The organism is Enhygromyxa salina (genome assembly GCF_002994615.1).
Taxonomy (GTDB): Bacteria; Myxococcota_A; Polyangia; order Nannocystales; family Nannocystaceae; genus Plesiocystis; species Plesiocystis salina_A.
The window spans coordinates 1-57,671 of the sequence record NZ_PVNK01000188.1 but is presented as its reverse complement, the minus strand read 5'-3'; the positions used below and the strand labels follow the sequence as shown (position 1 = coordinate 57,671).

Here is a 57,671-nt window from a genome sequence, read left to right as displayed (position 1 = left end):
CGTCGACGACCCGGACCGAGTTGTTGGAGTTTTGGCCCGAGACGGTCCCGTAGGAGTCGGAGTCCCAGCCGGTCGTGTACTCGGGGAACTCGATCTCGCGGGCGCCCTGCTTGGCCAGCTGGATCGCGCGCTGGATGTAGTTCTCGGCGATCTGGACCTTGCGCGCCCGCTTGATCGCCTTGCGCAGCGGCCCGTTCTTGCGCGGGTCGAAGCGCTCCTTCGGCGCGAGCTCGGCGTCGGTCACGTGGCAGGCGCGGATGATCTGGTTGAGGTGCTCGTTGCACAGGCGCGAGCCGGTGACGAGGGCCGCGACCTTCTGCTCCTCGACGACCTTCCAGTCGATGTAGGCCTCGACGTCGGGGTGGTCGATGTCGACGACGACCATCTTGGCCGCGCGCCGGGTCGTGCCGCCGCTCTTGATCGCGCCCGCGGCCCGATCGCCGATGCGCAGGAAGCTCATCAGGCCGCTCGAGCGGCCGCCGCCAGACAGCGGCTCCCCCTCGCCGCGGATCCGCGAGAAGTTGGACCCGGTGCCCGAGCCGTACTTGAACAGCCGGGCCTCGCGGACCCACAGATCCATGATCCCGCTGTCGCCGACGAGGTCGTCGGCGACGCCCTGGATGAAGCACGCGTGGGGCTGGGGGTGCTCGTAGGCGTTGGTCGACTTGAGCAGCTCGCCGCTGTCGGGGTCACAGTAGAAGTGCCCCTGGGCCGGACCGGCGATGCCGTAGGCCCAGTGGAGCCCGGTGTTGAACCACTGCGGGCTGTTGGGCGCGGCCCGCTGGCTCGCGAGCATCGTGACCATCTCGTCGAAGAAGGCCCGGGCGTGGACCTCGTCTTCGCCTTCGTCCCCGGAGAAGTAGCCGTGCTTGAAGCCCCAGTAGGTCCAGCAGCCGGCGAGGCGCTCGAACACCTGACGGCCATCGCGCTCGCCGGTGTAGCGCTCGGCCTCGGGCAGCTCGGCGAGCGCGGCCTCGTCGGGCTCGCTGCGCCACAGCCACTCGGGCACGCCCTCTTCGGGCACCCGGCGCAGCGCGGCCGGGACCCCGGCGCGGCGGAAGTACTTCTGGGCGAGGATGTCGACGGCGACCTGCGACCAGCCCCGGGGGACCTGGATGTCGTTGGCCTCGAACACCAGCGACCCGTCGGGGTTGGTGATGCGGGAGCTACGGGCTTCGAAGTCGATGCCCTCGTAGGGGCGCTCGGTCGTGCGGGTGAAGAGACGGCTGATCTTCATGGTCGCGGCGTGTCTTTGGCGGAGAGTGAACGGAGATCGAGGGGAACAAAAGACCGACGAAGCCCCCGTGACGGCCTGTGACAGGCCGCTGTCGACAGCGTCGACTCGGTGCGAGTCGCGCTGTTTTCGGTTGTTGGGGGTCGGCGGAGCGGAGCGGACGGAGCGGCCTGCTGGGGCGGAGCAGGCGCGAAGACGAGCGGAGGAGCTGCCTGGGAGGGGCCGACCGGGCGGGCGAGGAGGACGCGGAGCTCCTTGGGGGAGCGGCGAGCCCTCGGCCCACATGTTGGGGTCGGGGGCCCACCCAACCACAACATGTGGTGTGCCGCAAGAAGTCTGCGCGAATGCCGGACGAGACTTATCCACAATTTCCGGCTCGTGGGATTGTACGTTTTTCGGGGTTCTGGCGAGGCGGAGGAAGGCGATGAGTGGCTTGATGAACGTTGCTCAGGTGTTCGACCCAGGTGTACTTCTTCCGTTGGCCCCGGATTTGCGTGGGGGATCCGGGCCGATCTCCCCAGCTGATCCATCCCCAGCTGGTCCCCAGCCTGACCGGGCGGTCTCCCCGGCCGAGTGGCACGATTGTCACGAAGAGAGATCTCTTTTGCGCGCATCACTCGCTGGTGCGATCGACAGTGATCGAAAGACCAGTACGATCCTAGCTCACCTACGGGTTGCCGATCACGGCTGGGGTGACGCACACTGTCGGCGTGGTGTCGGGTGGTCACGAGATGGACCACCGGCACGAATGTGTGGACCGCGCCTCGTGGCGCGCCCTCTCCACCGCCTCGCGCGGAACGGGCGCTCTGCCGAGCGCCGGCCGATCGAGACCGAGACAAGAATGCCTGGCAACGACAACCCTCCCCTCCGCCGCAACGAGCTCGAGCGCCTCAGCGCGGTCGAGACCCTCAAGGGCCTGAGCAACCCAGGTGACGTCAAGCTCGCCGAGCTCGTCGGCTTCCTCGAGGCGCGGGATCTGTGGACGCAGTTCTCCAAGATCACCCTCGGGGATCTGCGCGATGCCTTCGGTCAAGAGCCCGAGCCCGAGCCCGAAACCCCGCGCAAGCGCAAGCGCAAGATCCTTCAAGAGGCGCTCGTCGGTCCCGACGACGAACAGGCGAGCCCCGCGGATGACGCGGACGCGAGCGTCGAGAAGAAGCCCAAGGCCCCGGCCGACGGCGGGCTCGAGACCGACGAGGTCGCGCGCATGGTCGTGCCCTTCGTCGAAGGTAACGGTGACGTGACGCTCGACGATATCGCCGAGTACACCCGCCTCGACCGCAAGGTTTTGCGCCACCACCTCGGGGTCTTGTGTAAAGAAGGTCGGCTCGAGCGGATCGGTGTCGGGCGCCACGCAATCTACTCTGCGATGGTGTAGGACGTCAGGTTAGGGCCCGGGTTTAGGCCCTGGGCCCGGTCGCCTGTACCATCCGGGGCCCTTGACCGCGCCGCCCCACGCCCGCTCAAACGCCGTCAGCTGGGCCCACCGACTGCGCGACTGGTGGATCGAGCAGATCATCCGCCACCACCTGGTCGTGCTCGCCCTCGGCTTGGTGCTGACGGCGGTCGCGGGCTGGCTCGCGTCACAGCTCGAGATCGACAGTGATCTGCGGGCGCTGCTGCCCGGCGACCACGAGGTCGTGCGCACCCTCGAGCAGGTCGAGGCCAACTTCGGGGCGGTCGGCTCGATCAACGTGGTCATCCAAGGTGGCCCGATCGAGGCTCGCCACGCCCTCGCCGACGCGATCGCCGAGGAGCTCGCGGACGAGCCGATGCTGACCGAGGTCGACCACCGGCTCGAGAGCAGCTTCTTCATCGAGCACGCGATCTACTACCTCGACGAGCCCGAGATGGACACGCTCGTCGAGCGCGTCGAGGCCTGGCAACACTACGAGTTTTGCTCGGTCGCGCCGGACGTGTGCATCGAGGCGCCGGACCCCGAGGCGCCCGCCGCCCTCCAGGCCTTCATCGATCAAAAGCGCGACGCGGTCGTCGAGCAGACCGGGTTCAGGGACTACTACGAGCGCGAGGGCATCGACGCGCTGGTCCTGTTCTTGCGCCCCGACGGCAGCTCGGCCGACCTCGACTTCGCCGTCGAGGTCAGCGCGCAGATGACCGAGCGCGTCGACGAGATCTTCGCCCGCGACGGCCCCTGGCGCGACGCTGGCGTCCGGATCAACCTCGTCGGCCCCTACGTCAACAAGGCGATGGAGCGCGAGATCATCGCCGGCGACATGGTCCGCAGCGGCGCCGTCGCGCTGTTCGGGGTGATCCTGGTCCTCTACGTGCTGTTCCGTTCGTGGCGGGCGGTCGTGACCTTGCTGATCCCGCTGCTGTGCGGGGTGACCTGGTCGCTCGGCGCCACCCAGCTGGCGCTCGGGCACCTCAACGCGATCACGAGCTTGATCTCCTCGGTCGTGATGGGCATCGGCATCGACGCCGGGATCCACTTCCTCACTCGGGCCCGGCGCGAGCGCCAATCCCACGACAGCGAGCAGAGCATCCGCCGCGCGTTCCAGGCCGTGATCGCGCCGCTGCTGATCGCGTCAAGCACGACCGCGAGCGCGTTCGTGGTCATGGCGACCTCGGAGTTTCCGGCCTTCGGCGAGTTTGGGGTCATCGCCGGCTTCGGCGTCGCGCTGTGCCTCCTGGCGATGGTCACGATCTACCCGGCGCTGCTCGCCCTCGTCGGGGTCAAGCCGGCCCGGCACATGCCGCCGGGCGGGATCGGCTCGGGCACGCGCGCGCTCCTGGCCCGACCGGGGCTGATCTTCGCCGCCGTCGCGCTGCTGACCGCGGCCTCCTTCAAGGGCGTCCACCACATGTCCGAGGACGGCTTCGAGCGCAGCAGTCGGCCGCTCCAGAGCGACCAGAGCCGGGCCAAGACCGAGGCCGACGTGTTCTTGATCTCTGACATCCTCGGCCGCGACGTCCACGCCAGCGTGCTCTCGGTCCCGGACTACGCCGAGCTCGAGCGGGTCCACGCCAAGGCGATCAAGCGCCACGCCCGGCACGTCGAGGCCGAGGAGACCCGCGTCGCCGAGCTCGTCGCGGCGCCCAGCTTGATGCCGCCCAAGTCGGTCGACCAGGTCGCCCGCCGCGCGCGGATCGCCGAGCTGACCGCGGACTGGAGCCCCGGCACCTGGGCTCGGCTCGAGGGCAAGGACCCGGCCGAGATCGACGACGGCTGGGATCAGCCCGACGACGAGTGGGGCGAGTTCGAGGCCTTCGAGGGCGGCGAGGAGACCGGCGAGGAGACCGGCGAGGAGACCGGTGACGACGCCGCCGAGGTCGAGGTCGAGGATGAAGGCGAAGGCGAAGGCGAAGGCGAAGGCGTGGTGAGTGCGCCTGATGAAGCGCCCCCCGAGGCGCCTTCGGTGGCTGAGGGCGACGGCCCTCGAGACCCCGCCGCGCCCGCTGTGCTCGACCCCGAGGACGGCAAGATCCTCAAGCGCATGCTCGAGGCCGAGCCGTTCGGGCCCGAGGACCTGCCGCCCGAGGCGATCGGCAAGCTCCGCGGAGAGGACGGCAGCTGGGGGCTCTTCGCCTACCCCAACTACGACGCCGCCGACATCTTCACGGGCATCGAGTTCATGGCCGAGACCCAGACCTACAGCGAGGGCAACGGGGCCTTCGCGGGCGAGCCGACGGTCTACGCGGCGATCTTCACCATCCTCGAGGACGAGTGGCCGGTCGTGATCGGGATGGCGGTCTTGATCATCGCGGCGCTGGTGTTTTGGCAGGTCCGCAGCATCGGCCAGACGCTGATCACGATCGCCCCGCTCGCGCTCGCGTTTTGGTGGACCTTCGGGATCCTCGGCACCTTCGGGCTCAAGCTGAGCCTGTTCAATGTCCCGATCCTGCCCGCGATCCTCGGCATCGGGGTCGACAACGGCGTGTACCTGACGGCGGCGATCCGGCGCGAGGACAGCACCAAGACCGGCCTCCACCGCTCGGTCGACGAGAGCGGCCGGGCGATCCTCGCGGCGACGATGACCACGGCCGTCGGCTTCGGGGCGTTCTTGGTCGCCGACAGCGGCGGGCTGCGGACGATCGGACAGCTCGCGGTGATCGGGATCCTCTCGACGGCGGTCGCCTCACTGCTGGCGGTGCCGACGATCTCGATGCTGATCCAGCGCAGGCGAGACCGCCAGGACTAGCAGCCCGGGGTGCAATGCCTCGCGCCGCCTCGCTTGGCCTCTTCGCCGAGGGCTTTGTCGCCAAAACTTGCAGTACGCCCGGTACAGCGGCGTTTTGGCTTCGCGCCCTCGGCGAACATTCCGACGCGAGGCGACACGATGCATTGCACCCCGGGCTGCTAGCCATGACCCCCACAGGCGTCAGCGACGCTGCCACGCACGGCCGCAAGCGACCGGTCACTCGGAGGGCGAGGATGAGCTTCGCTAGCAGCCCGGGGTGCAATGCCTCGCGCCGCCTCGCTTGGCCTCTTCGCCGAGGGCTTTGTCGCCAAAACTTGCAGTACGCCCGGTACAGCGGCGTTTTGGCTTCGCGCCCTCGGCGAAGATTCCGGCGCGAGGCGACACGATGCATTGCACCCCGGGCTGCTAGTCGTCTTTTTCGACGGCCGCGAGCGCGAAGCACAGGTTCTGATCGTGGCCGAGCTCGTTGCGCAGCTCGATCGTGTTTGCGCTGCCGCGGGCCTCGGCGGTGACGTGGAAGTGCTGGCGCTTGTGCTGACCGGCGGGGGCGTAGGGCTCGGCCTGGCCGGGCATGCGCAGGGTCAGGCCGTCGAAATTTCGACCCGAGCGGACGAAGAAGCCGGCGAGGTCGTCGCCCTCGCGCAGCCCCTCGAGCTCGATGTCGAGGGTCCCGCGCGCGGGCACCCGCACGCGGAGGCAGCGGTACAGGTAGGGGGCGCGGAAGGCCATCGCCTTGCGCGGGCGGCCGTCGGCCTGCATGCACCCGGCCATCGCGTCCTTGCCGAGGGTCCCGTCACAGCCGTCGGTCGTCGAGCGCGTGACCGTGTAGGCGCCCGCGTCGACGAGGTCCTGGCGAAAGCGCAGCTTGCGGCCAGAGGCGAGGCGCGCGGAGCTCATGTGGTCCGCGACGACCCGCGCCCAGGTGTCGGCGAGCTTGCGCTCCTGACGAAAGTAGCCGCCGGTCAGGATCACCGCGAAGGTCGCGAGGCCCAGGCCCCAGGAGATGTTGCTTACCCGCCGTGACTGGTGGCGCTCGGCCAGCTGCAGCTCGCGCGTCGAGACCATCGCCCCGAGCAGCAACACGATCGAGATCAGGCTGACCCACATCGCGGCGCGCTCGCGGGCGGGCGTGCGGTAGTCGAGGGTCACCGCGCCGGGCTCGGCGAAGGGCACCTTCATCCCCGGGACCCCGCGCGCGAGCGCGGTCGCCCCGAGCTCGAGCGTTGACCCGTCGTCGCGGACCGCCGACCACTTGCGGTAGGGGCCGATCGGCAGGTCGACGCGACCGCGACCGCCGGCCTCGACGACGACCCGCGCCTCGAACTCTCGACGAACTTCGACCCCGAGCTCGTCGAGCTCGCCGCTGGCGACGTAGCCGTTGACGTAGGCCTCGCCCTCGGCCCCGGGCCCGAGCCGCGCCAGCGTCCAGACCCCAAACTCGCCGACGACCTCGACGGTCTGGGCGAGGCGCTTGTCGTCGGCGCTGCGCGTGAGCGGGCGGTCGTAGATCACGTGGGTCACGCCCATCAGGCGCAGGGCCCCGGGGCCGCGCCGCCGGACCTGATACTTGTAGTTCACGGCCGGGATGTGGCCGTCCATGACCAGCTTGGCGTCGGCGTCGGTGATCGCGAACAAGGGGTAGGTCCCGCCGCCCATGCCCAGGCGCAGGAACGCGACGGTCATCGGGCGCGGCTCGTCCTCGGCCGCGAGCAGCTCGGCCTCGGCGACGAGGGTCTCGGCGAGGGCCTGCTCGACGGCGGCGTGCGGCGAGCCCTCGAGCACCTCGACGCCCCCGACCGGGCGCGGGACCAGGCGGCCCGCGTCGTCGACGATGCCGACCACGAGCGGGGCCAGACACAGCGAGGCGATCAGGCGCCCGGCGATCGGCCGCCCACGCTCGGCGCCCGCGGCCGGGTGATCGCGGTCGGGGATCGCCCGCAGCCGCGCCACCAACACCGCGCCGCCGACCCCGGCGAAGGCGTAGAGGACCGGCTTGAGCGCGATCGAGTAGCGCGGGAACTGCAGGTTCTTGAACGAGCTCACGACCAGGTCGAGGCGCAGGACCGTGATCGAGGCCTCGGAGCCGAGCACCAGCAGCGCGCAGACCAGCCCGAGCCCGAGCCACGCCATCGCCCGGCCCCGCCGGATCGCGACGATCATCCCGACGACCGTCAGCGGGCCGACCCAGGCCCGGTAGTCACGAAACAGCTCGCCCGCGAGCAGCTCCGTGGCCAGCGCCCCGAGCGGCTTCCACGGGACCGGGGAGCGCGCCATCGAGCCCGCGCTCGCGAGGAAGGTGACGACCCAGCCAAGGCAGACCAGGCCCGCGAGCGCGTGGATGACGAGGCCCCAGCGGATCTGCCCGGCCGGGAGCTTGCGCATCGCCCCCGTCGCCCACAGCACGAGCGGCCACCCGACCGCCGAGGTCGCCGCCGTCAGCATCCCGAAGGGGTGGGCGAGCACGCTGGCCCCGAGCAGCAACGCGGCGAACCCGAGCGAGCGCGGGCTCGGGCGACGCAGCGCGACCCAGGTCGCTGGCAGCGAGGCGATCCACAGCGCGCTCGACAGCAGCTGCGGCCACACGCCGTGGAACATCAAATAGTTCCAGCCGCCCTCGCGACTCGCGCCCGGGTCGATCAGCCACGCGATCGCGGCCAGCGCCCCGGCCCAGCGCGGATCGAGGAGCTCGGCCAGCGCGGGCGGGGTTGCGTCCTCGATCGGCTCGCCGCGCAGCTCGCGAGCGATCGTCGAGGCCAGCCACCACACGGCGGCCAGCGCCAGCGCCCAGATCGCGAGCAGCCCCCAGGCGTAGCTGGTCCGGAGCGAGATCAGCCCGAAGCTCAGCAAGTTGGCGGCGCCGGTGATCAGGTAGCCGAGCACCGGGTAGGAGTCGCCGAAGGGGTAGCCGGTGTTGAGGCGGTCCGAGAAGCCGATCAGCTGGCCATGCGGGATCAGCTCGTCGACCAGGATCTTGGTCTGAAAATAATGGATCCCGTGATCGCGCGAGGCCGGCGGGCGACCGAGGGCGAGATCACCGAGCAGCGCGGCCGCGAGCCCGAGCACGAGCAGGAGCGGGAGCCAGCGCCCGATCTGCTCGCGTCGATCGGCGATCATCGGCAGCCGCACGAGCGGCGCCGCGAGGCTCGGCCCGAGGGCGAGGACCAGCGCGAAGCCGATCCAGCGCCCGAGCTGGCCGCCAAACACGAGCACGAGCACCGCGACGCCGAGCGCGAGCCAGGTCCAGGCTCGGGCCGGGATCCGCGTGGGCCCGCGATCCTCGTCGGTCGGTCGCAGCACGAAGACCGCAAATAGCACTTTATTTTTGGCCCCGCAGCTGCTTTGCAGCTTGCCACGCGGATCTCGACAGCGCCGAGCCGGCGGCGGCGCCGGGCCCAAGCCCAAGCCCAAGCCCAAATATTGAACCGTGCGCTGAGACCCCCGAAGCTGAACACACCCGCGGGCGCGGGCAGGTTCACCGCATGCGAGGATTGCAGGCCGCTGGCCGGAGTCGTTGACGCTCGCGCGAGCAGGTGGTCCGATGGAGCATGCCGAGCGTCGCTCGCACCCTCACCGGATCCCTGGCGCTGGCCCTGGTCGCCCCGCTGCTCGCCTGCACGCCACCCAAGCAGGCGAGGCCCTACCCCACGGCCGAGCCCGCCGAGGGTGAGCTGGGCGAGCAGCTCGAGCCGCCGAGCCCGACGGTCGTCAGCTTCCTCGACCGCGAGCTCGACCTCGCGCCCTTCCTCGAGGGCTTCCCCTACTCGCGCTTCGAGCCCACGCTCGAGCACGGTCGCATGTTCTACATGGAGACCGGCGATCGCTACGTGCTGCGCTCGGTCCCGCTGCCGGGCGCGAGCGCGAGCGAGATCGCCCCGCTCGAGCTCGACGGCGGCGAGGCGGTGACCGAGGTCGACTGGTCGACGCGGAGCCTGTGGGGCGTCCGGATGCACGCGCCGAGCGAGAGCTTGTGGCTCCACGCCGACGCCAACAACGACGAGCAGATGAACCTCTGGCGCCTCGACATGCGCGCCCCAGCCAACGAGCGGGAGCCCGAGCAGATCACCCACGCCGACTACGTCTATGGCTGGGGCATGTCCGAGGACGAGACGAAGATCGCCTACCTCGCGCGCAGCGGCCAACAGGCGCCCTACCGGACCTGCCTGCGGCTCCTCGACCCGAGCGATCCCAAGGCCAAGCTCGGCGACCAGGAGGTCGTCTGCGACAGCCCGGCGCTGACCTTCACCTGGTCGACGCCGCGCTTTTCACCGGACAACGAGCAGGTCTACTTCGCGGCCCAGGTCGAGGGCGACCGCAAGCGCGTGCAGATCGTCGAGGTCGATCTGCGCAAGGAGCGACCGCAGGCCAAGGCGATCACCGACGTCAAGATCCAGCGCAGCACGCCGAGCTTGCTCGACGGCTGGGTCGACGACGAGCACCTGCTCTACACCTCCAACGAAGACGGCTACGGCGACGTCTACAGCTGGTCACGCCGGACCCGCAAGACCCGGCGCCTGACCGAACATAACCAGCAGCTGCTCGGCGCCGTCCACCTGCGCGTCGACGGCTCCGACGGCGTGCTCGTGGCCCACGGGACCCCGGCCGGCAGCACCCTCGAGATGATCGACGCGCACGAGGGCGCCGTCCTCGGTCGGGCCGAGGTCCCGGGCAAGGTCGAGCTCCTCGACGGTCACGAGGCTCGCGCGGTCTGGTCGCAGGAGGCGCCCGACAAGGTCTACGAGGCCAACCTCGCCAGCTTCTCCCACCCAAGCGGGCGCCAGACCGGCGAGCTCGAGCTGCGCAACGACCCCCTGATCCGGCTCGCGCCCACGCTCGAGGCCGAGCTGGTCCGCTGCGAGCCCGAGGCCGTGACGATCCCGACCTTCGATGACCGGCAGCTGCACGCCTTCGTGCTCCGGCCTCGACAACCACCGAGCGAAAGCCAGGCCGTGGCCATGGTCCGCTCGTTCTACGGCGGCGACAACAGCTGGACCCGCTACGACCACATCCTGTGCGCGGCCGGGATCACCGTCGTCTCGCCCTCGGTCCGGGGCTCGAGCGGGTTCGGCAAGGCCTTCGCGGCGCTCAACGACCGCGACCTCGGCGGCGACGAGATCGTGGATCTGTTTTGGGTCGCGCGCTTCATCGAGGCCGAGCTCGGCGTGCCCGCGGCGCGGATCGGCGTCTACGGCCGCAGCCACGGCGGCTACGCGACCATGCGGGCGATGACCTTCCCGCCCGAGACCAAGGGGCGCGACGAGGCCTACCGCTTCGCCTTCGGCCTCGCCGAGGCCGGGTTCTCGGACATCGTCGCGTTCCACGACGCGACCAACATCCCGGACTGGGTCGTGCTCGAGGCCGGGGATCCCAAGGTCCCCGAAGACCTCGAACGGCTCCGCGAGCGCAGCCCGATCAACCACGTCGATCGCCTCGACGCCCCGATCTTCTTGCTCCACGGCGGCAACGACTGGCGAGTCCCGGTCGAGGGCTCGCGCGCGTTCGTGACCGCCGCCGAGGCCCTCGGCAAGCCCGTCACCTACCTCGAGGTCGAAGGCCAGGGCCACCACGTCGAGGGTCAGGCCCGGATCGTCGAGGCCTGGCAAGCACGCTTCGACTTCATCGAGTCCGCCCTCGCAGGCGCGAGCCCTGGGAGCTGAGCCCGAGCGAGGGAGCGACCGGCCGCGAAGCGGCCGTGCGTGGCAACGTGCTAATTCGCTGGTTCGCCGACGCTGACCTCGGGCTCGGGCGCGGCCGGCTCGGCGCCGCGGACCGGCTTGATCTTGGCCTTCTGCGCGTCGTTGAGCGGGTGGTTGATGATGATCTCCAGCTTCGACCGGCTCCACTCGCCGTTGACGGTCGACAGCCGGACGCGGTGCTCGAGGCCGTCGATCCGGAGGCGCGCGCGGCTGTTGCTCCACTCCCAGCGATCGACCACGTCCCCCGGCTCCCCGCCCATGCCCAGGGCCGGGTTGTCGTGGTGGGGCGCGTCGGGCAGCACCAGACCGACGGAGGCGAGCGCGGCGTCTGGCTCAAACGCTCCCTCGCCCGGGAGCCCCGAGATGGCGACCACCGCCGCGCGCCCGTCCTCGAACTCCACGCGGATCTGCTCGAACTGCGGGTGCTCGTACACGCGGATCTCCTGCTCGCAGGCGAAGAACACTCGCTTGGGCACGAAGCGCACGCACGAGATCCGGTCCGAGCCAGTGTCCGAGGGCGAGCCGAGGACCGCGTCGACCTCGGCGGCGGTCTTGTTGACGAGCGCGTTGAGGTTGATGTGCTCGCTCGCCTCGATCCGACCGAGGGTCGTGCCCGCGGCGTCCTGGGCCGGACCGCTGACGGCCGAAGGCGTGGCGGTGGCCTTTTGACCACTGTCTTTGCTCGGCCCGGCATCCGCGCCCGGGGCGCTGTCCTTCGCGCATGCGGTGAGCAACACCGCGATCAGCAAGCTGGTCTGAATTCGGGTCACGAGCGCCAGCATACACACCTGCGACGGCGCAGTTGAGGCTCAGCTGAGCGCACAGACGCGCTGCGCTTGGCGAGCGGGCTCGACTTCGTTCACGTTGTAGATGTGAGGCCGCCGATGCGTCGACCGGAGCCGCGATGAGTTGGGCCGTCACCGCAACGGGCGGAGCGGCGGTCCCGATCTACTTGGGCTACCGGTGGTGGCGACGCCACCAGCGTGAGCAGGAGCTCGCGCGCGAGCTCGACGAGGCCAACAGCGACGTGCTCCAGATCCCCGAGCACCTCAGCCCGGCCCTGGCCGCCCTCGCGCGCGAGACCCACCGGCTCAGGCTCGAGCTCGAGACACCCGTCCGGCGGGTTCGGGCGCCGCTGATCTCCGAGACCCCGTGGGCGAGGCGGCAGCGCTGCGACGAGTACGACTCGGCCCTCTACGAGGTCCGGCGCGCGATCTGGGACTGGCTGCGAACGCTGCGCCGACTCGAGCCCAAAGACCAGCTGCTGCTCGGTGAGCTCGGTCTCTCGGTTGCGCCCTTTCGGCGGGTGTTGTTCGGCTGCGATCGAACCACCGACGTGTGGGAGCAGGTCGTGTTCGCGCAAGCGCCCGACCTGGACCTGATCTGGGCGGAGCTGCGCCGGGCGATCCTGGAGCTGAGGCGGTTCGAGCGGGCGCTGCTGAGCGCGTCGATCGATCCCTATCGCTAGCAGCCCGGGGTGCAATGCATCGTGTCGCCTCGCGCCGGAATTTTTGCCGAGGGCGCGAAGCCAAAACGCCGCTGTACCGGGCGTACTGCAAGTTTTGGCGACAAAGCCATCGGCGAAAAGGCCAAGCGAGACGGCGCGAGGCATTGCACCCCGGGCTGCTAGCCCGCGCTCGGGCGCCCGGCCTGGACCACGCAGACCTCGCCTTCCACGGTCCAGATCGTCAGGCCGAGCGCGTCGTAGGCGTAGAGCAGCTCGACCTCCCGGCCGATCTCCTCGGCCTCGATCGCGCTCGGGACCCCGAGCACGACCAACAGCTCGCCGACGCCCATGCCGATCAGGTCGTGGCCCTCGACGAGACAAAACTCGTAGAAGCTGGCCGAGTCGACGCGCCCCTCGGCGTCGACATAGAGGATCAGCGTCTCTTCGAGCTCGGCCACGCCGTACTCTGCGTAGTCTTCGACGCCCGCGTGCTCGGGCTCTGGATCACGCAAGATCAGATCGTGGTGCTCGGTCACCCGATCACCAAAGCAGATGCGGCCAACACCGACGCCGGGCGTCAACGCGTAGCGCTCGGCCAACGAAGGATGTGTCTCGGTGCTCACGGCGCTCAGGCCACTCGTTGACCGCGAGACCAAACCTCGCGCACGAGCGGAGAGCCAGCATGATAGACGAGATCGCGATAGTCGTCGGTCTCGAGCACCAACAAGTCGGCGTCGAGGCCCGGCGCGAGGCGCCCCACCTCATCGCCCAACCCGAGGGACACCGCGGCGTTATGGGTCGCCGCGACGATCGCCTCGGCCGGCGTCAGCTTGCACCCGTAGCACGCGAGCCCGAGGACCATGGCGAGGTTCTCGAGCGCGCACGAGCCCGGGTTGCAGTCCGAGGCCACGGCGACGGGCACGCCGGCCTCGACCAGGGCCCGGCCGTTGGCGTAGGGCTTGGCCAGGACCAGCGACGTGCCCGGCAGCAAGGTCGCGGTCACGCCGGCCTCGCGCAGGGCGGCGCGCTCACCGTCGGACAGGTGCAGGAGGTGGTCGGCCGAGCGCGCACGAAATTCGGCGGCGAGCTCGGCCCCGCCCGTGTGACCGAACTCGTTGGCGTGGACCCGGAGCTCGAGCCCGAGCGCGACGGCCCGGGCCAGGACCTTGGCCGCCTCGTCCCTGGTGAACGCGCCGCGATCGCAAAACACGTCGGCGTAGTCGGCGAGGCCCGCCTCGACCACGGCCGGCAAGATCTGCTCGCAGATCCGCTCAATGAAGCTCGCGCGGGCGGCCTCGCTGCCCCGGGCCTCCTCGGGGATCGCGTGCGCCGCCAGGCAGGTGGTCTTGATCCGAAACCCGGCCTCGTCGCGCAGCCGCCTCGCGACCCGGAGCTGACGAAGCTCGGCCTCGAGCTCGAGACCGTAGCCGCTCTTGATCTCGAAGGTCGTGGCCCCGCACGCGCGCATCCGGGTGATCCGGGCCAGGCTCTGGCCGTAGAGCTGGTCCTCGCTCGCGGCTCGGGTCTGGCGGACGCTCGACAAGATCCCGCCGCCGGCCGCGAAGATCTCCTCGTAGTCGGCCCCGCGCAGGCGCAGCTCGAGCTCGTCGCGGCGATCGCCGGCCCAGACCAGGTGCGTGTGCGGGTCGACGAGCGCGGGCATCAGGACCTTGCCGCGGCAGTCGTGGACCTGGGCCCCGGCGAACTCGCCGGCCTCGCGCCTGGCCGTGAACTGCTCGTGAGCGCCGACCCACGCCAGCTTTTTGTCCTCGATCACGAGGGTCGCGTGCTCGAGGATCCCGAGCTCGCGCATCTCGGCGCCCGCGCGGGCGCCCGCGGGTCCGGCCAGCGTGAGGACCTGCGCGGCGTCGGTCAGCGCGATCGTCCCCGGGCGCGGCCCGGTCATGACTCGTCCTTGGGCCAGGTGTCCGAGACCGGCTCGGTCGCCACGGTCACCCCGGGGATCTTGACGCCGTAGCGCTTGGCGAACTCGAGCGCCTCTTCGTAGCCGGCGTCGACGTGGCGGACGATGCCCATGCCCGGATCGCTGTGGAGCACGCGCTCGAGCCGACGCGCCGCGTCCTCGCTGCCGTCGGCGACCACGACCATGCCCGCGTGGATGCTGTAGCCCATGCCGACGCCGCCGCCGTGGTGAACCGAGACCCAGCTGGCCCCGGCCGCCGTGTTGATCAGGGCGTTCAAGATCGGCCAGTCGGCGACCGCGTCGGAGCTGTCCTTCATCGCCTCGGTCTCGCGGTTGGGCGAGGCGACCGAGCCACAGTCGAGGTGGTCGCGGCCGATCACGATCGGGGCCTCGAGCTCGCCGCTGCGGACCATCTCGTTGAACTTCAAGCCGGCGCGGTGACGCTCGCCGTAGCCGAGCCAGCAGATCCTGGCGGGCAGGCCCTGCCACGCGACCTGCTCGCCCGCGAGCTCGATCCAGCGGCGCAGGGCCTCGTCCTCGGGGAACAGGTCGAGGATCGCCTTGTCGGTCTTGTAGATGTCCTCGGGCTTGCCCGACAGGGCGGCCCAGCGAAACGGGCCCTTGCCCTCGCAAAAGAGCGGGCGGATGTACTCGGGGATGAAGCCCTTGATCTCGAACGCGTCCTCGACCCCGGCCTCGACCGCGTAGGCCCGGATGTTGTTGCCGTAGTCGAACGCGACCGCGCCCTTGTCCTGCATGTCCCGCATCGCGCGGACGTGGGTGCCCATCGCCGCGATCGAGCGGCGGACGTACTCGTCGGGGTCTTCGGTCCGGAGCGAGCGCGCCGCGGCCAGGCTCATGCCGCCCGGCACGTAGCCGCCGAGGGGGTCGTGGGCCGAAGTCTGATCCGTGACGATGTCGGGGATCCGCCCGCGCCGGACCAGCTCGGGCAGGACCTCGGCGCAGTTGCCCTCGAGCCCGACGCTGAGGGCCTGCTTGCTCGCGCGGGCCTCGTCGAGCCAGGCCAGGGCCTCGTCGAGGGAGCTGGTGCTGCGCATCAAATATTTGTGCTCGAGCCGCCGGGCGATGCGATCGGGGTCGACCTCGACGCACAGGCACGCGGCCCCGGCCATGGTCGCGGCCAGCGGCTGCGCGCCGCCCATGCCCCCGAGCCCGCCGGTGACGATCAGCTTGCCGGCCAGGTCCCCGCCAAAGCGCTGGCGCCCGCAGGCCACGAAGGTCTCGTAGGTGCCCTGCAAGATGCCCTGGGTGCCGATGTAGATCCAGCTGCCCGCGGTCATCTGCCCGAACATGGTCAGGCCGAGGGCCGCGAGGCGCTCGTGCTCTTGCCAGGTCGCCCACTTGGGCACGAGCAGCGAGTTGGCCAGCAGCACCCGCGGCGCGTCGGCGTGGGTCTTGAAGATCCCGACCGCGCGGCCGCTTTGGATCAGCAGGGTCTCGTCGGACTCGAGGCTGCGCAGCGAGGCGACGATCCGGTGGTAGTCGGGCCACGAGCGCGCGGCCTTGCCGGTCCCGCCGTAGACGACCAGGTCCTCGGGCGCCTCGGCGACCTCGCGGTCGAGGTTGTTCATCAGCATGCGCAGCGCGGCCTCCTGGACCCAGCCCTTGCACGTGAGCTCGGTGCCGCGGGCGGCGCGGATGTTGGGGCGGTCGGCGGTCGACATCAGCTAGAACCGTAACAAGAGATCCCGAGACGACCTATGTCCCCAGCGAGACGAGCCCTCACTCGCCGACGCTGACGTAGTAGTACAGCTGCCCTTCGTACTCCGAGGGCGGCTCCTGACCGCCGACCTCGACCTGGGGCAGCGCGGCCTTCAGCTGGGCGCAGACCTCGGCCGAGATGAAGTTCTTGCGCAGATCGAGCCGCTCGAGGTGGGCGAACTTCTTGGCCGCCTTCAGGATCTGCCCCGCGCCAGCGTCGGTCATCGTGCCCAGCGACATGTCGACGCCGGTCAGCTGGGCCAGGAGCGGGCTGTTGGCCAATTCCTGGGCGATCGCGTCCTGGAATTCGGCGTTGCACAGGCCCAAGTACCTCAGCTTCGGCACGCCCTTGCCCGTCAGCAGCGGCTGGATGTCCGAGATCGAGCCGCTGGCGCCGTAGTTGTTGGAGCCGAAGTAGACGACGAGGCGGGTCAGCTCGGGCAGCTTGCAGCGGCCGACCGCGCGCGCGGTCTTGCCGGGCAGACCGCCGGTCACGATCGACACGCTCTCGAGCTTGGCGTGCTCGAGCTTGGCGATGTTGATCTGGTTGCCGCGCAAGCTGAGGCTGCGCAGGCGCGGCACGACCGGCAGGACCTTGCCGATGTCGCCGACGACGGTCGAGGAGATGTCCCAATAGTCCCCGGTGTCCGTCACGCTCAGCTGCGTCAGGGCTTCGAGCCTGCCGGCCTTGGTGATCGCCTGGACGTTCTTGTCCATCCGGCCCATCCAGTCGTCGTCATCGTAGGAGGTCCCGATCGTCAGCTCGCGCAGGAAGGTCGAGACCGGCGACTTGACCAGCGCGCGCAAGATCGTGTCGGGCGACGGGCCGGTCCAGTCCCGGTCGCTGCCGCCGATCGTCGCGCTGACGACGTAGCCCCGCGACCACTCGAGCTGGGCGATGTCACCGATGCCCTTGTGGGCGAGGTGCTTGGCGAGGCCGGCGCCGAGCCAGGTCTTGCGGTGCTCGGCCTCGAGCTGCTCGATCCGCGCGTCGAGCTTGGTCTTGGTCGCGCCCTTGGCCGTGGCGCGCTGGAGGTCGAGGGAGATCAGCTCGCCGTGGGCGTCGTCGCGCTCCTGCAGCCAGTCGCCGTAGACCTGCCAGGCCGCGTCGTCGCTCGGGTCGTCGAAGATCGCGGCCTCGAGCTCGGGGTTGCGCGCGGACTCGGCCGCGGCCCGCGCGGCCACGGCCTTGGCGTCGAGCTCGACCTCGACGTAGCCCTTCTTGACCTTGCTCCGGAGCTTCTTTTCGGCTTCGGCTTCGGCCTTGGCCGGCGACGCGCAGGTCTTGGTCTGGGTCTGGCCGTCGGTCCCGACCTTGCCGTAGCGGACCGTGTAGGCCTCGCCCTCGACTTGGAGCTCCCAGAATTTGTGTGACTTGGCGTCCTTGTACTCGAGCCGGCGCATAGCGCGATCAAGCCACGATCACCAACCCAAAAGCAAGCTCACTGGGAGTCAGCCGCCGAGGAACATCCGGGTGACCGCGGCCTTGGTCAGGATGTTGGTCATCAACAAGGCCTTGCCGTCGGGGGTCTGGGAGATGTCGAGGTTGCCCATGAAGTCTTCCTCGCCGGCCCGGGCGCCCTCGTCGTCGCTGTCGATCAGGCGGCGCGCGAGCGAGAGCAGGACCCAGGCCTTGACCGAGTCCTCGGTCGGCACGCGCACGAACAGCCCGGCGTAGTCGTGGACGACCGCGGCGATCATCAGGCCCTCGGGGTTGGGCATCAGGCGCGCCATCGCGCCGAGCTCGGACATGAAGGCTGTCGTCGCGCTCGGGGTGATCAGCGACATGAAGGTGACGTCGGACGGGACCTGGCCGAGCAGCTCTTGCAGCTGGGGGTGGAGCCGGGTCTGGTCGTGGGCGCGGGCGTGGAGCAGGCCCGGAGCCATGGCCGCGGGCGCCAGGGTCAGCTCGTCGCGGTCGAAGCTCAGCAGCCGGACCGGCTCGCCGCGATACTCGAAGTCGACGAGGGTCCACACCCGCAGCTTGTCGCGCATGATCTGGGTCATCGCGTCGAGCTCGCGCCCCTCGATCTCGGGCGCCGGCTCGGCGACGATGCGCCCGGCCGCCACGGCCTCGGCGAGCCTGGCCTCGAGCCCTTCGATCTCCATGACCGCCAGCGACTCGGCCTGATCTGCGTGGTTGCTGGCGCCGAGGAATTTGTCGAAGTCGCGGGGATCCGCGAGCCCGAGCGCGGCCGCGACCTTGCAAAAGCCACCGGCCGAGTAGACGGTCTTGTCCTCCTTGGTCTCGTCGCGGTCGCGGTCACCGTCGCCGCGACCGAGGCGGAGCCGCTTGCGGCGCTTTTGATAGTCCTCGCGCTCCTTGTCGGTCATGGCCGCGAGCCGCTCTTGCTCCCGGGCCTCGCGCCGGGCCTTGGCCGCCTCGGACAGCTGCTCACGCCGGGCCTCGTCGCAGGTGAACATCATGTCCCTGGCGTCTTGCGACAGCTCGCGGTTGAGCCCGCTGGCCTCGAGCGCGGCGACGTCGACCATGAACATCGTGGTCAAGGTCGCGGGCGCGAAGCGGGTCCCGTAGGGCACGACCCCGGCGCTTCGGTAGTCCATGCCGAGCTGCCAGAATTTGCGCAGCAGCAAGGTCGCGTCGTCGGCCTTGTCGTGGCGGCGATAGAGCTCGACGAGGCGGAAGCTCGCGTCACCGACGAGGTCGCGGCGATCGGGCTCGAGCGCGATGAGCTGCTCGAAGTAGTCGATCGCGCAGTCGTCGCGCTCGAGCGTGTCCATGCAGTCGCGCCCGTGGCGATAGAGGCGCTCGGCCTCGCTCTCGCCCGGGCGCGCGACCGAGGAGCGGTGGGCGTCGGTCGCCTCCCACACGGCCTCGCGGTTCCAGCAACCCCCGAGGACGACGCCGACGCCGAGCACCGAGACGAGCACAGACTTGGGCAGACGCGACACCCCTTGCTAGTAGCAGATCCCCGCCCCGTTCCAAGGGATCCCCAGGCGAGCCCCAAGCGAGCCCCTCAGACCAGCAGCGAGGCCGCCCGCAGCAGCCGACACACGGCCAGCAAGGGCAGCCCGATGATCCCCGTGTAGTCCTCGCCCTCGATCCGCTCGAACAGGCGGATGCCCGCGTCCTCGATGTGGTAGGCGCCCGCGCTGGCGAGCGGGCGATGGCGGGCGACGTAGGCCTCGGCCTCGGCCCGCGAGAACGCCCGCATCGTCAGGCGCTGCTCGTCGATCTCGTGGTGCTCGACGCCCGCGCGGGTGAGCACGACCGCGGTCACGAGCCGATGCCTGCGCCCGCGCAGGCGCATGAGCTGCTCGACGGCTCGGGCCTCGGTCCCGGGCTTGTGCAAGAGCAGCGGGCCGTCCGCTCGATCGAGGACGGCGAGCTGATCGGCCGCGAGGATCCACGGGTTGTCGTCGCGTCCGGCCAGGCTCGCCGCCTTGCCGCGGGCGAGGTGAAGGGCAAACTGCTGGGGACCGAGCGCGGCGAAGCGGTGATCCTCGCCGCGCTCGTCGAAGCTCGGGGCCGCGGTCTCAAACGGCAGCTCGAGGCGAGCGAGCAGCTCGGCCCGCCAGCGCGAGGTGCTCGCGAGCACGAGGCTTGCGCTGCGCCCGTCCACCTACCTGTTCTTTTTCTGCCTCTTGCCCGGCCCCGAGCTCGTGTACTGGGCGGCCTCGTCGGGGTGGGCGGCGGCGTACAGGTCGCGCACGACGACGAGCTTGGCGTCGAGGGTCTCGCACACGGCGGCGTCTTCGGTGTCAGAGCCTGGCGCGGGCGGACTGACCCCGAACACATGCTCGACGAAGTACAGGTCCTTGGCCGTCGCGATCGAGGTCAGCGCGCGGCTAAACTCGGCGCAGGGCGCCGGGGACTCGCCGGCCTGGTAGAGGTCGCGGGCGAGGTTGAGCTTGACGTCGACGAGCTTCATCGCGTCGGGGTGGCGGCTGAGCTCGTCGAGCACGCGGTGGCGCGCGACCCAGTCGAGCATCGCGCGGGGGTCGTCGACGTTGACGAGCTCGATCAAGAAGTTGTGACCGGCGGGCCCGAGCTTTTGCAGCGCGAGGTTGATCGCCTCTTCCTGGATGGTCTGGACGCGCAGGAGCACGTTGAGCTCACCGTAGAAGTCGGGGTTTTCGGTCAACGAGGGGTCGTGATCGAGGGCCTGGCCGTAGCGCTCGAGCGCGGTCACGCGGCTGCTCTTGGCCCGCTTCATCGCGAGGGCCTTGCCCTCGCGCCACAGCAGCTGCGGATCGTCGGGCAGCTTGTCGCGCGCGGGCCGGATCAGATCGAGGGCTTCGTCCTCTTTCTTGCTGCTGAGGGCCACGTCGATCGCGACGAGCGTGTCCTCGTCGACGCCCGGCGCCTCCTCGACCGGCTCGTCGGCGCCGTCGTCATCCTTGCCCACCAGCGCGACGTCACCGGCGTCGCTGCTGCTGCCCTCGTCGCTCGACTCGTCGTCGCTGCCGCTGGGCCACAGCGCGACGATCAGCAAGAGGCCGAGGATCCCGCCGCCGACGTACCACCACATCCGCGGGATCGCGGCCATCCACTCGGCGAAGGGCGAGCGCTGCTGCAGGGTCGGGTGGGCCTGGGTGAGCGCGTCGGCCAGCGACATCTGCGTCATCTTGGGCTTGGGCGCTTCGTAGCCCGAGACCGGCGGCATGGTCGCGGCCGAGGTCGAGATCGGCCCGCTCGCCTCGGTCTCCATCGGACCGCTGTGCTCCGAGGGGTCGTAGGGTCCGCTCACGCCCACGCCCGAGCCCGAGCCCGACGCAGCGCCCGGATGCGAGCCCGAGCCCGCACGAAACGCGGGGTTGGACTCGAGCGCCTCGTGGCCGGGCGGGTAGATGTCGCGCGGATCCACGAGCCCGGTGTCGTGGGGGCTCATCTTGATCGGGACCCCGGCGTCGTCGGCGAGCTGGGCCTGCACGGCCTGGAGGGCCTTGCGAGCCGAGCGCGCGTCCGGATAGCGCTGGTCCCGGCTCTTGGCCATCATCATGCTGACCACGCGCTGAAGCGGGAGCGGGATCGTGTCGGGCAGCGGCGGCGGCTCGACGGTGACCTGCATCCGGATCAGCGAGACCGGGTCGTCGTGCTCGAAGGGCACGCGCCCCGCCAGCATCTGGTAGAGCAGCACCCCGGCCGAGTAGATGTCGGTTCGGTGGTCGATCGTCGAGCCCGTGGCCTGCTCGGGGCTCATGTAGCGGGGCGTGCCAAACACCAGGCCGAGGCGGGTCAGCGGCTGGACCGCGCCCTCCTCGTCGTCGTCGTCGTCGTCGATCAGCTTGGCGATGCCAAAATCGACGAGCTTGAGGATCTCCTGATCCTCGTGGTCCGTGGTCACGAACACGTTCTCGGGCTTGAGATCGCGGTGGATGACGCCGTTGTTGTGAGCGTGTTCCAGACCACGCAAGATCTGGATCTCGAGGTCGATCCCGCGCAGCGGGTCGAGCGGCTCGCCAAGCAGCTCGCCGAGCTCCTTGCCCGACAACAGCTGCATGACCATGTACTTCATGCCGTCGTCGGTCGAGCCGAACTCGGTGACCGGGATGATGTTGGGGTGGTCGAGACGCGCCGCGCTCTGGGCCTCGCGATCGAAGCGCTTGGAGATGTCGTCGTTGGCACCGAGCTGCGGATGCAGAATCTTGACCGCGACGTCACGCTTGAGCAGCAGGTGGCGCGCGCGGAACACCGCCCCCATCCCGCCGATCCCGAGCAGCTCGTCGAGCCGATAGCGCTCGGCGATCGTCGTCCCCAGAAGCGCGTGAAGCTCCTCGGTTTGGGTGGCGGCCTCGCTCACGGGGGCAAAATACTATCCGCACGGCGCTTTTGCATGTCGCACCGAGCCAGAGCCCAGATCAGCCGATACCGGGTGCCATCGGCGCCTCAGCGCAGTCTCGAGGGCCGGGGACCACGCAAGCCGGGGGACGCAGCGCGCGGCTGCGGCCAACCCGGCCCGGCGGATGGCTGCTACAGCTGCTCCGCGAGGTAGCGCTCTTCGCCCAAACGGCCGATCAGATCCAGCTGGGTCTCGAGCCAGTCGACGTGGCTCTCCTCGGATACCAGCATCTTCTCGAGCAGCTCACGGCTGCCGTTGTCGCCGCGGTCACGGCACAGCGCGACGCCCCGGTTGAAGCGCTCGAGCGCCTCGTACTCGAGCTTCAGGTCGAGCTCGAACTGCTCCTTGGGCGTCTCGCCCACGTTGATCTTGCTGTAGCGCTGCAGGTTGGGCACCCCATCGAGGAACAAGATCCGCTCGATGAGCTCGTCGGCGTGCTTCATCTCGTCGATCGACTCGGCGCGGACCTGGGCGGCGATCTTGTTCAAGCCCCAGTTCTGCAGCATCTTGGCGTGGATGAAGTACTGGTTGATCGCGGTCAGCTCCGCGGTGAGTACCTCGTTGAGCAGCTCGATGACTTCGGGTTTGCCCTTCATTTCGCTGGCACCGTAGCAAGCCGGACCGGCCTGGCAACGGCCTCGCGCCGGGTGTTTCGACCGGCGTCAACGAACTCGACCGGCGTTTTCAACGGCGCGCCCAGCCGCCGATCAGCTCGGCTTTAGATGAAAGTGGCTTTCAATTTTAGAGCCCGCGAGCCTCAGCGGGACTCCGACGCGCTCTGCCGCGCGGGGCCACTCGACGCCAGCATCTGGCGGATCTGGCGGACGCAGCACTTGCAATCCGTGCCCGCCTCACAGCCGTCCTGGATCTGCCGGAGCGTGCAGGCTCCCCGCCGGATCTCTTCGGTGATGCGGCGGTCGGAGACACCCTTGCAGATGCAGACGAGCATGGTGATGGCTGGGTTGGAGAGGTCGGCATTGAAAGTCGTTTTCAATGCCTTCTTGGTATAGCGGGCTCGGCTCGGACGATCAAGCGATGAATTGCGCGGTCAAATCCAGCGGCTCTCGGCGCCAATTTGCGGGCTCCTCGACCTGGGAGACGCGGGTTCGCGTGTATGGCGCACCCCGCACGCTCCTTCGGCGGGGGCGCCCGCCAGCTTGACCCACCTCGCGCGGCTGGCTCATAACGCCCAGCGATGTCCCCTCTGCGCGCGCTGACTCCGGCACTGCTCGGGACCACGATGTTGCTGTCGGGCTTCGCGTGCGACGGATCGACGAGCAGGCCGACGGCGAACACGCGCCCCGCGGTCGAGACCGCCGAGACGCCCGCGCCGACGCCCGCGCCGACGCCCGCGCCCGCAGCGAAGCCCGAGCCCGAGCCCGCGCCCGAGCCCACGCCCGAGGTCGGCGGCCCGAGCTGCGATCAGCGCGAGCTGGTCGTCGGTGATCGAGGGCCTCGACGGCTGTGCATCGACTACAGCAACCACAAGGGCGCGAGTGAGCCGCGCTGCTTCGAGGGCGTCGCGCTGAGCGAGGGCCCGTGTCCGAGCGAGGGCGTGATCGCGACCTGCGTGCTCGAGGCGACCGGTGTCGAGCTGCGCCACTACGAAGGCGCGAAGGTCGAGCGTGCGCGGGACACCTGCGCGATGATCGACGGTCGGTTCGAGAGCCCCTAGCAGCCCGGGGTGCAATGCCTCGCGCCGCCTCGCTTGGCCTTTTCGCCGATGGCTTTGTCGCCAAAACTTGCAGTACGCCCGGTACAGCGGCGTTTTGGCTTCGCGCCCTCAGCGAAAATTCCGGCGCGAGGCGACACGATGCATTGCACCCCGGACTGCTAGCGCGTCTTGCCGGGGCCACCTCGAAGCCGCACACTCCCCGGCGTGCCGCGAGCCCACGTCCTGCTGAGCGAGAGCATCCACGAGTCTGCCGACGACGCCTTCGCGCGCGCCGACATCGACGTCCACCGGACCTCGGCCGGGCTGGCCGGAGACGAGCTGATCGCGGCCCTGCGCGACATCCCCGGCGACGAGCCCGTGCTCCTGGGCGTGCGCAGCAAGACCAAGGTCCGGGCGCCAGTGATCGACGCGGTCCCGCGCCTGGTCGGGGTCGGTGCGTTCTGCATCGGGACCGACCAGATCGACCTCGCGCGCGCGCGCGCGGCCGGGGTCGCCGTGTTCAACGCGCCCTTCTCCAACACCCGCTCGGTCGCCGAGCTGATCATCGCCGAGATCGTGATGCTGTCGCGGCAGATCTGCATGCGCAGCTGGGCCGCCCACGAGGGCGCGTGGCTCAAGAACGCCAAGGGCGCTCACGAGGTCCGGGGCAAGAAGCTCGGCATCATCGGCTACGGCCACATCGGCTCGCAGCTGAGCGTGCTCGCCGAGGCCCTCGGCCTCCGCGTCAGCTACTACGACATCGTCAACAAGCTGCCGCTCGGCAACGCCGGCGTCGTCGAGGATCTCGACACCCTGCTCGCGGAGTCCGACTTCGTCACGCTCCACGTGCCCGACACCGAGCAGACCCGCCTGATGATCGGGCCCGAGCAGATCGCCAAGCTCAAGCCCGGCGCGTACCTCATCAACGCCTCGCGCGGGAGCGTGGTCGACCTCGACGCCCTGGCCGCGGCGATCGACAGCGGCCACGTCGCCGGGGCCGCGATCGACGTGTTCCCCAAGGAGCCCAAGGCCGCCGGGGATCGCTTCGAGTCGCCGCTGCAGGGCAAGCGCTCGGTCATCTTGACCCCGCACATCGGCGGCAGCACGCAGGAGGCCCAGGCCAACATCGGCCGCGAGGTCAGCGAGGCCCTGGCCGGCTACATGACCTCGGGCCGCACGATCGGCTGCATCACCTTGCCTGCGCTCGACGGCGCCGAGATCCGCGGCGGCTGCCGCCTCGTCAACATCCACAAGAACGTCCCGGGCGTGCTCTCGCGGGTCAACAACGTGGTCGCCGAGGTCGGCGTCAACATCACGGGCCAGCACCTCGTGACCGACGGCGGCAACGGCTTGCTGCTGATGGATATCGACGTCCCGCGCGACGACGCCCGCGCCAGCGCCCTGCGCGAGGGCATCGCCAGGCTCGATCAGTCCCTGCGCACGCGCCTGCTCGGCTGAGCTCCGCTCGGGCCAGACGAAGGCCTTCCCGTCATCCCGTCAGCTTGTCGACGAGCTCGGGGACCCAGCGCGAGCCCGAGCCGCGCAGCCACAGGCCCTTGCCGGACTTGGCCCGGTCGACGGCGTGGGCCGAGAACGGGTTGCTGCCCGGGTTGATGTCGATGATCGCCGCGTCGTTCTTCAGCGCGACCGCGGCCACGTGGTAGGGGATCGCGGCCGCGCCCGAGGTCCCGACGACCACGAGCAGCTCGCAGCCTTCGGCGGCCGCGAGGGCCGACTCCGAGCGGTACAGCTTCTCGTTGTAGCACTCGTCGAACCACAGGATATGCGGGCGCGTGCGGCGGCCGTCGGCGGTCACGAGCAGCTCCCAGGCCTCGTCGGACAGCGGCTCGTCGCGGCCGATCGCCGGGACCCCCGCGGGGATCGGGATCGGCGTGTCGTCGCCCTCGACCGCGCGCATGAAGTCGGTGTTGCCGTGGACCTGGATCGTGCGGGCGAGGGAGCAGCCGCCGCGCAGGTGGAGGCCGTCGACGTTTTGGGTCACGAGCGTGAAGCGCTCACCGAGCGCGCCCTCGAGCCGCGCGAGGGCCTCGTGGGCGACGTTGGGCGCGGCCGCATTGCACACGCCCTTGCGGTAGAGGTACCAGCGCCAGACCTCGCGCGGCATGGTCGAGAACGCGGCCTCGGTCGCCATGTCCTCGGGGTGGTACTCGCGCGAGCCCACGGTCCAGTAGCCCTCGGGCCCGCGGAAGGTCGGGATCCCGCTCTCGGCGGAGATGCCCGCGCCCGTGACCACGACGACCCGCTCGGGCCTGGTCCGCGCGAGCAGAGCGTCGAGCTCGGCGCTGAGCTCGGACTCGGAGGGTTGGTTGTCAGCCATGGCATCAAAGTGTAACTAAAACACTTTGACAGGCAAGTCGATGCTCGCGCGGGGATCCGCCGCTGGCTCACATCGGCCCCCTGACCTCGCATCGGTAGTATCATCGCGGGCGCGTGACCTGGGTCTACCTGGTGCTCGCCGCCATCGCGGCGCTCGGGCTGCTGCAGACCATGCGCGGCGAGATCCGCAGCCGCCGCTACCTCGCGAGCAGCCCCGAGGAGAGCCCGCTGCAGCTCTCGCACCTGTCGACGCGGCTGCAGGCGCTCGCCCGCGACACCCGAGCGCTGCGCCTGAGCCTCGAGGGCCCCCTGCGAGATGGGCGACACCTCGACGCGAGCGTCTCGATCCGGGATTTCGACGAGACCCAGCAGATCCTCAGCGACGCAGCCCGGGAGATCGGCGACTGGATCCACGAGCTCGAGCGCCTCGGACCCAACGACCGCGCCTACCTGCACGACGTCGGAGCCCAGAGCGAGGCGATCCGGGCGCTGTTCGAGGCCGAGGGCTGGTCGCTCGAGCGCAAGCGCAAGCCCGGTCAGCCGCCGCTGCACAAGCAGCTCGAGCGCCTCGTTCGCGAGCTGACGCTGTTCGAGGAGCGGCTCCAGACCCCGCCGAGTCCGTACCGCTGAGCGCCGAGCAGTTCACGCGGATGGCTGCGGCGCGGACGAACGAAACTCTTCTTTCATCCAACGTACGAGCCCACCGTCGTAGATCTGCCAGCGCCCAGTGCCTGCATCGAAGGCCATCGTGAGGACGCGACGCGGCGGCGACACCGTAGCTCCGGCACCGAAGACGGCCCCCGCCAACATCCCGACGACGAGACCTCCGAGCCAATTTTGCCCTTTCCGGGACGACGCCGCACCAACCGCGGCTCCTGCCATGGCTCCCACTGCAGTCGCCGTCAGCATCACATCGGGATCCGGCCGCGAGCTCTGGTAGACACGAACCACACCCGAGCCCGAGAGTTCGACCTCGAAGGGCCGGTTGTCGTGGGTGAACGCGAAGCGTTTGCCCTCTCGATCCAGCGGCCTGAGCTGCTCGGGCGTGTCGCCTCGACCGAGCGCCACGATCTCCTCGACGTCGTCTGCGAAGACCTTGAGCTCGCTAAATTGCTCGCCGCGGCCGGTCAGGCCGGTCGCCAAGTCCGCGAGCGTCAAGCGTGACCTAGGCATCGGTCTTGAACTCCATGATAGCGCGCTTGAGCGCTGAAGTCGGCTCCCATGACGCGACGACATCCTCGAAGTCTGTACCGAACTGATCGATGATCGACAGCGCGAGGCACGCAACATGGTCGAAGTCGCCGCCTGTCGCTCGCGCCCGACGCGCCCCCTCATCGAGCAAAGCCGGGATGTCGCTGAAGAGTGCGATGAGGTTCGTCGCAGTGAGGTTGTCGACCACCGGTCGCAACAGCCGAAAGAGCTGCTCGAAATCTCCACTCAGCCATCGGCCCGCGTGCTGCTCGAGCGCGTAGCGAAGGTCTTCGGCGTTCTCCAGCAGGCGTCCCGCGCTGACGACGGACTCGTGCCTCGCCTCGAGAAGGTGCTCGACGGCACGGTCGAGCAGACGGCTCGCATGAAGGACCTGCTCGAGACACTCCCTCACTTTGTCTGTTGGCGTGACCCCCTTGTCCTTGTAGGCGATGTCATGTTCAAGCTCGTTGAACACATGCGAGGAGATCGAGGAGATCTGCACTTCGACGTAGGTGCCTCGCAGTGACTCTCGCTCGGCCGACTCATCGATCGCCACCAGCACGTGCCGTGCTCGATATGTGTCTGCCAACTTGACCTCGACTGCGTTCTCCACGTCCGCGATGGCAAACGAGCGACGAATCGTTTCGAACACGCGCTCTTCATCTTTTGGGTGGTAGACGACCACCCGGGCGCCAGCTAGATCGGTGATGACTTCGTTGAGGTCGTCGCCGAGCCGCGCGAAGGTGTAGCGAGGATCACCGCGTTCACGCTTGCGTCTGATCTTGTCGGCGACGTCCTGGGGGTGCTTCGCCCGTGAAGACAGCAGCCCACGAACCGCCATCGAGCGCAACTCACGTCGCAGCTGGCTCTCGACATGACGGGCGGCCTCCTCGAAGCGAGGCAACATCTGGCGGTAGAGTCTGACGACGCGCTCGATCTCTGCATCGGTCACCAAGCTGCGATCGCCGTTGGACATGACGTGCGCGGTAGTCTGGCGTCGCGCTGGGGTCGGCGCAAGCCGACGAGGTCGGGGAGAGAGCGATGACTGGCCGACGAGCAGGCCGGGTTCGCCGACGAAGTGGCCCAATATCGGGCCACCTCCTGCATTGTCGCCCGCGCTCACTCGGGATCTTCGGCGAAGCCGCTGCGGTAGAGATCCGCGTAGAGCCCCTCGTTGGCCATCAAGGTCTCGTGATCACCGAGCTCGGCGATCTCCCCGTCGGCGAGCACGATGATCTTGTCAGCGTGCCGCACGGTGCTGAGCCGATGGGCGATGACCAGCACGCTGCGACCCTCGAGCAGGCGCTCGATCGCCTCCTGGACCCGCTGCTCGGTCAGGCTGTCGACGCTCGCGGTCGCCTCGTCGAGGATCAGCATCGTCGGCGAGCGGGCGGCGACCCGCGCGAAGGCGAGCAGCTGGGCCTCGCCGACGGACAGGTTGCCCCCGCGCTCGCCGACGGCCGCCTCGTGTCCGCCGCGCTCGCGCACGAACTCGGCCGCCTGCACGGTCTCGAGCGCGCGCTCGACCCGACCGGGGTCGCCCTCGAGCTCGAGCTCGCCGAGGGTGACGTTGAACCCGGCGCTCTCGTCGAACAAGAACACGTCCTGCTGGACCATGAGCAGGCGGCGGCGCACGAGGTCGGGGGGGAGCTCGGCGAGCTCGACGCTGGTGCCGTCGTCGAGGAGCAGCTCCACGTGGCCGTGGTAGCCGTCGTACAGCTGAGTCAGGATCCGCCCGAGGCTGGTCTTGCCCGAGCCCGTGCGCCCGACCACGGCCACGACCTCGCCGGCCTCGATCTCGAAGTCGAGCCCGCGCAGGACCTCCGGGGCGCCGCCTTCGTAGTCGTAGGAGAAGCGCAGGTTTCGGACCCGGACAGCGCCGGTCCAGCGCGCGAGGGGATCCTCGGCGCCGTCGAACTCGCCGGGATGATCGAGCTCGGACCGGGCCTCGCGCGGGGTGTCGAGCAGACCAAAGATCCGCTCGAGCGAGGCCGCCGCGCGCTGGATCGTCGCGAGCTTGCTGGAGAACTCGCGGATCGGCACGAAGACGCGCTGGAGGTACGAGGCGAAGGCGAACAGCGTCCCGAGCGTGAGCGCGCCGGAGCTCGCCCCGGCCAGATCCCCGAACGCGCCGACGTCGCCGAGCAGCGCCGGGGCCCCAAAGTAGAGCAGCAGCGCGACGCAGAAGGCGGAGATCCCGTCCATCAGCGAGTACAGGAGCGAGTCGAAGATGTTGGCCAGCTTCGTGGCCCGCAAGTAGCGCTCGCCGAGGGCCTCGTAGGTGCTGCGCGCGTGGGCCTCGTGGGCGTAGAGCTGGACGACGCCGATGCCCGAGAGCTGCTCGGTCAGGTAGCCGGACTGGACCCCCTGAGCCCGGCGGATCTCGAGCTGGAGGCCGCGCAGCGTGGTCGAAAACCACCGGACCAGGACGAACAACAAGGGCGCGACCGACAGCGAGATCAGCGTCAGCTGCCAGCTGAGCGCGAACATCGAGGTCAAGATCGCGCCGATCATCACGACGTCGGTCAGGATCGTGAACACGCCGAAGGACAGGGTCTCGCCGAGGGCCTCGACGTCGCTGGTGCTGCGCGAGAGCAGCGAGCCGAGCGGGGTCTTGTCGTAGAAGCGGGCCGGGAGACACAGCACGTGGCGGAAGATCGTCGTGCGCAGATCGTAGATGCTGGCGTGGCCGGCCCGCTGGAGCGCGTAGACCTGCAGGGCCATCGACACGAACTCGACCACGACCGCGGCCATGAACAGCAGCGCGAGGCGCTGAAGACCGCGACCGTCTCCGGCGGGGATCGACACGTCGACGGCCTCCTTGACCAGCAGCGGACGCACCGTGGTCATGACCGCGACCAGCGGGATCACGGCGACGCCGGTCAACAACCATCGCTTGTGGCGGCGCGCGAAGGGCCAAAAGCGCCGCAGCAGCGCGAGCGCCGAGGGCTTCTCTTTCTCGGCCCCTGACTGGGGGGGCGACTCAGCCATCGGCCTTGGCCTCCTCGCGCTGGTGCGCGTGCGCAGCGGCGTAGGCCCCGCCCTTCGCGAGGAGCTCGGCGTGGGTCCCACGCTCGATGACCTCGCCCTGGTCGAGCACGAGGATCTCGTCGGCGTGCTCGAGCACGCTGGTCCGGTGCGAGACGATGACCGTGGTCGGCGCGCCCCCGGGCCCCGAGCCCGCTCGCCCGCGGAGGCTGCGGATCGCGTCGACGAGCTTGGCCTCGGTCGCCTGGTCCACGGCCGAGAGCACGTCGTCGAGGAGCAGCAAGTTGGGCTCGCGGTAGAGCGCCCGCGCCAGCGCGGTGCGCTGGCGCTGACCACCCGAGAGCATCACGCCGCGCTCGCCGACGATCGTGTCGAGGCCCTCGGGCAGCGCGCTCACGTCGGGCCCGAGGCAGGCCGAGTCGATGACCCGCTCGAGCCGTGGGTCCGGCCCGGACGCGGCCCCGGGCGCCGACGCGGCTCCGCCCGCGTCACGACGACGGTGACGAAACAACGCCAACCGCGGCCCGGCGACCTCGGCGTCGGCCTTGGCCGTGTACGCGCCCTCACCGAGCAGGCGGATGTTGTCGCGCAGCGTGGTCGAGAACAAAAATGGGCTCTGGGGCACGACGGCGACCCCCTCGCGCAGGCCCTCGAGCTCCCACCCACGGACGTCGTGACCGTCGACGAGCACCGCGCCGCGCGGGGGCGTGTAGACCCGCGCGAGCAGATCGATGAGCGTGGTCTTGCCCGAGCCCGTGCGCCCGAAGATCCCGAGCGTGTGACCGGGCTCGACGACGACCGAGATCCCCTGAAGCGCGGGCTCCTCGCGACCTTCGTGGGTGAAGCTGAGCTCGCGCAGTTCGACCCGAGGCGGGCTCGCGAGCGGCTCGCGGTGCTCGACCTCGGGCAGCTCGGGGTCGGCGTCGAGCAGCTCCTGGACCCGGCTCAGCGCCACGGTCCCGCGCGAGAACGCGGTCAGGACCCACGCGAGCGAGGTCAAGATCGAGACCAGGCTGATCAGCAGGGCCGTGAAGGTCGCGAGGTCGCCGACCTCGAGCTGACCGGCGAGCACGCGGTTGCCCCCGACCCACAAGACCAAGCCGGTGCCGACGTAGCCCGAGAAGGCCAGGGCCGGCATCGCGAAGGCGCGCAGCGAGGCGATGTCGAGCTGGAGATCGAGGTAGTCTCGGTTGTAGCGCTCGAAGCGCTCGACGGCGGCCTCCTCGGCCACGTGCGCGCGGATCGTGCCGACCCCGGAGAAGCTCTCGAGCACCCGATCCGACAGCGCCGCGAGCTTCTCGAGCGAGCTTCGGATCAGCGTGTAGAAGCGCTGGACCGTCCACCGCATGTAGATGCCGCCGAGCACGACCGGCGCCACGCACCACAGGGTCAAGACCCAGTCGGTGCGCAGCATCTGATAGAGGTGCAGCGGGATCGCTACGGCGACGTTGCACACCTGCAGGCCCGCGAAGCCGACCAGGAGGCGGACCGACTGGGTGTCGTTGGCGGCGACCGAGACCAGCTCGCCGACCCGGCGCCGGGCGTAAAAGGGCCGCTGGAGCGTGAGCAGGTGAGCGAAGAGATCGACGCCGAGGCGATACTGGATGTCACGCCCGGGGTTGAAGAACAGCACCCGCGAGAGGGTGCGCACGACGATCAACGCGCTGGCCCAGAGCATCAGCTCGAGCGCGAGCGCGCTGACCGGCTCGATCGCCGCGGCCATCTCGGCGCTGACCGCGGTCGAGAGCTCGGCCTCAGCCACCCCCGCGCGCTCGAGGGTGTTGAGGATCTCGCCGACCAGCGTGGGGATGCGGACGACGGCCCAGTTGGTCGCAAACAGCGCCGCGAAGCCGAACAGGTACGAGACCCAGTAGCGCCCCGCGTAGCGGTACAAGAAGCGCAGGACGGCGCGAAGCGTGTCGAGCGGGCTGGCGCGCTGTGGGTTCTGCTCACTCACCGCGATGCGGCGGTTCTACTTCTTCTTTTTCCTCTTGTCTTTTTTCGGCGCCTTGTACAGCGGGTTGACCTCGAGGGTCTCGTCCTTCTCGATGTCGTCGAGCGCGGCCGAGACCTTGTCGAGGCGATCGCGGATCTCCTTGATCGCGACGGGCAGCTGGGCGTTGTCGATCACGCCCGGGCCGAGGTCGTTGTTGAGGGCCTCCCAGGCGCGGACCGCCCAGCCGAGATCGGCCTGGGTGTTTCCGCCCTCGACGCCCTTGGCGGTCAGCTCGTCGTAGACGTCGAGGAACGCGTCGACGTCTGCCTTGTACTTGGTGTTGAATTTCTCGAACGCCGCGTCATCTTTCCACTTCGGCGCGCCCTTCTCGATCTGGTCGAGGTAAGCGCGCAGCTCGGTCACGATGTCGCGGTACTCGGGCAGGCGGGTCTTGACGTACTCGCGCGCGCCCTTCTCGAACATCTTGGCGTTCTCTTCGGCGATCTGATCGGTCGAGGGGTGGCCGGCCGCCTTGCGAGCCTCGGCCAGCTCCTCGGGCGTCATCTCTTTTTCGTAGCTGTGGATGTCCACGCTGGCTTTTTTCTTGACCTCGTAGGGGTTCTCTTTGGCGTCACAAGCGGTGAGGCCGAGGGCCACGAGACCCAAGACGGCGAACGAAGCGGTGATCGAGCGTGCCATGGCGGTGCGGTGAGCGGCTGCCCCTCGGGGGTAGAGAAGGGAGGAGGGAGCGTGAAGTCCGGAGCAGGCGCGCGCACAGCCTAGCACGCGGGCGTGGGCCGCGGCTCCTGGCTTCGCGCGAGAGGCCACAGTAAAACCACGCCATGACCTCCCCGAGCCCGGTCGGATCTGCGACCCCGGCCCAGATCGCCGCCGCCGTGCTCGACGTGCTCGAGGGTCGCGGCTTGGGTGAGGCAGCGCTCGCCACGGTCATCCGTCGGTCGGGCTCGGCTCCCCAGGTCGTCGGCGCGCGCATGTTGCTGTACGCGGACGGCTCGACGCTCGGGACCGTCGGCGGCGGCGCGATCGAGCACCAGGTGCTCGAGGCGTGTCAGCAGGTCTTGCGCACCGGCAAGGCGCGCACGGTCGAGGCGCACCTCGTGCGCGACCTCGGGATGTGCTGCGGCGGGGCCATGGAGGTGTTCGTGGACTATCTGCAGGCCGAGGCCCGGCTGATCATCGTCGGCGGCGGCCACGTCGCCCAGGCCCTCGCTCCCCTGGCGCGGTCGATCGGCCTTCGGGTCATCGTCGCCGACGACCGCGAGGAGATCCTCGAGGAGCCCTCGTTCGAGCCGGTCGAGCGCCTCGCCTACGACGCCGACGAGATCGACGAGGCGATCCCCGACCTCAGCGAGCGCGACTACGTCGTGATCGTGACCCGCGACCACGCCCGCGACGAGCGAGCCCTGGCCAAGCTCATCGAGCTCCCTCACGCCTACCTCGGCATGATCGGCAGCCGCCGCAAGGTCCACACGATCCTCGCCCGGGTCCTGCGCCGCTACGACGAGCGCGGCCGGCCGCGCCCGGACCTCGCCCGGGTCCACGCCCCGATCGGCCTCGCGCTCGGCGGCCGGACCCCGCCGGAGATCGCCGTGAGCATCGCCGCCGAGCTCATCGCCCTGCGCCACGGCGGCAGCGGCTCGACCATGAACGTGGTCCCCGAGGCGGTCGCGCGGCTCGACGCGACCGCCAAGTGATCTGCGACCCCCAACCGCCGGCGGCGACTTTGGGGGCCCCTCGCTGACGAGGAGGCCTGAGTCGAGCGCGCAGCGCTTGATTCAGGGCCAGTCCTCTGGAATGCAGACGGCTCGGCGCGAGCAGGACCGATCGACGGCTCAGTCGAGCTCGCCGCGGATCTCCGAGGCCCACCTTTCGAGACCGTCGACCGTGCTCGCCAGGACATCGGGCGAGGCCTCGAGCAGCTCCATCGCCTCGAAGAGCAAGGCCCGAGCCTTGGCCAGCCGACTGCGCATGGCCGAGTGCGACACGCCCATCATCCCGGCGATCTCGTTGGCCTTGAGCCCCAACGCCCGGGTCACATAGTTCAGGTACCAGCCGCCGAGAACTGTCCAAGATCCTCTCAAAAAAATCGCCACGAGCGGCCTATGCGCCGCTCTCCTCCGAGCTCGATGTCGCGCCTGGTCTGGGTCCGACGCCGAGCGCGACGCTCAGCTTGCCCTGTGATTTTATTGCCTCGAGCGTGCAGGCCAGCGACTCGTGGTCAAACGTGAACATGCGCTCGAGCGGGCCGCCCTCCTCCTCGAACCGACCCCACCGATCTCCACGGCGGCACTCGATGTCATGGTCGAGCCGATCGGATCGGATCCCAGGTCTCGGTGTGTTGATTGAAGGCTTCGATGTTGACGGTTGCATCTGCTGCGGATGTTGGCGCTGCTCGTTGCCGCCGTGCTCCTCTCGGAGCGGGCTCACTTCCCATATGACGACGCCTCCATCAGCTATCGGTACGCGAGAAACTTCGCCGAGGGCCACGGGCTCGACCCGGGCTTCGACGGGGGGCAGCAGCTCTTTGAGCGCGCGGGCGTAGACCTGCCGGCGCAGGCCAAGTACCGTCGCGTGTGGTCAAGAGTCGCGCGGAGATTGTCCAATTCACGCTGGGCCTGGCGTTGCCGCTGATCGTTGCCGCCGTGCTCCTCTCGGAGCTGGCTCACTTCACATATGACGACGCCTACATCAGCTATCGGTACGCGAGAAACCTCGCCGAGGGCCACGGGCTGGTCTTCAACATCGGCGAGCGCGTCGAGGGCTACACGAACTTCGCGTGGACGCTGATCCTGGCGATCGGCTACCGGCTCGGGCTCGATCCCGACCTGCTGTCCAAGGTCCTCGGAGGCGCCGCAGCCGTCGGCGCGATCCTGGTCTGCTACCTGCTGTCCCGGCGAATCCTGCCCGAGTCGACCCTCCCCCCGATCGCGCCCTGGCTGCTGGCGACCTCGCCCGTGCTCATGGGCCACTCGGTCTTCGGCCTCGAGTCGGGCTTCTTCAGCGCGCTGATGATCCTCGGGGTGTGGATGACCTTCCGCGAGGAGAAACGAGACGCCAGCGTGCCCTGGTCGGGCCTGGTCTTCGCGCTCGGCGGTCTCACTCGACCGGAGGCTCCGATGTTCATCGGGCTGACGATGCTGTTCTTGCCGGGCCCGGCGCTGTGGACCCGGGTGCCCGAAGATCGGCGGCCGGTGTTCATGTTCTTCGCGCTGGTGTTGATCGCCTCGGGCGTCCACGGCTACGTGACCCGAGAACACGAGCCGTGGCTGTGGAATGACCTCGCCATCCCGATGGCCGTGGTCGGTGTGCTCGGCGCGATCGTGGTCAGCCCCCGCACCTTCGTGTCCCGTCGAAACATCCTCCGCGGGCTGGGCTTCGTGATCCCCGTGGGCGGCCACATGCTCTGGCGCCACAGCTACTACGGCGCCTGGCTGCCCAACACCCTCGGGGCCAAGACCGGTGACCTTCAAAGGCAGGTCGTCCGGGGGACTCACTACGTCACCGACTACTTCAGCTTCGAGGGCCCGATCCTGTGGTTCGCGTTGATCGGGATCGCCTTCGGGATCGGTCGTCGAAACCGAGAGGTCCTGTGCGTCGCCGCCATCGCCATCATGGGCAGCCTCTACACCATGACGATCGGCTCGGACTGGATGAAGCTGTGGCGCTTCATGGCCCACCTCCAGCCCGAGTGGCTGCTGCTGGCGGGCCTCGGTGTCCGCGCGATCTGGTCGCTCGGGCAGCGCGTCGACTCGGCCCCCGCGACGGCGCCAAGCGAAGCCGAAGCCGAAGCCGAGTCCACCAATGAGGCCCGGAGCGAGGACGCGCAGCCCGTCCTCGACAACCGATGGGTCCACTTGGGCCTGGTCGCAGTCCTCGCGCTGACCTACCTCAGTCGGCGGGACGAGGGCCGCGAGAAGATCGAGTTTGTTGGGCCCGAGAAGAAGGACTTCCTCGCCAGGAGCGCCCCACTCCTGGTCGAGTGGTTTCAGGCCCGCGAGGAGCAATTCGGCCGCGACGAGGTCGAAGGCACCATCGCCTTGGCCGACATCGGGAAGGTCAGCTACCTGACGAACTACCCGATCCTCGACCTCCTCGGCCTCGTCGATCCCAAGATCTCGAAGCTCGAGGGTGGCTACAAGGGCAAGACGGGCCGCGCCTATCGCGATTACTTTTTCGCCGTCGAGCCCCGCTACCACCTGACCGTGACCAAGAAGAACGACTGCCTCGCCAACAAGCACACGACCGCCAGGCCGCTGATGCGAGACCCTCGCTACCACGGGATCTACGAGCCGGTCGGCGTGATCCCGCTCGAGCGGAGCCAGTGGTGCATCTACGAGCGGCGCGAGGACGCCAACCGGGTGCGGGCGCTGGGGGGCGTCCATCGCCGACCGACGAGCTTCTCCCGCCGCTTCGACGACAACGCGATGCCGAGGTGAGGCCGGCCCCGCGACGCGCGACCCTGGGCGCGGGGGCGGCTGGGCGCGCGGTGACTCAAGCCGCCGTCAGCCGCAGCGGGGGCGTCGCGGAGCTCAGCTCGCCGAGGATCGCGGCGCCGTCGTCGGCCGCGAGCCAGCGGCGGGCGTCGGCGCCGACGAGGACCACGGGCATGCGCTCGTGAAGGCGGCCGAGCTCGGCGTCGGCCTCGGTCGTCAGGATCGTGCACGAGCGCGCGGGCTTGCCGTCGATCTCGCGCTCGGTCCACAGCCCGGCGAGGCCGAACAGCGGCTGGTCGGGGAGCTCGACGGCGACGCGCTCGCGATCGGCGTCACGTCGGACCCAGAAGCGAGCGGCCGGGAGCACACAGCGGCGCCGGGCCAGGTACTTCTTGAAGCGCTTGGGCGCGGTCTCGGAGCGAAGGTTGTACTGCGGGCGCTGCTTGTAGGGCTGCTTCATCCAGCTCGGCATCAGCCCCCAGCGCGCGAGGACCAGCTCGGGGGTCGCGGGGCCCTCGGGCGCCAGGCGCAGGATCGGGACCTGAGCGGTGGGCCCGAAAGGCTCGGCCCAGGCGCTGGAGTCCGCCGGCAGGGTCAGGGTCGGGAGCTCGAGCAAGGTCGCCCACTCGCGCCAGCTGTGCTCGTCGGTTCCGGTCACGTAGCGGCCGCACATCCCGGCCGAGCATACCCTCGGGGCCGAGTCGGCTCCGCGTTGACCGGCGTCGCCCCGAGTTCCTTGCTCACAGCGCACGCCCGCGGGGCCGACGAAGCGGCGACGTGATCGCGGCCCGCGGGCCCGCGGGCCCGCGGGCGCGCAGGCTCACTCGTTGACCCCGTGGCGAAGTCGGATCAGATCGTCCTCATCGGGGCCGAGGCCGCGGAGGCTGACCTCGTCGCCGGGAGCCACGCGGCGCTTCGTGGGCCGAGGTAGCTTCATCGCAGACCAGCTCACACGCACGCGCTTCGCCGTCTTCGCCGGGCCGGCCAGCCAGGCTTCGAGGGGCTCCTTGTCGACGCGGATGTGCTCGCGCAGGTCGACGCTACGCTCGACCTCTCCACCGCGGACGACATGGAGGAACCAGCTCTCGCGCTCCGCCGCGCTCGCCCCCTCCTCGCGCGAATAGGACTCGGGGTCCTCGAGCCAGTCGGCCATCTCTCGCAGTGAGCCGCGGTCTCCGGCCAGCCACCGGAGGTCGTAGCTCCCCGCTGCGCCGCCCCCGGCGACGCACTCGAGCACGAGTCCGTCCCAGTCATCACGCGGGTCCGTGTCCTCGGCCAGCAGCGCGTCGATGTCGAGGACCTCGAAGTCCTGCTTGGCCAGGGCCTTGCGGACCCAGGCGAGCGAGCGTCGGTCGAAGTCGCCGCGCAGGTGGGTGCGCGAGACGAAGGAGCGCCCGGGCATCAGTCGCTTCACCGCCCGCATCGGGAGCCTCCCGATCACCTCGTCCAACCACTTCGTGGCCTTCCACGCGGCGCCGCGCTTGTTCATCCAAGGTTGCCCGTCCGAGGACGGGCGCCGATTCGGGAGCCAGATCGGAGACTCGTCCCCCGGCCAATAGACGAAGAAGGAGGCCTCCCGGAGCTCGACGGGGAGCCGCTTTTTTACCTGCAAGGCTTCGGGCAAGGCGTCGGCACAAAAGGCGAGCGCTGTGGGTCCTCGGGCCATATACGGACCACGATAGTCCAGCCCCGCGGCTCAGTCCAGAAGTCGCCTCGACACCACGCGCTCGCGGGGCTCGCTCGCCTCGGCGCAGACCCCCAACGAGTCCGTCGTGGTGTGGACTCTCCTACGTAACGCGCGATTTCGATAGCTTTCGCCGTGGTAGATTCGGAGAATGCTCGGTTACATCCTCGCGGCCGTCATGGCCCTCGCACTCGTCGGTACCATCCTTTTCCTCGGACAGTCCAAGCGTCGACTCGCGCAAGTTCATCAAGAAAGAGGCGACCTCGAGCAACGCCTGGCCACCGCCGAGGCCCAACTCACCCGCTTTCAGTCGATCCGCGACATCGAGGCCACGCTCGCGGCCATCCGCGCTCAGATCGTCCAAGAGCAGCAGCAGGCGCAGGCGACCATCGCTAGCTACCATGCGCAGTTCGACCAGGCTCGGGCTCAGTCCGAGGCTAACCTGGCTCAGGCCCGAGCCGAGGAAGCCCAACTTCGCGGGCAAACCGACGCCCTACGCGCAGAGCTGGCCCACCTCAACGAACAAGCGTTGTTTGAGGCGCACGGCCTCTACGAGAGCAACTATGACTTCGGGACAGCGGACGAGTACAAGAGGCGGCTCGACGATATCCGAGACCTGCAAAAGTCCATGACCAAGGAGGGCCTGGCTGCGGTCTGCCGAACGACCTGGACCGTCGAAGGCAGCGCGGCCAAGGGGCGCAAGATGATCAAGGACAAGATCAAGCTGATGCTGCGCGCGTTCAACGGCGAATGCGACGCCGCCATCGCCCGCGTCAAGTACAACAACATCGAGTCCCTGGAGAAACGAGTCACCCGAGCCCACGCCGCCATCAACAAGCTCGGCGCAGTCAACCAGTGCGAGATCACATCCGCATACTTCAAGTACAAGATTGACGAGCTCCGACTCACCCACTCATACAAAGAGAAGCGCCAGGCAGAGAAGGAGGAGCAGCGCCTGATCCGTGAACAAATGCGCGAAGAAGAGCGGGCCCAGAAGGAGATCGAGGCAGCCCAAAAAGCGGCCGAGGCCGAAGAAAGCAAGCTCACCAAGGCCATCGCCAAGGCGCAGCAGCAGGCTGAGTCGGCCGCTGGAAAACGCCACGACCAACTGTTGGCAAAAATTGACGATCTCCAGCAGAAGCTGGCAGAGACGACGTCAAAGCGCGAGCGCGCCGTCTCCCGGGCCCAAATCACCCGCAGCGGCCATGTCTACGTGATCTCGAACATCGGGTCGTTCGGAGAGCATGTTTACAAAATCGGCATGACGAGGCGTCTCGAGCCCCTGGACCGCGTCAAGGAGCTCGGCGACGCGTCCGTACCATTTCGTTTCGATGTCCACGCCATGATTTACTGCGAGGACGCTCCCAAGTTCGAGAGTGAGCTGCAACGCCGCTTCGCGGCCTACCAGGTCAACCTCGTCAACAATCGCAAGGAGTTCTTCAAGGTGTCACTGGACGACATCGAAGCTGCCGTCAAGGAGCTCCGCGGTCACGTCAGCTTCGTACGAACCGCCGCCGCCGAGGAGTTCCGCAAGTCGCAGGCCCTGCGGACGCGACGGGCTCAGCAGCGACAGCCTGCCCAGCCTGCCCAGCCCGCCCAGCAGCCCGCCCAGCAGCAGTTCGCGCACGCCTGAGCAGCACCAACTTCACTGCCCGAGTCACGGCTCGCCGCGGACACGCTGAAGCTGCGCGGGCGTGTCGATGTTGTCGAGCACCCCGGGGTCGTCGACCTCGAGCTTGCGACGCAGGCCCGCGGCCGCGCCCCGGACCAGAACCCGCGCGGTGTCGCGCGCAGGGTCGAGGGCGAGCAGCTGCGAAAACAGCCCGCGCGGCCACAGCATCGGGTGGCCCGAGCGGCCGAGGTGGGTCGGCTGCCACAGCCCCCCGGGCTCGCGGGCGTGGGCCTCGAGCAGCGCGCGGACGGTCTGGGCCCGGACCCGGGGCCGCTCGACGTGGTGGGCGACGAGCCCGTCGAGCTCGGGCGTCCGCGCGAGGGCCTGGCGGAGGCCGAGCTGGAGGGTCGAGAGCGGGCCGTCGCGCCAGCGCGAGTTGTGGACGAGCCGGGCGCCCGCGAGTGACTCGGGGTCGAGGCGATGGGCGCCGTCGACCACGAGCACGAGCTCACAGCCAGCCGCGCGCAGCAGCTCGATCCCCGCGTTGACGAAGCTGCGGCCGTCGAGCTCGACGAGGGCCTTGGCCCGCCCCATCCGCGACGAGGCGCCCGCGGCCAGGACCAGCCCGGCCACCGACCGGACGGTTCGGGCAGCTCGGGCAGGTCCGGCAGGTCCGGCAGGTCCGGCGGACCGGGCGTCCGGGTCCGCCCCTACTGGGTCTTGGCCCACGCGGCCTCGCGGGCCTCGTCGATCGACTTGGCGAGGTCGACGACCGACTTGATCTTGGCGGGGTCGGCGAACAGCAGCGACTTGGGCACACCGAAACCGAGCGAGCCCCGGTCCTGGTCGAAGCGCAGCGCGAACGCGACCTCACCGTCGAGGCCGAGCTTGGCCAGCGCGTCGCGGGCCTTGGCCGCGGCCTTGTGGACCTCCTCGGGCTGGCTTTGGTCGGCCGAGAGGGTCGTGAACACCATCTCGCCGACCTCGCTCGGGTCGACGGCGATGCAGTACTGGCAGCCCTGGGTCAGCTTGCGCGCGAGCGCGAGCCCGCCGCCGGCCTCGAGCCCGGCGTCCGAGGACTTGCCCACCCGCCGACCGATCGCGCTCATCATCGCCTTTTGGCCGACGCCGAGCGCGACGATCAGCTTGCCGTCGACGACGACCGACGCGACCTCGACCTGCGGCTTCTTGGTCCCGAAGAACCACCCGAGGTCGTCGAGCGCGGCCTGCATGGCCTTGGGGATCGTGAGCGTGAACAGATCGCCCTTGGCCTTGCCGGCCCGGACCACGCTCTTCTTGAAGCTGACCTTGTAGGCGTGGTCGGAGCTGTTGCCGGCGAGGGCGATGTGGTCGCCGAAGGCCTTCTCGGCCGCGCCAAAGACCTCGCGGATCGCGTCGCGGGCCGCGGCCTCGTCGTCGACCTCGGCCGCGAGCACGAGGGTGAACTTGCCCTTGTCGATATACGCGGCCGCGAGGACCTCGTTGCGCACGGCCCCGAGGATCCCGTGGGCGCCAGCCACGACCTCGTCGACGTAGCCGTCGAAGGGCGCGGGGATCTGGTCGACGGGGATCTGGCGGTCGAGGGCGTCGTGGAGCAGCTTCGGATCGCCCCAGGGCATGACCCACACGCCCATCGCCTCACCCGGCAGGGCCTCGGCCAGCTCGCTCGGGGCCTGGGTCGCGGGCCCGATCGGATCGAGGCCGAGGCGGCCGAAGGGCGCCTCGGCGCTGACCTGAGCCCGGAGGTCGCGGTCGCTGCCGAAGTCGCCGGTGAGCTCGAGCGACTTGGTCTCGTTGATGATCGAGCTGAGGGTGTTCGCCATGCCCCGCGGCAGCGGGAGCATGTCGCTGACGTCGATGTCGACGGGCGGGACGTTGGCAGCGGCGACCTTGACCCGCGGCTCGTCGGGCCCGACCGCGACCTGGGCTCGGAGGCCGTTGGCGACGTCGAGCCCGTCCATGCTCAGGGCGACCTCGAGCGCGCCGGACCCGGCCCGGAAGAACAGCTGCGAGTCGTTCTCGGCGAGCTGCCACAAGTTGTCGCCGAGCGGCTGCGGCTGCATGCCCGCGGGCATGCTCTCGATCGCGCGGACCGGGTCGATCGCGCTGAACACGAGCGAGAGATCCACGTCGGCGTCGGTGACCCCGGGCTGGCCCTCGTGGGGGAAGCCGAGCTCCATGGCGTGGACCCCGTCGAGGTCGATGCTCTCGAGGAAGCCGGGCCCGAAGCCCTCCTGGATGAGCATGACCCCGATGAAACTGCGCAGGTCAATTGGCGGCGCGCCGGGCTCGGGTGGCGACCACATGTTGAGCAGCTTGGCGCCCGCGTCGAGCATGTCGCCGACGCCCGTGACGCTGCCCGCGATCTCGATCTTCTCGATCGGCTCGCGCTCGACGGCGGCGCCGCCGGCCTCGGCGTTGAGCCGCCCGCCCTCGCCGGGACCGTCGCCCTCGCCGGCGATCTTGACGTTGGTGCTGGGATTGTTCTTGGTGCAGGAGGCGAGCGGGGCGGCCAGCAGCAGGGCCGCGCACAGGGTCGCTCGGGTTCGGCGTGCGCGCATGCGCGGGAGGATAGCTGGTTTCGTCGGCGAGGCCGGGGCGGGCTCTCTCGGCCGTCACGAGATCAGCTAACCTCCAGCGAATGGAGCACCTCCAGCGCTTCCTCGACCTGGTCCGTCACGAGCTGAGCTGCGACGACGCCCGCTTCGAGTTTGGCGGTCGCTCGCCCGAGCAGGCCGACTCCGTCTTCGCCGAGATCCCCGGTGGCTGGCGGGTCGTCGCGCTGTTCGCCGCGCCCCTCGATGACCCCGCCCAGCCCGAGGCCAAGCTCGCCGCGCTCGTCGAGTCCTTCGCGGGGGTCAGCGGGCTGCTGCAGGTCCGCAGCCCGCGGCTCGCGACCCCGGCCGCCAACCGCGAGATCGACGACGCCCTCGCGGTCCTCGCGGCCAAGGCCGACGCCCTGCGCGCGGTCGTGATCGACGAGGACTCGCCGGTCTTGTGGGGGACCTCCGAGGACACCCCCGGACCCGAGGACGTCGAGATCGCAATGTGGATCGGCGAGCTAGCCGACAGCGCCGCCGCGGCCGGCGTCGACATCGTCGAGCTCGTCGGCCTCGACGAGCCCACGCTGGCCAAACGCCTCGCCAAGCTCACGCCCCGCAAGCTCCGCGAACGCCTCCAGCGCAAGCTCCCGGTCATCCGCGAGCTCGGCTCCCACCGCGGCCCCGACGACTGGCCGGCCCACTTCGCGACCTGCCGCGCGATCGCAGCGGTCCGCCGCGCGCCCGAGAACCACGAGGCGATCGAGGACGACCTCGGCTGGCTCGCCCGCGACTTCGCCGGCATCTACCACGTCATCCTCGTCTACGGCGGCCCCTTCTCCGAGATCGGCGCCGCCGGAGTCATGCTCCGAGCCGTCCCCGCGATCGAGAAGCTCGTCCTCTCGCTGCCCCCAATCGACCCCGCCCCCAAGGGTGCCCGCGTCCTGCCCTTCAAACGGGTTTAGTGCGTGTTGCAACCTGTGGCTCCGCCGCAGTCACGGGAGGGACGAAGCCACGCCGTGATGGCGCCCCGTGGTTCGCCCCCCCGGACCGGACTCACACTTCGTCCCAGGCGGCGGATCCACTCACGGGCGTCGCGAGCAGGTCATCCACGTCCTCCATGGTCAGCTTCTTGCCAACCCTGGTGTCGCGGCCGAGCGCCGACTCGGCGATCTTGCGCTTCTCTGCCCCGAGCTCGACCATCTTCTGCTCGACCGTGTGCTCGACGACCAGGCGGTAGACCATGACCGGCTTGTCTTGCCCGATCCGGTGGACGCGGTCGGTCGCCTGATCCTCGACCGCCGGGTTCCACCACGGATCGTAGTGGATCACCGTGTCGGCCTCGGTCAGGGTCAAGCCCGCGCCGCCGGCCCGAAGCGAGATCAAGAACACGGGCGGCCCGCTCTTTTGCTGGAAGCGGTTGACGAGCTCCTCGCGGTTGGTGGTCCCGCCGTGGAGCCACAAGAATTCGATCTCGAGCTCTTCGAGGACCTCGGCGATCAGCTTCTGCATCTCGACGAACTGCGAGAACACCAGGGCCTTGCGCCCGGACCCGACGCACTCGGCGATCAGCTCGCGGAACGCGTCCATCTTGGTCGAGGGTGGGACCGCGCTGCCCTCGGGCAGCGAGAGCAGGCGCGGATCCGTGCAGACCTGGCGCAGGCGCGTGAGCGCGGCGAGGATCGTCATCTGCGACTTCTCGATGCCGACCTCGCCGACGCGGGTGTCGATCTCGGTCTTGGCGGCCTTGAGGATCCGGTTGTAGAGCGCGAGCTGGCTGCGCCCGAACTGGACGAAGATCGTCTGCTCGGTCTTGGGCGGCAGCTCGGACGCGACGTCCTCTTTGCGCCGCCGCATGATGAAGGGCCGGATCCGCGCGCGCAGGGTCTCGATGGCCTTGTGGTCGCCGTCCTCGATCGGCTTGACGTAGTTCTTCTGAAACTCGCTGAGCTTGCCGAGGAAGCCCGGCGCGAGGAAGTCGAAGATCGCCCACAGATCGACGAGGTGGTTCTCGATCGGGGTGCCGCTGAGCGCGAGGCGATGGTCGGCCTTGAGCTTCTTGGCCGACTTGGCCGTGCTCGTGGTCCAGTTCTTGATGTACTGGGCCTCGTCGAGGATGACGTAGCGAAAGCGGATCTTGGCCAGGTCCGCGATGTCGCGGCGCAAGATCGCGTAGCTGGTCACGACGACGTCGGTCTTCTTGAGCAGGCGGCGGTTCTCGGACCGGTCGGTGCCGTGCCAGACCAACACCGAGAGGCTCGGCGCCCACTTCTTGACCTCCTGGCGCCAGACCCCGAGGACCGAGGTCGGGCCGATGATCAGCGAGGGCATGTCGCCGTCGGACTCCTTGGCCTTGGCCAGCAAGGCCAGGGCCTGCACGGTCTTACCCAGGCCCATGTCGTCGGCGAGGATCCCGGCCATCTGGTTGTCGTGCAGCTGCCACAGCCACGCGTAGCCAGACTTTTGGTAGTCGCGGAGCTTGGCCGTGAGCGCCTTGGCCTTGCGCGGGGCCCGGGCCGAGCGCTTGCCGGTCATGTTGGCCATCAGCTTCTTGACGTCCTTGGCGACCTTGGCCGTCGGGACCTCTTGAAGCAGGCGCGCGAGGGTCCCGAGCTCGAGGGTGCTGACCTCGGAGTTGCCCTGCTTGTCGAACTGCAGCGAGCCCGCGGCCTCGGCGACGGGCTCGAGGATCTTGGGATCGAGCTTGGCGACCGAGCCGTCGGCGAGCTCGACCCAGCGCCGGCCCTCGTGGAGCCAGCGCAGCAGATCGCGAAACGAGATCAGCCCGGTCTCGCCCTCGACGTCGACGACGGCCTCGACGTCGAGGACCGAGCCGCCCGCGCTCTTGACCGAGATGCTCGGCGAGGGTGACTTGCTGCGCAGCTTGGGCAGCTTGGGGACTTTCTTCTCCCAGGCCTCGGGCAGCAGCGGCAAGCCCGCGACGATGAACTCGATCGCGGTGTCGCCGAGGGCGACGAAGGCCTCGTCGGCGTCGCTCCAGCGCAGCTTGCCGTCGTAGAGGACCTGGCGCGCGCGGGTCTCGGCCTCGATGTCGCGGTAAAAGGCGATGGTCTGATCCCCGCCGGAGGCCGAGACCGTGGCGGAGTAGCGGGCCGACTCGGGCTCGTGGCCGCTGACGCTGAGCGTGACGTTGTCGTAGCGGGCCGCGAGGGTCACGGCGATCTTGTTGGCCCCGCCGACGATCGTGACGATGAAGTTGTCGACCTCGCGCGAGTCACTGGCGAGGTTGAACACGTCGCGTTGGGGCACGCCGACCGACTGGAGGCTCTCGCTGAGCTTGTCCATCTCTTCGGCGGCGACGCTCGCGTCCATGACGATCAGCGGGCGCTTGGCGATCGCCTCGAGGGTCCACGGCGGGGTCTCGGGGACCAGGAAGATCTCGGCGGTCTCGGGCCACAAGAACCAGGTCGGGGCCCCGACGATGATCCGGCCCTTGTCGACCTCGAACTCGCGCTCGGAGTGCTTGTGCTGCAAGAACGCACGGAGCTCGACGCGGTGATCTTTGTCGCGGGTCTCGGCCTCGACGCGCAAAACCAGCGGCTCGGGCACGAAGATCAGCTTGCCGACGCCCTTGATCGAGACCGAGGCCTCGCGGGCGAAGTACAGCATCCCGGCCAGGGCGACGTCCTCGAGCACGTGGGCGCCGTCGTCGGTCTCGTCGATCTCCTGGTCGAGGAAGTGCTGGATCAGCTTGTCGACCATCGCCATGCCCTGGCGCTTGCGCTTGGCCGCCGAGACCGCGGACCCGGCCCCGAACACCGTCACGTTCCAGACCCCGCGACGCTGCTCGATCTGGTAGCGATTTTGGCTCTTGGCGTCGACGTTGGTGACCCAGGGGTTTTGGGTCATGGTCAGCTCGCCGCCGGCCAGAAATTGCTTGCGCAGCTCGAGGGCCAGGGCGACGCCGTGGTGACAGATCTTCTCCCACCCGTCCGTGAAGGTCGGGCACGAGCAATTGCACTCGAGCTTGGTGCCCTTGCCGCCGCGGGTCACGACGCGCTTGAGCGAGGTCGAGTGGGGCACGGGGTGCGTGCCCTTGACCTTGCCGCGGACGCTATCGCCGTCGACGACGATGTCGCTGACCGCGTTGTTCTTGAACAGCTCCTGACCGGCCTTCATGGCCTTGGGGCTGGCGACACGCACGAGCGCCTCGGGGGCGAGGAGGGGGACCAGGTTGTCGAGCTTGCTCAAAGCTTTCGCTCCATCGCTCCGCCCGCGGCGTATCGGTTTGGGCCGCTGACGTCGCCCAGGTGCACTCGTGGCCCACTCGTGGGGCCCCGAAGCGCGGCCTGGCCGTTGGCGCCCGGCCCTCGCCGAGACGGCGGAGAGCTCGTTTGGGCAGGATCCAGGACGAGATTGGGCGCGTGATCACCCAGTCCGACATACTCGGACGGGCTCTCGCGCACAGGGGCAACCTCTATCACGGAGATCCGCCCCGGTCTACACACGCGGGCCGCGAGGGAAGTGCGGGTGGCGCGGGCTGACGGGGCCGCGAAGTTGGGCCAAGGTGGGGGCCGATGGCACGAAAGCCCCGCCCAGCAGCACCCGGCCCCGGGGGCCTCGACGGTCTCAACCCCGACGATCCAGGCGTCCGGATGCTGGCCGAGATCGCGCGGACGGTCGAGCCCCGCGCGCTCGCCCTGGTTCACTGTGGGGATCTGCCCGGGCTGCGCGCGGGCGCGACCCGCCTGATCCTCGACGTGCGCGAGCGCACTGGTTCGCCACACGAGTGCATCGCCGACCTCGGGCGCGAAGATCCGAGCGCGCCGCCGCCCTTCGGCGACGCGCGCTTCGAGGCCGCGATGGTCTGGCCGCGGGCCCACCTCGGCAAGGACTTCTCCGAGGCCTGCCTGGCCCTCGGCGCCCTCGCGCTGGCCGAGGGCGGGCGGCTGTACTGCGCGGCGCGCAAACAAAAAGGTGGCAAGAGCCTGGCCAGGACCATGCGCGCGCTGCTCGGTGACGAGGCCGTCGAGGTCGTCGGCCGGGACCGCGGCTACCACCTCTATCGGGGCGTGCGCGGGCCTGACTTTCGGGCCGAGCTCGCCGACGAGCTGAGCACGAGGTCCTACGAGATCCGCGATCCCGCCCTCGGGCAGCTGGCCCTCGACAGTCGCCCGGGGGTGTTTTGCCGCCGCGAGCTCGACGCGGGCACCCGCGCCCTGATCGCGGTCACCGACGCGATCTTGCGGCGCGACGACGCGGCCGGGTCCGCGCCGCCGCGCCGGGTCCTGGATCTGTGCGCGGGCATCGGACCGCTCGCGCTGTGGGCCGCGTCGCGCCTCGAGCACGCCCAGGTCGTGGCCGTCGAGAGCAACCTGCGCGCGTGCGCGTTGATCCGGCACAACGCGGCGCGCAACCAGCTCGAGCAGCGGGTCCGCGTGATCGAGCACGACGGACCGCCCGAGCCCGAGCCGAAGGCCGCGGTCGAGCTGGCCCTGCTCAACCCCCCGACCCACGCCGACGCGGCCACGCTCACGCGCCTCCTCGACCTCCGGCCCTGGCTCGCGCCGGGTGGTCGGATGATCCTGGTCGTGAGCCGACCCCACCGCGCGGTCGAGATCCTGACCGAGCTCGGCGCGGAGATCGAAGGCGGCGAGCGCGACGGCTACTTCGTGCTTCAGGCCCGCTTCGGCCGGCGGCGGCCTACTTGATCCGTCGGGTCTGCTTGGCGCGCTGGTAGTCGGACTTGAGCGCCGAGATCCCGGCCGCGTAGATGGCCCAAAACGCGATCCCAACCAGGACGCCCGTGATGATCGACGCGAACACCGGGGCCTCGACCCGGATCCCGCGCAGCTCGGCCGCGGCCCGACCGAGGGCGACGATGAAGAAGAACAGCGCGAAGCTGGTCGCGACGGCGCGGACGATCTGGAGGCCCGACAAGCGCGGCTGCCGACCGAGGCCCGAGCGGTCCGACTCGATCCACTGGAGCAGGACCCGCAGCCACGCGCCGATCGCCGGGAGCAACAAGGTCCCGACCAGGCCCGAGAGGCCAGAGACCGCGAGCTCGAGCTCGTCGGGTCCGATCAGAGTCTCGCCCACGTCGCGGGCATCCTACGTCCAACTGGACACGGCCGCGACCTCGGCGTAGTTCGCAGGGGTGGCCCCCGCAGTCCGCCTCGCGTGCGCGATCTCGTTGGCGCTGACCACGGCAGCGTGCACCCACACGAGCGTCAAGCAGCCCGACGAGCTGCGCAGCGCCGCGCTGGCCACGGTCGGCGAGGGCCGCGGCGAGTCGCCGGGGCTCGTCGTCGCGACGGTCCGCACGAACGGGGCGCCGACGATCGAGGTCGACGCGGGCGGGGTCGCGGCCCTCGCCGACGGTCGGCCCGTCCACGCCGACACGGCCTTCTTGTGGTTCTCGATCACCAAGCTGTTCACGGCCACGGCGATCATGCAGCTGCACGAGCGCGGCCAGCTCGACATCGACGCGCCGATCCGCGACCTCCTCGGTGACGAGCTCGCGATCGACGAGCCCAGCCACAGGCCGATCACGGCGCGGGATCTGCTCAGCCACTCGAGCGGGCTCGGCAACCCCTCGGTCTGGGCCGGGGCCGCGCCCTCGGGCCGCGAGCGCGCGCGGCTTCAGGTCCAGCTCGCCACGCTGCTCGCCGAGCACGGCCGGCGGCTCCGCTATCGCCCGGGCCAGGGTCAAAGCTACTCGAACCTCGGCTACCTCGCGCTCGGGCGCATGATCGAGCTGGCCGACGGGCGCGACTACGAGACCTACGTCCGCGAAGAGATCCTCGCGGTCCTCGGCATGGAGCGGACCGGCTTTCGCTGGGCGCCGCTGCTCGACGACGCGGCCGTCGGCCACGGGCGCAAGGGCGGGTTTTGGACGACCGTCGCCAAATCCGTGGCCAACCCCGAGGTCTTCGGCCCCCCGCTGCCGCGCTGGGTCACGACCGTGTACTTCGAGGTCGAGGGCACGCCCTACGGCGGGCTGATCGGGACCGCGGGCGACCTCGCCAAATTCCTCGGCGCGCACCTCCAGCACGGCCAGTGGCAGGGCCGGCGGATCCTCTCGCCCGCGTCGGTCGAGGCGATGCAGACCGTCCAACAGGACTTCCGCGGCCGCCCGCTCGACTACGCCCTCGGCTGGCACACCCAGGTCATCGACGGCGAGCGCTACTTCAACCACATGGGCAAGGGCGGCGGCTACCGCCCGGCCGTCCGCATCTGGCCCGGCCGCCGCTACGGTGTGGCGATCCTGACCAACCGCACGCGCTACGACCCCCGGCCGCTCACACGCAGCGTCCCGCCCCTGCCCGAGCCGGGCCGCACGGGCGCCGACTGAGCCCTCGCGCAGGGCCGGGGGGGACGCGGCGTGTGAGCGGCGTCCGGATCGCCACCTTGGGCGCGCTCAGGCTATTTCTGCGCGTCCTGGGCCCCGCCCTCCCCGCGGCGGCCTTGCGCGACCCCGGTCGGTCGCGTATCGAAGGGGCCGAGCGCCAAGCTGTCTTTGGACTGGCCTCGCGTTCCATCCACGCCCCGACCAGTCGCGCCCAGCGCGAGCCTCGGGCAGCCGCCGCTCCCCATGTCTTCCGGCTCGAACGACAAGCCAAAGCCCGCCGACGCAGCACCCGAGGCCGACCAGGCCGAGCCTGCGCCTGGCAACAAGCGAGTGATCCGCGACGCCGAAGGCGTCATCGTCGGGGCTCGCAGCGCGGGTCCCAAGATCCTCGGCGTCATCGATCTCAAGTCCTCATCCAAGGCCAAGGCCAAGGCCAAGTCCAAGCGGACCCCGGCCAAGGGTGGCGGGCGCGGGAGCGGGCGCAAACGAGAGGTCAAGATCGCGCCCGCCGACGAGCAGCCCAAGGGCCGGGCCAGCGCCCGCAAGGCCCGCGAGGTTCGCTCGTCGCGGCGGATGCCCGGACGCCGCGCCGCGCGAAGGGGCAAGCCCTCGAGCGCGGGCACGGCCGAGATGAGCGCCGAGAAGAAGCGCGTGCGCGTCGACGAGGCGATCTCGATCGGGGAGCTGGCCAAGCAGATGGGCGTCAAGGCGCCCAAGGTCATCCGGGTCGTGTGGGGCATGGGCATCCGCAACGCGACCGTCAACGCGACGATCGACGTCGAGACCGCCGAGCTGGTCGCGGCCGAGTTCGGCTATCGGGTCGAGGACGTGTCCTTCGACGAGGCCGAGCTCCTCGACGCCGAGGACGGCGAGGCCGAGGTCGGGGAGCTGCGCGCTCCGGTCATCGCGGTCATGGGCCACGTCGACCACGGCAAGACCACGCTCCTCGATCGCCTCCGCGGAGCCGAGGTCGCCGCGGGTGAGGCCGGCGGCATCACCCAGCACGTCGGCGCCTACCGGGTTCGGACTTCGGCCGGGCCCGTGGTCTTCGTCGACACCCCCGGCCACGCCGCGTTCACGGCCATGCGCGAGCGCGGAGCTCAGCTGACCGACATCGCGGTGCTCGTGGTCGCGGCCGACGACGGGGTCATGCCGACGACCGTCGAGGCCCTGCGCCACGCCCTCGCCGCCGAGGTCCCGATCCTCGTCGCGGTCAACAAGTGCGATCTCCCCGCCGCCGACGTCGCCAAGGTCGAGCGGCAGCTGATGGAGCACGGCGTCCTGTCCGAGACCCACGGGGGCGAGACGCCGATCGTGCAGATCTCGGCCAAGACCGGGGCCGGCCTCGACGAGCTCCTCGACCAGCTCGCGATCCGAGCCGAGCTGCTCGAGCTCCGGGCGAGCGCCGAAGGCCGCGCGACCGGGCTCGTGCTCGAGTCCCGCATCGATCGCGGCCGCGGCGTGATCTCGACCCTGCTCGTGCAAGGCGGCACCCTCAGCCGCGGCGACGTGATCGTGGCCGGTGAGTCGAGCGGACGGGTCAGCGCCCTGATGCCGCTCGGCGACGTCGGCGACGACGAGCCCGACGCGGCCGCCGACAAGCCCAAAAAGAAGAGCAAGGCCAAGGCCAAGGCCAAGGCCAAGGCCAAGAAACCCAAAAAGGCCATGACCACGGTCCAGTCGACCGGGCCCTCGACGGTCGTCGAGATCTCCGGCCTCGACGACCCGCCGCCCGTCGGCATCGCGTTCAACGCCGTCGAGGACGACAAGGCGGCCAAGCAGCTCGTGACCCACCGCCGCGAGCAGCGACGCCGCCGCGAGGGCGCGCGCTCGGGCGCCCCGAGCTTCGCCGACCGCCTCGCCGCCGAGCGCCGGGCCGAGCTCCCGACCATGGCCCTGGTCCTGCGCGCCGACGTCCAGGGCTCGCTCGAGGCCGTCGAGCAGGTCATCGCCGAGATCCGCAGCGAGAAGGTCCACACCAAGATCATCTCGACGGGCGTGGGCGAGATCACCGAGGGCGACATCAAGCTGGCCACGACCGCGCGCCAGGCCGGCCACAACGTGGTCCCGGCGATCCTCGGGTTTGGGGTCAAGGCCGGGGCCAAGGTCACCGGGCTCGCCGACGCCGACGCCATCCCGATCCGCTGCGCCAAGGTCATCTACGAGCTCGGAGATCAGCTCGAGGCCTTGATGATCGACCAGCTCGAGCCCAGCTACGTCGAGCACCCGCTCGGCAAGGCCGAGGTCCGCAAGCTGTTCCCGACCTCGTCCGGCCACGTCTGCGGCTGCCGGGTGCTCGACGGCAAGATCTCGCGTAACGCCGGGATCCGGGTCCTGCGCGAGGGCGAGCTCGTGGCCTCGACCAAGCTCGCCTCACTGCGGATCGTCGACCGCGACGTCAAAGAGGTCGGCACCGACCAGGAGTGCGGGATCTTGCTGGCCGAGCACGGCGACATCCGCGAGGGCGACGTGCTCCAGGCCTTCGAGCTCGAGGCCATCCCCCCCAGCCTCTAGGTCTAGATCAAGCGCTGAATTCAAGCGCTGAATGATTTAGGGCTCGCACGAGCCGCAAGGCGAGCGTTCGGGGTGAGCGGAGGGGGCCTTGCCGCCGCAGCGAGGGGCCTGTTTGAAAGGCCCCTCGAAGACTAGCGATCAGGCCTTCCCGGAGGCTTTCCACATCCGGGTGAGGTCCTTGGTCAGGTTCTTTTGGTGGGCCTCGATCGTGCCGCCGCCGATCTCGAGCAGCTTGGCGTCTCGCCACAGGCGCTCGACCGGAAACTCGCGGCAGTAGCCGGCCCCGCCCATGACCTGCATGGCCCAGTCGGCGCAGGTCTTGCCGACCGGGGCGGCGAACAGCTTGGCCGCGTCCGAGCCGACGCGGGCGCGGGTCTCGGGCCCGAGGTCGCGCGCGACGTTGTAGGTCAGGCACTTGGCCGCGAGCATCATCGCGTAGCCCTCGCCGATGTAGCGCTGGATCTGGCCGAAGCGGTTGAGCGACTCGTTGAACGCCCGGCGCTGCTCGGCGTAGTCGACCATGATCTCGACGCAGCGCTCGGCGATGCCGACGCTCATGGCCGCGAGGGTCAGGCGCTCGATCTCGAGGTTGCGCATCATGTGGGTGATGCCGCCGCCCTCCTCGCCGAGCAGGTTGCTCGCGGGGATCCGGCAGTCCTCGAAGATCAGCTCGGACATCGTCGAGCCGCGCATGCCGAGCTTCTCGATGTGCTTGCTGGTCGAGAAGCCCGGGCAGTCGCGGTCGACCACGAAGGCGGTGATCCGGTCGTCGAGCTTGGCGTAGACCAAGAAGCAAAAGCCCTCGGGCCCGTTGGTGATGTAGGTCTTGGTCCCGTTGAGCACGTAGGCGTCGCCGTCGCGCGCGGCCGTGGTCTTCATCCCGAGCACGTCGGTCCCGGCGCCCGGCTCGGTCATGCCCATGCCCGCGATCCACTCGCCGCTCATGACCTTGTCGAGGTAGCGCTCGCGCTGCTCGGGGTTGGAGCAGTGGTAGAAATTGTTGACGAACAACATCGAGTGGGCGAGGTAGGCCAGGCAAAAGCCCGGGTCGACCTTCGAGAGCTCGTGGTGGACGATCGTGGCCGCGACCGCGTCCATCCCGGCGCCGCCCTCGTCTTCCGGAACGGTGATCCCGAGCAGCCCGAGCTCGCCCAGCTTGCGAAACAGGCCGACGTTGAGCTCGCCCTTCTCGTCGAACTCGGCGGCCTGAGGCTCGACCTCGCGGCGGGCGAAGTCGGCGATCGTCTGGCGTAGCAGGCGGTGTTCCTCGCTGGGATTGAACAACTCGTCCGAGGGCGTCGACATCGCGGTGAACATACATCAGAACCGGCGACCGACCCGCCCGAGCGCCGATCCAGGTCCGCCGACGAGTGAGCTGACTCCGGTCGCCCGAGCCGTCGGGGGCCCAGCGCCTGGCGGCGCCGGCCTTCGACGCCCGCGGGGACCCGCGCCCGGGGTATCGTGAGGTCATGGCCGGCGACGACAATGGGTATGACGAGGACCTCAGCGGCGACGACGAGCGCGACGCCGTCGCGGACGCAGATGCGATGGCCGACGAGCTCGAGGACGAGCTCGCGGAGGCGGTCCGCAAACCGGCCACCGCGCTGCCGGTCACGCTCGCCGTCCCGGCCCTGGTCCTGACCGCCGCGATCGCCTTGCCCCTGCACCCCGAGGGCTTCAGCTTCGCGCAGCTGCTCTACGCCTCGTTCCTCCGCAGCCCGCTCGAGGGCCTGATCATGCTGATCGGCTTCGGGTCGCCGTTTTGCTTCGGCGCGATCGTGCTGGCGCTCGCGGCCCTCGGGCCTCGGGTCGTGCCGCGCGTGGGCGAGCGCCTGCTGGTCGTCAACTTGAGCTTTCTCCACGCGCAGCTGCTGCTCGTGGGCTTCATGCTCGCGTCGCGTGGGCAGGGGATGATGCCGCTCGCGCTGCTGGGCTTCGCGCTCGTGAGCGGGGGCTACTTCACGGTCCACCACGCGCGCGAGGCCGCGGCCGGCGGCGGGGTCGACGAGGACGGCCAGGCCGCGCGCTCGGGTCCGACCCAGCGGTGGTTGGTGCGCTGGGGCGCGACCGTGCTCGTCGCCGTGTGCGGGTGGATTCGGCTCCAGCTCCTGATCGGCGTGCGGCTCGGGTGGGCGATCGAGGTCATGCTCGCGGCGGGCGTGGCGATGGCGGTCATGCTCACTCGCCGGCGATCGCTCGAGCGCCCTTAGGTGGTCGCGTTAAAAGACCGCGGACCGACCTTCGGAGAAGACCGGTCCGTGGACGCGCACGCGAGCGTGGGAGCGTTCGCAGAGAAGGAGCGGGAGAGTGGGAGACCGAGAGAGCGAGCAGCGGTCGCGCGGGAAGAGGGGAGCGTGCGCGGCGACAGCCTCACACCTCCGCTGACGACGGTCAACTGGGCGTCGGGTCTTCGCTGGGCTCGGGCGCGTCGCTGACCGCTGGTGCCTCGCCGCCGGCTGCCGCATCGACTGCGGGCTCCGCCGCTGGCGGATCGTCGGCTCCGATCTCGCTGGCCCCGTCGTCGCCGCTCGCCCCGTCGCCGCTCGCCCCGTCGCCGCTCGCCCCGTCGCCGCTCGGCGCTGGCGCTTCGCTTGCGGCCTCGCTCGCGCTGGCTTGGACATGCCTGGGATCCCGCGCAGGGGCGCCTCGCTGTCCGCGGCAGTCGTCGCACATGCGATCGACCGGGGGCTCGGCGGCGTCGGGATCGGCGGAGCTGAGCTTCATCCCGGGCACGTACACCCACGAGCCGCTGCAGCCCGAGACCTGGCAGGGCATGACCTCGGCGCCCGCGGGCATCTGCACGCCCTGGGACGAGCGGATGACGAACTGGCTGCGCGAGCACTCCTCGCACAGACGGATCGGATCTCGGGTGCGCCCGGCGAGGAAGTCCTGCAGCTGCGAGCCCGTCTTGTAGGTCCAGGTCTTCTCGCAGTCCGGACGGCCGCAGGTGACCTCGCGATCGCCACGGCCGCGGACGAACTCGAAGCAGCTGTTGCACATCCGTCGCGGCGGCTGCGGGAGCTCGGTGACCTCGTCGCGGCCGTCGAGGGCCGCCCACGCGCGCAGCTGGCCTTCGCGCTCCCACGCCCAGGTGTTGGTGCAGCCGTGAACCTTGCAGGGGATGTGGATCGGCTCGAGGTGGCCCATGCGCTCGAAGCAGCGCTCGCACAGCTTCTCGGGCGGACCCTCGTGGATCTTGCGCCTGCGCCTGCGCTTGCGCCTGCGCTTCTTGCCTGGGGTCTTGGCTTGGCCGCCGTCGGTCGGCGCCGCGACGCTCGCCTGACCCGCGCTCGACGACTCGGCCTGAGCTTCGGCGGTGCTCGACGCCTCGGCCGCGCTCGACGCCTCGGCCGCGCTCGACGACTCGGCCGCGCTCGACGACTCGGCCGCGCTCGACGACTCGGCGGTGCTCGACGACTCGGCCGCGCTCGCGTCGGCCTCGGCGGTGCTCGACGACTCGGCCGCGCTCGACGACTCGGCCGCGCTCGACGCCTCGGCCGCGCTCGACGGCTCGGCCGCGCTCGACGACTCGGCCGCGCTCGACGACTCGGCCGCGCTCGACGACTCGGCCGCGCTCGACGACTCGGCCGCGCTCGACGACTCGGCCGCGCTCGCGTCCGCCTGGTCCGGCGCCGCTTCGACCGTTGGCGCCGCCACGGCGGCAGGGTCCGCCACGACGGGACCCGCCGCGCCATCCGCCTCGACAGAGCTCGCCGCGCTGGCGGCCTCGCGCTCGCGCTGCTCCTCGGCCTCTTCGGCCTCGATCTTGGCTTGCTGACGACGGACCCAGGCCCGATGACGCAGCTGAGCCTGACGTGGCCAGGTCCACGAGTTGCGACACTCGGGGATCTTGCACTTGATCTGGACGTCCTCGGTGGTCTTGTCTTCCTCGAAGCACTGCTCGCACAGACGGTGCGGCGGCTTGAGCTTTTCCTGGCGCTCGCGCTGGTAGAGCTGGGCGCCGCGACTCCACGTCCAGGTGTTGGCGCACCAGCTGTTGCGGCAGGGCATCGCGCGATCTTCGATGCCCTCGAACTGTGCGAGGTGCTCGGAGCACATCCGCTTGGGCTCGGGCTTGCCGAGCGAGCGGATCTGCTGGGTGCCGTACCAGGTCCAGGTCTTGGTACAGCCGGCGATCCGACAGGGCATCTCGCGGTCGGCGACGCCTGCGAACAAGCCGGCGGTCAGCGGCTGCTCGCTGCTGCGGTCTCGCCGACCTCGGTCATCGCGGCCACGATTGTCCCGGCGGCCGCGACCCTCGCGGCCACGACCCTCGCGGCCCCGAGAATCCTTGCCCTCGCGCCGCTCACCGCCGCCGCCCTTGCCCTTGCCCTTGCCCTTGCGACCACGCCGCCGGCCACGGTCAGAGCTCGGGCGCTCGCCGCTCGCTTGGGGGGCCTTCGACTCGCCAGTGGGGGTGTCCGCCACGGGGCGAGTATCTGTCTCAGCCGCGCCGACGTCTAGTCCTAAATCAAGCGCTGAATTTAAAAAGCTGAATGATTTAGGGCTAGTACGAGCCGCAAGGCGACCCTTTGGAGTGAGCGAAGGGGGCTTTTCCGCCGCAGCGAGGGGCCTTTTTGAAAGGCTCCTTGAAGATTAGAAGGCCTGAGTCGAGCGCGCAGCGCTTGATCCAGGCCTCGTGCCACAAGCCCGGCGCGGAGCCCGAAACTCGCGAAGACTGCCCATCCGGGGGGTCACGATGGGTCTGGAGCGAGGAATGCCATCCCAGAGCCGGGGTTGCCGGCGGGCACGCCCGCGGAACTGTCCTATACTCGCAGGCCCAACCCCTCGGAGAATCCATGGCACTCGGAGCACTCGTCCTCCTCGCTACAGCCGTCGGCGGAGGAACCTACGCCTACGCCAAGACCAAAAACGCCAGCAACGGTCAGGCCGCGGCCGCTGGAGTGGCCACAGGCGCAGGGACCGCGGTGACGGCCTTCCTGGTCTCGGCGCTGCTCCCCTTCCTCGCCCTCGCCGCGATCGTCGGCGTACCTGCTGCGGGCGCGTACTTCTATCTCAACAAAGACAAGCGCAAAGCCCTCGGCCCCGGCAAGGGCCTGTAGGGGCTGTTTTAGACCCCCCCGAACGTCTGCAACTTTGCCACGCACGGCCGCAAGCGGCCGGTCGCTCCTCGCTCCGCTCGTCGCTCGGTGGGCTGGTATGAGCTACGCAGCCCTCTCCGTGGCCCCCTAAAAGGGGGCTGTTTTAGACCCCCCCGAGCGTCTGCAACTTTGCCACGCACGGCCGCAGGCGGCCGGTCGCTCCTCGCTCCGCTCGTCGCTCGGTGGGCTGGTATGAGCTACGCAGCCCTCTCCGTGGCCCCCTAAAAGGGGGCTCCTTTAGACCCCCCCGAGCGTCTGCAACTTTGCCACGCACGGCCGCAGGCGGCCGGTCGCTCCTCGCTCCGCTCGTCGCTCGGTGGGCTGGTATGAGCTACGCAGCCCTCTCCGTGGCCCCCTAAAAGG

Annotated in this window: 43 protein-coding genes (1 of these 43 running past the window's edge); 16 read left to right on the top strand and 27 right to left on the bottom strand. The window is 69.8% G+C overall.

Annotation, left to right across the window (positions count from 1 at the left end):
- Positions 1 to 1,237, bottom strand: the 5' portion of a protein-coding gene (locus ENSA5_RS22035; RefSeq protein WP_106393660.1) for a vitamin B12-dependent ribonucleotide reductase. The gene continues 2,522 nt to the left of window position 1, outside the view; 1,237 of the gene's 3,759 nt are visible here — the first part of the coding sequence; its start codon is at positions 1,235 to 1,237; the stop codon falls past the left edge of the window.
- 838 nt (positions 1,238 to 2,075) lie between these two features.
- Here ENSA5_RS22035 and ENSA5_RS22030 point away from each other — a divergent pair.
- Together ENSA5_RS22030 and ENSA5_RS22025 are read left to right on the top strand one after the other, a co-directional pair.
- The gene (locus tag ENSA5_RS22030; RefSeq protein WP_106393659.1) at positions 2,076 to 2,612 is read left to right on the top strand and encodes a hypothetical protein; all 537 of its coding nucleotides are present in this window, start codon (positions 2,076 to 2,078) and stop codon (positions 2,610 to 2,612) included.
- A 61-nt stretch (positions 2,613 to 2,673) separates the two neighbouring features.
- On the top strand, positions 2,674 to 5,394 hold the full coding sequence (locus ENSA5_RS22025) for an efflux RND transporter permease subunit (protein WP_106393658.1): 2,721 nt from the start codon (positions 2,674 to 2,676) through the stop codon (positions 5,392 to 5,394).
- 405 nt (positions 5,395 to 5,799) lie between these two features.
- Here ENSA5_RS22025 and ENSA5_RS22020 read toward each other — a convergent pair whose 3' ends face one another.
- Complete coding sequence (locus tag ENSA5_RS22020; protein ID WP_181198020.1) at positions 5,800 to 8,709, bottom strand: putative glycosyltransferase family protein; 2,910 nt, start codon at positions 8,707 to 8,709, stop codon at positions 5,800 to 5,802.
- A gap of 230 nt (positions 8,710 to 8,939) precedes the next feature.
- Between ENSA5_RS22020 and ENSA5_RS22015 the strand changes: the two genes are divergently transcribed.
- Positions 8,940 to 11,048: a S9 family peptidase gene (locus ENSA5_RS22015; protein WP_106393656.1), complete on the top strand. Its 2,109-nt coding sequence runs from the start codon at positions 8,940 to 8,942 to the stop codon at positions 11,046 to 11,048.
- Positions 11,049 to 11,098: 50 nt separating this feature from the next.
- Here the strand turns inward: ENSA5_RS22015 and ENSA5_RS22010 are convergent, their stop codons facing one another.
- Positions 11,099 to 11,857 carry a hypothetical protein gene (locus ENSA5_RS22010; protein ID WP_146155980.1) on the bottom strand — a complete coding sequence of 253 codons (759 nt, stop codon included), beginning with the start codon at positions 11,855 to 11,857 and terminating at the stop codon, positions 11,099 to 11,101.
- Between the two features lie 134 nt (positions 11,858 to 11,991).
- Here ENSA5_RS22010 and ENSA5_RS22005 point away from each other — a divergent pair, with 134 nt between their 5' ends.
- Entirely contained in the window at positions 11,992 to 12,555 is a 564-nt protein-coding gene (locus ENSA5_RS22005) for a hypothetical protein (protein ID WP_106393654.1), read from the top strand.
- A gap of 158 nt (positions 12,556 to 12,713) precedes the next feature.
- Here ENSA5_RS22005 and ENSA5_RS22000 read toward each other — a convergent pair whose 3' ends face one another.
- The 9 genes from ENSA5_RS22000 to ENSA5_RS21960 form a co-directional block, all read right to left on the bottom strand.
- Positions 12,714 to 13,157, bottom strand: coding sequence for a hypothetical protein (locus ENSA5_RS22000; RefSeq protein ID WP_146155979.1), 444 nt, complete (start codon positions 13,155 to 13,157; stop codon positions 12,714 to 12,716).
- Positions 13,158 to 13,162: 5 nt separating this feature from the next.
- Complete coding sequence (hutI, locus tag ENSA5_RS21995) at positions 13,163 to 14,440, bottom strand: imidazolonepropionase (protein ID WP_106393652.1); 1,278 nt, start codon at positions 14,438 to 14,440, stop codon at positions 13,163 to 13,165.
- Positions 14,437 to 16,143: a urocanate hydratase gene (hutU, locus tag ENSA5_RS21990; protein ID WP_106393651.1), complete on the bottom strand. Its 1,707-nt coding sequence runs from the start codon at positions 16,141 to 16,143 to the stop codon at positions 14,437 to 14,439. The genes hutI and hutU overlap by 4 nt, the downstream gene beginning before the upstream one ends.
- 58 nt (positions 16,144 to 16,201) lie before the next feature.
- Positions 16,202 to 17,584: a WGR domain-containing protein gene (locus ENSA5_RS21985; protein WP_106393650.1), complete on the bottom strand. Its 1,383-nt coding sequence runs from the start codon at positions 17,582 to 17,584 to the stop codon at positions 16,202 to 16,204.
- 48 nt (positions 17,585 to 17,632) lie between these two features.
- On the bottom strand, positions 17,633 to 19,093 hold the full coding sequence (locus tag ENSA5_RS21980) for a hypothetical protein (RefSeq protein ID WP_146155978.1): 1,461 nt from the start codon (positions 19,091 to 19,093) through the stop codon (positions 17,633 to 17,635).
- A gap of 65 nt (positions 19,094 to 19,158) precedes the next feature.
- On the bottom strand, positions 19,159 to 19,764 hold the full coding sequence (locus ENSA5_RS21975) for a Maf family protein (protein WP_106393648.1): 606 nt from the start codon (positions 19,762 to 19,764) through the stop codon (positions 19,159 to 19,161).
- Entirely contained in the window at positions 19,765 to 21,945 is a 2,181-nt protein-coding gene (locus ENSA5_RS21970; RefSeq protein ID WP_106393647.1) for a serine/threonine-protein kinase, read from the bottom strand.
- 170 nt (positions 21,946 to 22,115) lie between these two features.
- A complete protein-coding gene (bfr, locus tag ENSA5_RS21965; protein WP_106393646.1) occupies positions 22,116 to 22,580 on the bottom strand; it encodes a bacterioferritin in 465 nt (154 codons plus the stop codon).
- 161 nt (positions 22,581 to 22,741) lie between these two features.
- Entirely contained in the window at positions 22,742 to 22,978 is a 237-nt protein-coding gene (locus tag ENSA5_RS21960) for a (2Fe-2S)-binding protein (RefSeq protein ID WP_106393645.1), read from the bottom strand.
- A gap of 201 nt (positions 22,979 to 23,179) precedes the next feature.
- Between ENSA5_RS21960 and ENSA5_RS36240 the strand changes: the two genes are divergently transcribed.
- Together ENSA5_RS36240 and serA are read left to right on the top strand one after the other, a co-directional pair.
- Complete coding sequence (locus tag ENSA5_RS36240; protein ID WP_146155977.1) at positions 23,180 to 23,659, top strand: hypothetical protein; 480 nt, start codon at positions 23,180 to 23,182, stop codon at positions 23,657 to 23,659.
- 204 nt (positions 23,660 to 23,863) lie between these two features.
- On the top strand, positions 23,864 to 25,096 hold the full coding sequence (gene serA, locus ENSA5_RS21950) for a phosphoglycerate dehydrogenase (protein WP_258182961.1): 1,233 nt from the start codon (positions 23,864 to 23,866) through the stop codon (positions 25,094 to 25,096).
- Positions 25,097 to 25,127: 31 nt separating this feature from the next.
- Here the strand turns inward: serA and ENSA5_RS21945 are convergent, their stop codons facing one another.
- On the bottom strand, positions 25,128 to 25,976 hold the full coding sequence (locus ENSA5_RS21945) for an SIR2 family NAD-dependent protein deacylase (RefSeq protein WP_106393643.1): 849 nt from the start codon (positions 25,974 to 25,976) through the stop codon (positions 25,128 to 25,130).
- Positions 25,977 to 26,089: 113 nt separating this feature from the next.
- Between ENSA5_RS21945 and ENSA5_RS21940 the strand changes: the two genes are divergently transcribed.
- Positions 26,090 to 26,605, top strand: a complete 516-nt coding sequence (locus tag ENSA5_RS21940) for a hypothetical protein (RefSeq protein WP_106393642.1) — start codon at positions 26,090 to 26,092, stop codon at positions 26,603 to 26,605.
- 12 nt (positions 26,606 to 26,617) lie between these two features.
- Here ENSA5_RS21940 and ENSA5_RS36235 read toward each other — a convergent pair whose 3' ends face one another.
- The 5 genes from ENSA5_RS36235 to ENSA5_RS21920 all read right to left on the bottom strand — a co-directional run bounded on the left by ENSA5_RS36235 (position 26,618) and on the right by ENSA5_RS21920 (position 32,789).
- Entirely contained in the window at positions 26,618 to 27,133 is a 516-nt protein-coding gene (locus ENSA5_RS36235) for a hypothetical protein (RefSeq protein WP_146155976.1), read from the bottom strand.
- Between the two features lie 7 nt (positions 27,134 to 27,140).
- Positions 27,141 to 28,142, bottom strand: coding sequence for a RelA/SpoT-related domain-containing protein (locus ENSA5_RS21935; RefSeq protein ID WP_106393641.1), 1,002 nt, complete (start codon positions 28,140 to 28,142; stop codon positions 27,141 to 27,143).
- Positions 28,143 to 28,285: 143 nt separating this feature from the next.
- Positions 28,286 to 30,157 (bottom strand): ABC transporter ATP-binding protein, encoded by a 1,872-nt coding sequence (locus ENSA5_RS21930; RefSeq protein ID WP_106393640.1) that lies wholly within the window; start codon positions 30,155 to 30,157, stop codon positions 28,286 to 28,288.
- Positions 30,150 to 32,111: an ABC transporter ATP-binding protein gene (locus ENSA5_RS21925; RefSeq protein ID WP_106393639.1), complete on the bottom strand. Its 1,962-nt coding sequence runs from the start codon at positions 32,109 to 32,111 to the stop codon at positions 30,150 to 30,152. The genes ENSA5_RS21930 and ENSA5_RS21925 overlap by 8 nt, the downstream gene beginning before the upstream one ends.
- 15 nt (positions 32,112 to 32,126) lie before the next feature.
- Positions 32,127 to 32,789 (bottom strand): hypothetical protein, encoded by a 663-nt coding sequence (locus ENSA5_RS21920; protein ID WP_106393638.1) that lies wholly within the window; start codon positions 32,787 to 32,789, stop codon positions 32,127 to 32,129.
- A gap of 143 nt (positions 32,790 to 32,932) precedes the next feature.
- Between ENSA5_RS21920 and ENSA5_RS21915 the strand changes: the two genes are divergently transcribed.
- A complete protein-coding gene (locus ENSA5_RS21915) occupies positions 32,933 to 33,805 on the top strand; it encodes an XdhC family protein (protein WP_106393637.1) in 873 nt (290 codons plus the stop codon).
- A gap of 138 nt (positions 33,806 to 33,943) precedes the next feature.
- Here ENSA5_RS21915 and ENSA5_RS21910 read toward each other — a convergent pair whose 3' ends face one another.
- On the bottom strand, positions 33,944 to 34,147 hold the full coding sequence (locus ENSA5_RS21910) for an RNA polymerase sigma factor (protein WP_146155975.1): 204 nt from the start codon (positions 34,145 to 34,147) through the stop codon (positions 33,944 to 33,946).
- A 606-nt stretch (positions 34,148 to 34,753) separates the two neighbouring features.
- Between ENSA5_RS21910 and ENSA5_RS21900 the strand changes: the two genes are divergently transcribed.
- Entirely contained in the window at positions 34,754 to 36,547 is a 1,794-nt protein-coding gene (locus ENSA5_RS21900) for an ArnT family glycosyltransferase (RefSeq protein WP_146155974.1), read from the top strand.
- 55 nt (positions 36,548 to 36,602) lie between these two features.
- Here the strand turns inward: ENSA5_RS21900 and ENSA5_RS21895 are convergent, their stop codons facing one another.
- Positions 36,603 to 37,217, bottom strand: coding sequence for an SOS response-associated peptidase (locus tag ENSA5_RS21895; protein WP_106393633.1), 615 nt, complete (start codon positions 37,215 to 37,217; stop codon positions 36,603 to 36,605).
- A gap of 147 nt (positions 37,218 to 37,364) precedes the next feature.
- Positions 37,365 to 38,210: a hypothetical protein gene (locus ENSA5_RS21890; protein WP_181198019.1), complete on the bottom strand. Its 846-nt coding sequence runs from the start codon at positions 38,208 to 38,210 to the stop codon at positions 37,365 to 37,367.
- 169 nt (positions 38,211 to 38,379) lie between these two features.
- Between ENSA5_RS21890 and ENSA5_RS21885 the strand changes: the two genes are divergently transcribed.
- Positions 38,380 to 39,861 carry an SNIPE associated domain-containing protein gene (locus tag ENSA5_RS21885; RefSeq protein WP_106393631.1) on the top strand — a complete coding sequence of 494 codons (1,482 nt, stop codon included), beginning with the start codon at positions 38,380 to 38,382 and terminating at the stop codon, positions 39,859 to 39,861.
- A 24-nt stretch (positions 39,862 to 39,885) separates the two neighbouring features.
- On the opposite strand, the gene ENSA5_RS21880 is transcribed toward ENSA5_RS21885, so the two are convergent.
- The gene (locus ENSA5_RS21880; RefSeq protein ID WP_106393630.1) at positions 39,886 to 40,473 is read right to left on the bottom strand and encodes a nucleotidyltransferase family protein; all 588 of its coding nucleotides are present in this window, start codon (positions 40,471 to 40,473) and stop codon (positions 39,886 to 39,888) included.
- A gap of 77 nt (positions 40,474 to 40,550) precedes the next feature.
- Positions 40,551 to 42,401 (bottom strand): hypothetical protein, encoded by a 1,851-nt coding sequence (locus ENSA5_RS21875; protein ID WP_106393629.1) that lies wholly within the window; start codon positions 42,399 to 42,401, stop codon positions 40,551 to 40,553.
- An 80-nt stretch (positions 42,402 to 42,481) separates the two neighbouring features.
- Between ENSA5_RS21875 and ENSA5_RS21870 the strand changes: the two genes are divergently transcribed.
- On the top strand, positions 42,482 to 43,345 hold the full coding sequence (locus ENSA5_RS21870; protein WP_106393628.1) for a hypothetical protein: 864 nt from the start codon (positions 42,482 to 42,484) through the stop codon (positions 43,343 to 43,345).
- Positions 43,346 to 43,436: 91 nt separating this feature from the next.
- On the opposite strand, the gene ENSA5_RS21865 is transcribed toward ENSA5_RS21870, so the two are convergent.
- Complete coding sequence (locus tag ENSA5_RS21865) at positions 43,437 to 46,592, bottom strand: DEAD/DEAH box helicase (protein WP_106393627.1); 3,156 nt, start codon at positions 46,590 to 46,592, stop codon at positions 43,437 to 43,439.
- A gap of 326 nt (positions 46,593 to 46,918) precedes the next feature.
- Here ENSA5_RS21865 and ENSA5_RS21860 point away from each other — a divergent pair, with 326 nt between their 5' ends.
- Positions 46,919 to 48,052: a class I SAM-dependent methyltransferase gene (locus tag ENSA5_RS21860; RefSeq protein ID WP_106393626.1), complete on the top strand. Its 1,134-nt coding sequence runs from the start codon at positions 46,919 to 46,921 to the stop codon at positions 48,050 to 48,052.
- On the opposite strand, the gene ENSA5_RS21855 is transcribed toward ENSA5_RS21860, so the two are convergent.
- Positions 48,045 to 48,440 (bottom strand): hypothetical protein, encoded by a 396-nt coding sequence (locus tag ENSA5_RS21855; RefSeq protein ID WP_106393625.1) that lies wholly within the window; start codon positions 48,438 to 48,440, stop codon positions 48,045 to 48,047. The two genes, ENSA5_RS21860 and ENSA5_RS21855, sit on opposite strands and share 8 nt — an antisense overlap.
- Positions 48,441 to 48,498: 58 nt before the next feature.
- On the opposite strand from ENSA5_RS21855, the gene ENSA5_RS21850 reads away from it, so the two are divergent.
- Positions 48,499 to 49,695 (top strand): serine hydrolase domain-containing protein, encoded by a 1,197-nt coding sequence (locus ENSA5_RS21850; protein ID WP_106393624.1) that lies wholly within the window; start codon positions 48,499 to 48,501, stop codon positions 49,693 to 49,695.
- Between the two features lie 240 nt (positions 49,696 to 49,935).
- Positions 49,936 to 52,206, top strand: a complete 2,271-nt coding sequence (locus tag ENSA5_RS21845) for a translation initiation factor IF-2 (protein ID WP_106393623.1) — start codon at positions 49,936 to 49,938, stop codon at positions 52,204 to 52,206.
- Positions 52,207 to 52,344: 138 nt separating this feature from the next.
- Here the strand turns inward: ENSA5_RS21845 and ENSA5_RS21840 are convergent, their stop codons facing one another.
- Positions 52,345 to 53,523, bottom strand: coding sequence for an acyl-CoA dehydrogenase family protein (locus ENSA5_RS21840; RefSeq protein WP_181198018.1), 1,179 nt, complete (start codon positions 53,521 to 53,523; stop codon positions 52,345 to 52,347).
- A gap of 152 nt (positions 53,524 to 53,675) precedes the next feature.
- On the opposite strand from ENSA5_RS21840, the gene ENSA5_RS21835 reads away from it, so the two are divergent.
- Positions 53,676 to 54,416, top strand: a complete 741-nt coding sequence (locus ENSA5_RS21835) for a hypothetical protein (RefSeq protein WP_106393622.1) — start codon at positions 53,676 to 53,678, stop codon at positions 54,414 to 54,416.
- Between the two features lie 181 nt (positions 54,417 to 54,597).
- Here the strand turns inward: ENSA5_RS21835 and ENSA5_RS21830 are convergent, their stop codons facing one another.
- Positions 54,598 to 56,634 carry a hypothetical protein gene (locus ENSA5_RS21830; RefSeq protein WP_106393621.1) on the bottom strand — a complete coding sequence of 679 codons (2,037 nt, stop codon included), beginning with the start codon at positions 56,632 to 56,634 and terminating at the stop codon, positions 54,598 to 54,600.
- Positions 56,635 to 57,005: 371 nt separating this feature from the next.
- On the opposite strand from ENSA5_RS21830, the gene ENSA5_RS21825 reads away from it, so the two are divergent.
- Entirely contained in the window at positions 57,006 to 57,269 is a 264-nt protein-coding gene (locus ENSA5_RS21825) for a hypothetical protein (protein ID WP_106393620.1), read from the top strand.
- Positions 57,270 to 57,671 lie beyond the last annotated feature (402 nt).

Coding starts and splice junctions, on each gene's coding strand:
- ENSA5_RS21835 (WP_106393622.1), top strand. CDS start 53,676: ATGGCCGGCGACGACAATGGGTATGACGAGGACCTCAGCGGCGACGAC.
- ENSA5_RS21985 (WP_106393650.1), bottom strand. CDS start 17,584: ATGCGCCGGCTCGAGTACAAGGACGCCAAGTCACACAAATTCTGGGAG.
- ENSA5_RS21915 (WP_106393637.1), top strand. CDS start 32,933: ATGACCTCCCCGAGCCCGGTCGGATCTGCGACCCCGGCCCAGATCGCC.
- ENSA5_RS21840 (WP_181198018.1), bottom strand. CDS start 53,523: ATGTTCACCGCGATGTCGACGCCCTCGGACGAGTTGTTCAATCCCAGC.
- ENSA5_RS21930 (WP_106393640.1), bottom strand. CDS start 30,157: ATGGCTGAGTCGCCCCCCCAGTCAGGGGCCGAGAAAGAGAAGCCCTCG.
- ENSA5_RS21945 (WP_106393643.1), bottom strand. CDS start 25,976: ATGGCTGACAACCAACCCTCCGAGTCCGAGCTCAGCGCCGAGCTCGAC.
- ENSA5_RS21870 (WP_106393628.1), top strand. CDS start 42,482: ATGGAGCACCTCCAGCGCTTCCTCGACCTGGTCCGTCACGAGCTGAGC.
- ENSA5_RS21825 (WP_106393620.1), top strand. CDS start 57,006: ATGGCACTCGGAGCACTCGTCCTCCTCGCTACAGCCGTCGGCGGAGGA.
- ENSA5_RS36240 (WP_146155977.1), top strand. CDS start 23,180: ATGTCCCCTCTGCGCGCGCTGACTCCGGCACTGCTCGGGACCACGATG.
- ENSA5_RS21845 (WP_106393623.1), top strand. CDS start 49,936: ATGTCTTCCGGCTCGAACGACAAGCCAAAGCCCGCCGACGCAGCACCC.
- bfr (WP_106393646.1), bottom strand. CDS start 22,580: ATGAAGGGCAAACCCGAAGTCATCGAGCTGCTCAACGAGGTACTCACC.
- ENSA5_RS22005 (WP_106393654.1), top strand. CDS start 11,992: ATGAGTTGGGCCGTCACCGCAACGGGCGGAGCGGCGGTCCCGATCTAC.
- ENSA5_RS22015 (WP_106393656.1), top strand. CDS start 8,940: ATGCCGAGCGTCGCTCGCACCCTCACCGGATCCCTGGCGCTGGCCCTG.
- ENSA5_RS21895 (WP_106393633.1), bottom strand. CDS start 37,217: ATGTGCGGCCGCTACGTGACCGGAACCGACGAGCACAGCTGGCGCGAG.
- ENSA5_RS21860 (WP_106393626.1), top strand. CDS start 46,919: ATGGCACGAAAGCCCCGCCCAGCAGCACCCGGCCCCGGGGGCCTCGAC.
- ENSA5_RS21920 (WP_106393638.1), bottom strand. CDS start 32,789: ATGGCACGCTCGATCACCGCTTCGTTCGCCGTCTTGGGTCTCGTGGCC.
- ENSA5_RS22030 (WP_106393659.1), top strand. CDS start 2,076: ATGCCTGGCAACGACAACCCTCCCCTCCGCCGCAACGAGCTCGAGCGC.
- ENSA5_RS21885 (WP_106393631.1), top strand. CDS start 38,380: ATGCTCGGTTACATCCTCGCGGCCGTCATGGCCCTCGCACTCGTCGGT.
- hutI (WP_106393652.1), bottom strand. CDS start 14,440: ATGACCGGGCCGCGCCCGGGGACGATCGCGCTGACCGACGCCGCGCAG.
- ENSA5_RS21935 (WP_106393641.1), bottom strand. CDS start 28,142: ATGTCCAACGGCGATCGCAGCTTGGTGACCGATGCAGAGATCGAGCGC.
- hutU (WP_106393651.1), bottom strand. CDS start 16,143: ATGTCGACCGCCGACCGCCCCAACATCCGCGCCGCCCGCGGCACCGAG.
- ENSA5_RS21890 (WP_181198019.1), bottom strand. CDS start 38,210: ATGGCCCGAGGACCCACAGCGCTCGCCTTTTGTGCCGACGCCTTGCCC.
- ENSA5_RS21875 (WP_106393629.1), bottom strand. CDS start 42,401: ATGCGCGCACGCCGAACCCGAGCGACCCTGTGCGCGGCCCTGCTGCTG.